Annotated in this window: 51 protein-coding genes and 1 tRNA gene (2 of these 52 running past the window's edge); 34 read left to right on the top strand and 18 right to left on the bottom strand. The window is 57.0% G+C overall.

Annotated elements, in window-relative coordinates:
* The 17 genes from GDA65_05965 to GDA65_05885 all read left to right on the top strand — a co-directional run.
* Positions 1-199, top strand: the 3' portion of a protein-coding gene (locus GDA65_05965; protein ID MBA5862236.1) for a hypothetical protein. It extends 1436 nt beyond the left edge of the window; only the last 199 of its 1635 coding nucleotides appear in the window; the start codon falls outside the window, past its left edge; its stop codon occupies positions 197-199.
* A gap of 309 nt (positions 200-508) precedes the next feature.
* Positions 509-3136, top strand: a complete 2628-nt coding sequence (locus GDA65_05960; protein MBA5862235.1) for a hypothetical protein — start codon at positions 509-511, stop codon at positions 3134-3136.
* A 150-nt stretch (positions 3137-3286) separates the two neighbouring features.
* On the top strand, positions 3287-4513 hold the full coding sequence (locus GDA65_05955) for a hypothetical protein (GenBank protein ID MBA5862234.1): 1227 nt from the start codon (positions 3287-3289) through the stop codon (positions 4511-4513).
* Between the two features lie 110 nt (positions 4514-4623).
* On the top strand, positions 4624-5640 hold the full coding sequence (hpnH, locus tag GDA65_05950) for an adenosyl-hopene transferase HpnH (GenBank protein MBA5862233.1): 1017 nt from the start codon (positions 4624-4626) through the stop codon (positions 5638-5640).
* 96 nt (positions 5641-5736) lie between these two features.
* Positions 5737-6126, top strand: a complete 390-nt coding sequence (locus GDA65_05945; protein MBA5862232.1) for a hypothetical protein — start codon at positions 5737-5739, stop codon at positions 6124-6126.
* 165 nt (positions 6127-6291) lie between these two features.
* Positions 6292-6948: a hypothetical protein gene (locus GDA65_05940; protein MBA5862231.1), complete on the top strand. Its 657-nt coding sequence runs from the start codon at positions 6292-6294 to the stop codon at positions 6946-6948.
* 211 nt (positions 6949-7159) lie between these two features.
* Positions 7160-7663, top strand: a complete 504-nt coding sequence (locus tag GDA65_05935; GenBank protein ID MBA5862230.1) for a c-type cytochrome — start codon at positions 7160-7162, stop codon at positions 7661-7663.
* Between the two features lie 65 nt (positions 7664-7728).
* Positions 7729-9432, top strand: a complete 1704-nt coding sequence (locus GDA65_05930; GenBank protein ID MBA5862229.1) for a hypothetical protein — start codon at positions 7729-7731, stop codon at positions 9430-9432.
* 39 nt (positions 9433-9471) lie between these two features.
* Positions 9472-10275 carry a c-type cytochrome gene (locus GDA65_05925; protein ID MBA5862228.1) on the top strand — a complete coding sequence of 268 codons (804 nt, stop codon included), beginning with the start codon at positions 9472-9474 and terminating at the stop codon, positions 10273-10275.
* A 2-nt stretch (positions 10276-10277) separates the two neighbouring features.
* Complete coding sequence (locus GDA65_05920) at positions 10278-11219, top strand: Rieske 2Fe-2S domain-containing protein (protein MBA5862227.1); 942 nt, start codon at positions 10278-10280, stop codon at positions 11217-11219.
* On the top strand, positions 11220-12335 hold the full coding sequence (locus GDA65_05915; protein MBA5862226.1) for a cytochrome bc complex cytochrome b subunit: 1116 nt from the start codon (positions 11220-11222) through the stop codon (positions 12333-12335).
* A gap of 18 nt (positions 12336-12353) precedes the next feature.
* On the top strand, positions 12354-13373 hold the full coding sequence (locus GDA65_05910; GenBank protein MBA5862225.1) for a hypothetical protein: 1020 nt from the start codon (positions 12354-12356) through the stop codon (positions 13371-13373).
* 4 nt (positions 13374-13377) lie between these two features.
* The gene (locus tag GDA65_05905; GenBank protein MBA5862224.1) at positions 13378-15282 is read left to right on the top strand and encodes a hypothetical protein; all 1905 of its coding nucleotides are present in this window, start codon (positions 13378-13380) and stop codon (positions 15280-15282) included.
* A gap of 66 nt (positions 15283-15348) precedes the next feature.
* Positions 15349-15969 (top strand): c-type cytochrome, encoded by a 621-nt coding sequence (locus tag GDA65_05900; protein MBA5862223.1) that lies wholly within the window; start codon positions 15349-15351, stop codon positions 15967-15969.
* 21 nt (positions 15970-15990) lie between these two features.
* A complete protein-coding gene (locus tag GDA65_05895) occupies positions 15991-16722 on the top strand; it encodes a hypothetical protein (protein ID MBA5862222.1) in 732 nt (243 codons plus the stop codon).
* A gap of 40 nt (positions 16723-16762) precedes the next feature.
* Positions 16763-17590, top strand: coding sequence for a hypothetical protein (locus GDA65_05890; protein ID MBA5862221.1), 828 nt, complete (start codon positions 16763-16765; stop codon positions 17588-17590).
* Positions 17591-17592: 2 nt separating this feature from the next.
* Positions 17593-18609, top strand: a complete 1017-nt coding sequence (locus GDA65_05885) for a c-type cytochrome (GenBank protein ID MBA5862220.1) — start codon at positions 17593-17595, stop codon at positions 18607-18609.
* Position 18610: 1 nt separating this feature from the next.
* Here GDA65_05885 and GDA65_05880 read toward each other — a convergent pair whose 3' ends face one another.
* Positions 18611-19525, bottom strand: coding sequence for a 4-hydroxybenzoate octaprenyltransferase (locus GDA65_05880; protein ID MBA5862219.1), 915 nt, complete (start codon positions 19523-19525; stop codon positions 18611-18613).
* Positions 19526-19675: 150 nt separating this feature from the next.
* Here GDA65_05880 and GDA65_05875 point away from each other — a divergent pair, with 150 nt between their 5' ends.
* Positions 19676-21565 (top strand): hypothetical protein, encoded by a 1890-nt coding sequence (locus GDA65_05875; protein ID MBA5862218.1) that lies wholly within the window; start codon positions 19676-19678, stop codon positions 21563-21565.
* A gap of 140 nt (positions 21566-21705) precedes the next feature.
* Positions 21706-21781: transfer RNA gene (locus GDA65_05870), tRNA-Thr, on the top strand.
* Between the two features lie 12 nt (positions 21782-21793).
* Here GDA65_05870 and GDA65_05865 read toward each other — a convergent pair.
* The 8 genes from GDA65_05865 to GDA65_05830 all read right to left on the bottom strand — a co-directional run bounded on the left by GDA65_05865 (position 21794) and on the right by GDA65_05830 (position 29307).
* Positions 21794-22867, bottom strand: coding sequence for a tyrosine-type recombinase/integrase (locus GDA65_05865; GenBank protein ID MBA5862217.1), 1074 nt, complete (start codon positions 22865-22867; stop codon positions 21794-21796).
* Positions 22854-23162 (bottom strand): helix-turn-helix domain-containing protein, encoded by a 309-nt coding sequence (locus GDA65_05860; protein ID MBA5862216.1) that lies wholly within the window; start codon positions 23160-23162, stop codon positions 22854-22856. The genes GDA65_05865 and GDA65_05860 overlap by 14 nt, the downstream gene beginning before the upstream one ends.
* 42 nt (positions 23163-23204) lie before the next feature.
* Positions 23205-24212, bottom strand: a complete 1008-nt coding sequence (locus tag GDA65_05855) for a hypothetical protein (GenBank protein ID MBA5862215.1) — start codon at positions 24210-24212, stop codon at positions 23205-23207.
* 144 nt (positions 24213-24356) lie between these two features.
* The gene (locus tag GDA65_05850) at positions 24357-24602 is read right to left on the bottom strand and encodes a hypothetical protein (protein MBA5862214.1); all 246 of its coding nucleotides are present in this window, start codon (positions 24600-24602) and stop codon (positions 24357-24359) included.
* A gap of 250 nt (positions 24603-24852) precedes the next feature.
* Positions 24853-25653, bottom strand: coding sequence for a hypothetical protein (locus tag GDA65_05845; GenBank protein ID MBA5862213.1), 801 nt, complete (start codon positions 25651-25653; stop codon positions 24853-24855).
* A 77-nt stretch (positions 25654-25730) separates the two neighbouring features.
* Positions 25731-27254 (bottom strand): hypothetical protein, encoded by a 1524-nt coding sequence (locus GDA65_05840; GenBank protein ID MBA5862212.1) that lies wholly within the window; start codon positions 27252-27254, stop codon positions 25731-25733.
* A gap of 96 nt (positions 27255-27350) precedes the next feature.
* Complete coding sequence (gene grrM / locus GDA65_05835) at positions 27351-28499, bottom strand: GRRM system radical SAM/SPASM domain protein (protein MBA5862211.1); 1149 nt, start codon at positions 28497-28499, stop codon at positions 27351-27353.
* Complete coding sequence (locus GDA65_05830; GenBank protein MBA5862210.1) at positions 28489-29307, bottom strand: hypothetical protein; 819 nt, start codon at positions 29305-29307, stop codon at positions 28489-28491. The genes grrM and GDA65_05830 overlap by 11 nt, the downstream gene beginning before the upstream one ends.
* A gap of 1490 nt (positions 29308-30797) precedes the next feature.
* Between GDA65_05830 and GDA65_05825 the strand changes: the two genes are divergently transcribed.
* The 6 genes from GDA65_05825 (at position 30798) to GDA65_05800 (ending at position 36951) form a co-directional block, all read left to right on the top strand.
* Positions 30798-31106 (top strand): hypothetical protein, encoded by a 309-nt coding sequence (locus tag GDA65_05825; GenBank protein MBA5862209.1) that lies wholly within the window; start codon positions 30798-30800, stop codon positions 31104-31106.
* A gap of 36 nt (positions 31107-31142) precedes the next feature.
* The gene (locus tag GDA65_05820) at positions 31143-31445 is read left to right on the top strand and encodes a hypothetical protein (GenBank protein ID MBA5862208.1); all 303 of its coding nucleotides are present in this window, start codon (positions 31143-31145) and stop codon (positions 31443-31445) included.
* Between the two features lie 57 nt (positions 31446-31502).
* A complete protein-coding gene (locus GDA65_05815; protein ID MBA5862207.1) occupies positions 31503-31805 on the top strand; it encodes a hypothetical protein in 303 nt (100 codons plus the stop codon).
* Positions 31806-32388: 583 nt separating this feature from the next.
* Positions 32389-32610 (top strand): DUF433 domain-containing protein, encoded by a 222-nt coding sequence (locus GDA65_05810; GenBank protein ID MBA5862206.1) that lies wholly within the window; start codon positions 32389-32391, stop codon positions 32608-32610.
* Between the two features lie 755 nt (positions 32611-33365).
* A complete protein-coding gene (locus tag GDA65_05805; GenBank protein ID MBA5862205.1) occupies positions 33366-33698 on the top strand; it encodes a hypothetical protein in 333 nt (110 codons plus the stop codon).
* A 127-nt stretch (positions 33699-33825) separates the two neighbouring features.
* Complete coding sequence (locus GDA65_05800; protein MBA5862204.1) at positions 33826-36951, top strand: CusA/CzcA family heavy metal efflux RND transporter; 3126 nt, start codon at positions 33826-33828, stop codon at positions 36949-36951.
* A gap of 55 nt (positions 36952-37006) precedes the next feature.
* On the opposite strand, the gene GDA65_05795 is transcribed toward GDA65_05800, so the two are convergent.
* The 9 genes from GDA65_05795 to GDA65_05755 all read right to left on the bottom strand — a co-directional run bounded on the left by GDA65_05795 (position 37007) and on the right by GDA65_05755 (position 48519).
* Entirely contained in the window at positions 37007-37609 is a 603-nt protein-coding gene (locus GDA65_05795; protein ID MBA5862203.1) for a class GN sortase, read from the bottom strand.
* Positions 37606-39735 carry a marine proteobacterial sortase target protein gene (locus tag GDA65_05790; protein ID MBA5862202.1) on the bottom strand — a complete coding sequence of 710 codons (2130 nt, stop codon included), beginning with the start codon at positions 39733-39735 and terminating at the stop codon, positions 37606-37608. The genes GDA65_05795 and GDA65_05790 overlap by 4 nt, the downstream gene beginning before the upstream one ends.
* Before the next feature lie 91 nt (positions 39736-39826).
* Positions 39827-40702 (bottom strand): OmpA family protein, encoded by an 876-nt coding sequence (locus GDA65_05785; GenBank protein ID MBA5862201.1) that lies wholly within the window; start codon positions 40700-40702, stop codon positions 39827-39829.
* A gap of 623 nt (positions 40703-41325) precedes the next feature.
* Positions 41326-42447 carry a methyltransferase gene (locus tag GDA65_05780; protein MBA5862200.1) on the bottom strand — a complete coding sequence of 374 codons (1122 nt, stop codon included), beginning with the start codon at positions 42445-42447 and terminating at the stop codon, positions 41326-41328.
* Between the two features lie 102 nt (positions 42448-42549).
* The gene (locus tag GDA65_05775; protein ID MBA5862199.1) at positions 42550-45255 is read right to left on the bottom strand and encodes a CHASE2 domain-containing protein; all 2706 of its coding nucleotides are present in this window, start codon (positions 45253-45255) and stop codon (positions 42550-42552) included.
* Between the two features lie 38 nt (positions 45256-45293).
* The gene (locus tag GDA65_05770) at positions 45294-46625 is read right to left on the bottom strand and encodes a tetratricopeptide repeat protein (GenBank protein MBA5862198.1); all 1332 of its coding nucleotides are present in this window, start codon (positions 46623-46625) and stop codon (positions 45294-45296) included.
* A 162-nt stretch (positions 46626-46787) separates the two neighbouring features.
* Positions 46788-47453 (bottom strand): hypothetical protein, encoded by a 666-nt coding sequence (locus tag GDA65_05765; GenBank protein MBA5862197.1) that lies wholly within the window; start codon positions 47451-47453, stop codon positions 46788-46790.
* A 14-nt stretch (positions 47454-47467) separates the two neighbouring features.
* A complete protein-coding gene (locus GDA65_05760; protein MBA5862196.1) occupies positions 47468-47917 on the bottom strand; it encodes an HIT domain-containing protein in 450 nt (149 codons plus the stop codon).
* Complete coding sequence (locus tag GDA65_05755; GenBank protein MBA5862195.1) at positions 47914-48519, bottom strand: hypothetical protein; 606 nt, start codon at positions 48517-48519, stop codon at positions 47914-47916. The genes GDA65_05760 and GDA65_05755 overlap by 4 nt, the downstream gene beginning before the upstream one ends.
* Before the next feature lie 160 nt (positions 48520-48679).
* Here GDA65_05755 and GDA65_05750 point away from each other — a divergent pair, with 160 nt between their 5' ends.
* From GDA65_05750 to GDA65_05710, 9 genes are all read left to right on the top strand, one after another.
* Entirely contained in the window at positions 48680-49552 is an 873-nt protein-coding gene (locus GDA65_05750; protein ID MBA5862194.1) for a hypothetical protein, read from the top strand.
* Positions 49553-49576: 24 nt separating this feature from the next.
* Entirely contained in the window at positions 49577-49978 is a 402-nt protein-coding gene (locus tag GDA65_05745) for a YjbQ family protein (GenBank protein ID MBA5862193.1), read from the top strand.
* Between the two features lie 42 nt (positions 49979-50020).
* Complete coding sequence (locus tag GDA65_05740) at positions 50021-51106, top strand: trypsin-like serine protease (protein ID MBA5862192.1); 1086 nt, start codon at positions 50021-50023, stop codon at positions 51104-51106.
* Between the two features lie 288 nt (positions 51107-51394).
* Entirely contained in the window at positions 51395-53146 is a 1752-nt protein-coding gene (locus tag GDA65_05735; protein MBA5862191.1) for an AAA family ATPase, read from the top strand.
* A gap of 65 nt (positions 53147-53211) precedes the next feature.
* A complete protein-coding gene (locus GDA65_05730; protein MBA5862190.1) occupies positions 53212-54735 on the top strand; it encodes a peptidase in 1524 nt (507 codons plus the stop codon).
* A complete protein-coding gene (locus GDA65_05725; GenBank protein ID MBA5862189.1) occupies positions 54735-54929 on the top strand; it encodes a ubiquitin-like protein UBact in 195 nt (64 codons plus the stop codon). Before GDA65_05730 ends, GDA65_05725 begins: the two co-directional genes overlap by 1 nt.
* Before the next feature lie 103 nt (positions 54930-55032).
* A complete protein-coding gene (locus GDA65_05720; GenBank protein MBA5862188.1) occupies positions 55033-55806 on the top strand; it encodes a proteasome subunit alpha in 774 nt (257 codons plus the stop codon).
* Positions 55807-55872: 66 nt separating this feature from the next.
* A complete protein-coding gene (locus tag GDA65_05715) occupies positions 55873-56706 on the top strand; it encodes a hypothetical protein (GenBank protein ID MBA5862187.1) in 834 nt (277 codons plus the stop codon).
* A gap of 81 nt (positions 56707-56787) precedes the next feature.
* Positions 56788-57671, top strand: the 5' portion of a protein-coding gene (locus GDA65_05710) for a hypothetical protein (protein MBA5862186.1). Its footprint extends 607 nt past the window's final position; the window shows 884 of its 1491 coding nt (coding positions 1-884); it begins with the start codon at positions 56788-56790; the stop codon falls past the right edge of the window.

Raw genomic sequence — 57671 nt, 5'->3', positions numbered from 1 at the left:
TCATGAAAAGAAGCGGGAAGCTGCCGTCGATCTGACCTGGTGGTATTCCAAAGACGTCCAGGTCATGGGTGGATACACCTTTCAGCGGCTGACGAACCCCGGCCAGGTGTCGGCCATTACGCCCTTTATGGAAACTTTTTCCGCCGGAGTGACGGCGAAGAATCATTTGCTGTGGACGGCCGTGGCCGTTCAGTTTTAGCAGGATGCGGAAAAAGTCCACCAATCAGTGTGTGCGTCACCTGTGAGGCGTACTTCATTCGGGAACGGGAGTTACTGCCCCGGCCGGAGATGCGCAGTGCTTGAGGAGGCGTGCGCGAGGCGAGAGTTTCGGTGCGCCCTACCGCGAGCCCGCCGGCCGAAGGCCAGTCGCAGCAGTGACTCCCTGAGTGTTGCATCAGTGCTCATGAATAAGGTGGGTTAGATCCAGCCTGAGACTCGTTTGACTGAGGCGATGATTTTAGATTAGAACCTACTGTCGTTATCCACAGGCTAAGGCGGTTTCCATCGGATGCACCATTCAACTGACGAGTCACTGCATTGTATTCTTCCGTGCCCTCGGCCAAGCCGTTGGATACGCGTGGTAACCTGGTTGTTAGTGGGTGCTCTGGTTCTTCCTCCTTCTCTCTTGGCGCAGACGCTGACGAATCCTGTGCTGCCACCCTCATCCGCCCCTTCAACAGGCGGACCCTCGCTGGGGAATCAAATGTCACCGTTTCTCCCATTCGGGAACTTTGGGTTGCCGACCTCTCCCGGGCAGGCGATTGTGACGAATCCGACAGCGACTCAACCGATAGTGCCTCAGTATGCCCCTTGCCCGATCCCAACGGCGCCAGATCTCTCGCCGGAGAACACGGTGCCGAATCTCAACGACTATTGGCCCATGGCCGCCAATAGTCTCTTGCCTGCCTCAGTCGAGCAACGCATGCGGCAGGAGGAAGAAGAACGTGATCGGCGGCTCGAACGGGATCAAGCAGAAAAAGAAAAGCGGAGCTTGGAGCATCAAACTCAGGTCGAGCGCGAAAAGAAAGGCGTGTCTCAACTGCAGGGTTTGCAATCAGCCGTGCAGGGGGGCATGGGGATAGGGCCGCAGGCCCAAGCGCTGGCTCAAGCCAACCAGCAACAAAAAACAGAGCTTCAGCAAAAACCGTTTACTGCGGAACTGCTGCGTCATCAGGACTTCTCCGTCGAAGAAGCCTTCGCCCAATTTTCGGTGCTGCAGGGAGTCAAGAGTCGCCTGAAACAATTTGGCTATGACTTTTTCGACGCCCATGCGGGCGGGTTCACCTCGCTACAAGATGTTCCCGTAGGTCCGGATTACGTGATTGGTCCGCAGGATTCTCTCGCTGTGCACATCTGGAATGTGCCGGATCAAAACTTCAATCGCAGTTACATTGCTCCGGTCGAACGAGACGGGATGGTGGTGATTCCCCAAGTCGGAGCCATTCCGGTCGGAGGACAAACCTTTTCACAGGCTGAGCGCACAATCCATGCCCGATTGAGCATGCTTCTGAAACGTTTTGAGTTGCACGTGTCCATGGCCAGAATCCGGACGATGAAGGTCTATGTCGTAGGAGAAGTGGCACGGCCAGGCGCCTATGAGCTGAGTGCCCTGGCTACAGTGTCGAACGCGATTTATGCGGCTTGTGGGCCTGCTCGTTCCGGCTCCCTACGACAGATCAGGATCATGCGAGAAGGAAAGACGGTCGGGCAATTGGATCTCTATGACTTTTTGCTTCAGGGAGATCGGCGGCAGGACAGTCGGCTGCAGGCCGGCGACGTGGTGCTCGTCCCTCCGCTTGGGCCTGTTGTGGCAATCAGCGGGTCGGTTAAACGACCGGCGATTTATGAAATGAAGCCTGGTGCGCGATTGACTGAATTGCTGACCTTGGCGGGGGGGCTGACGCCCTTGTCTGATCGCCAGCGCTGCCATTTGTTTCGACAGGATCCGGCCCTGCAAGAACGGAATATGATCGATGTCGATCTCGTTCGTGCCTTTGCGTCCCAAGGGGCTGAAAAAAGTCGGCTAGGTACCGAGGGCGGGGATCCCATTCTCCTGGATGGCGACTATATCCGTATTCCGACGTTACCCACCCAGGTGGTGAACGTGGTGAGTCTTGTCGGCGCGGTCAAAAGTCCCGGACCGTATGAGTACCGTCCCGGCATGCACGTGAAAGACATCTTATCGCCGGAACAACTCTCCGTTGATGCGTATGCTGATCGGGCTGAGATCGTTCGCACAGATCCCGTGACCTATCTCACCAAAGTGATTCAGTTTAGTCCGAAGGCGCTATTCGAAGGCCAGGAGTCCGACAACCATCCGCTGAGGCGACTGGATCAGGTGGTGATTGCGAGTCAGCTGAGACCTCCGGCTCTTGTGCTGGTGGAAGGCGAGGTGCGACGGGCCGGCTACTTCACCATTGAAATCGGCGAACGACTTAGTTCGGTATTGAAACGGTCCGGCGGATTTAGCCCTAATGCCTTTCCAAGCGGCATCATGTTGGTGCGAGAATCGGTGAAATTGAAACAGCAGGCGGAGCTCGATCGCTTTATTGCGGCCGAGCGACAGCGTCTGACCGCGCAATCTGCCGGCATTGCTGCAGGAACAGCAGGGTTGACCGCCGCGTCGGCTTTTGCGACGAGTGGAACGATTGCGGAGCAACAGGTGCTGTCCCTTCGACTCCAGCAGCTCGAAGCGATCGCATCGCGGATCGAGCTGGGCCGGGTCATTGTCCGGTTGGATTCGATCGAGAGTCTGGAAGGGACTGAAGACGACATTATTCTGGAATCTCGTGACCGGATTACCATTCCAACTCCCCCGCAAACCGTCGGAATTATCGGGTCCGTGAAGAACCCCAGCACCGTGGTGTATCGGCCGGGCTTGGATCTCAACGATTACCTGCGGCAAGCCGGCGGTATCACGGAAGATGCCAACAAGCGTGAGATGTATGTGATGCGGGCGAATGGAACAACCGATTCCTCCTACCTCTCGGCGAAGGAAATGCGTCCTGGAGATACCATCGTCGTGCCGCAGAAAATTGAGGCTCGCCCTCCCCAATTGGCCTTGTGGCAAACCGTGGCGAGCATTATCGGCAGCCTCGCGCTGACGGCGGCTGGCATTGCCGTGGTCGGTCGGTAGGGCGGAGAAACCAAGGTGGTCTGTTAATCCCCATGCGGAGAATCAACGAACTTCCGGCGGCGATTTGATTCTGTAGAGATATCACGCCTGACCGTTGGCGATGCTGGGATCGAACCGTGACAGTCGCCTCACCTGAGACAATCTAGCAAGATGGACTGGCCTTCAGATAGCCCACACGCCCTGCTGGAACCTTCCCGCCACCAGGCAGAGAGGCCTGCGGTTGACCAATCAGCCACTCTGTTCGATTACTGGGATGTGCTTGTCGCGCGGCGGAAGATAGTGCTCGGCTTGTGCGTGGCCGCTCTGGCAATCTCGCTCGGTGTCAGCCTCCTCCTGCCTCATGTGTATGAATCCACCTCTTCTGTTCTGCCTCAGTTGGAGTCCAAGGAAGGTGGGGCATTGGCTGCTTTGCTGGCGTCACCGGCCGCAGGCGGGATGGCGCAAAATCTTGGTCTTGGTTTGCCTGGTCTGCCGACGACACCGACGGACGTCTTTGTCTCCATCCTGAAGTCGCGCCTGATGGCCGATGATGTGATCAAGAAATTCAACTTGATGGATCGATATCGGGAAAAGACGATGGTCGAAACCCGCAAAGAGTTGGAAGATCATCTGCGGATCACGGTGACCAAGGAGAAAGTGATCAAGGTCTCGGTGGAGGATGAGGACCCGCAGGTGGCGTCGGACATGGCGAATTTTTATGTGTCGAATCTCGATCGCTTGAACCGGACGGTGACCGTCAATAAGGCCGGACAGAATCGCGCGTTTTTGGAGCGACGGCTCCATGAGACGATGGAGAGCATGGCCAAGGCCGAGGACGCGTTACGGGACTTTCAGGCCAAAAATAAGACGGTGGCCGTCGAGGCGCAGGCAAAAGTCATGATTGAAGCAGCGGCGATCATCCAAGGGCAGATTACGGCACAGGAGGTTCAACTCCAGGTGATGGGAGGGTATCTGTCGGCGGAGAATCCGGATCTGGCTCGCATCCGCTCGAATGTCGAAGAGCTCAAAAAACAACTGGCTACGATGAGTTCGGGGAAGGATGTCCAGGGGATCCGTTCGGGAGAACGCCTCCATCCGGCAATGGTGGCTGTGCCTGATCTGGCGCTGCAGTTCGGCCGGCTCTTCCGGCAAGTCAAGGTTCAGGAAACGCTCTTCACGCTTTTGACATCCCAGCATGAGCAGGCGAAGATCGCGGAGGCTCGTGACACGCCGACGGTGCAGGTGCTTGACCAGGCTGTGCCGGCCGACAAACGGATTCGTCCGCGCATCGTGCTCAATGTGGCGGTGGCCGGCGTGCTCGCATTGGTGATGGGCATGTTCCTCGCGTTTTTTCTCGACTATCGGGCGCGGGTTCGCCAGGGTTGCTCCCCAACCTGAAAATTGACGATTTTTCGATCGCGATGGTAGAATCCGCGCGAACCCTCTGCTACAAGGCCGGAAGTCTCAGTCGGTACTCACATTCACATTTACCAGAATAGGAGAACGGGATGGCTGTTCCAGTCTCCCAGATGTATACAGTGACCAAGTACGTGTTGACCCAGAAACTCCGGGGGGTCAAGCGGTATCCGCTCGTGTTGATGCTCGAGCCATTATTTCGCTGCAATCTCGCGTGCGCGGGATGCGGCAAGATTCAATATCCGGATCATGTGCTGGATAAGCGGCTGACTCCGGCACAATGTTGGGCGGCAGCGGATGAGTGTGCCGCGCCTATCATCAGTATTCCCGGTGGTGAACCGCTGATTCATCCTGAAATGCCGGAAATCGTGCGCGGTCTCGTCGAGCGGAAGAAATATGTCTATCTCTGCACGAATGCCATTTTGATGGAACGGAAGCTCGATGAGTATCCGGCGTCAAAATTTTTAACGTTCAGCGTCCATATGGATGGTCTGCGGGATGAGCACGATCTGGCGGTCTGTCGCGACGGGGTCTACGACGTGGCCGTGAAGGCCATCAAGGCGGCGCTCAAGCGGGGCCATCGGGTCACGACCAACACGACGCTGTTCGACGATGCCAACCCGGAGCGCGTGCGGAAGTTTTTTGATGAAATGATGGGGCTGGGCGTCGAAGGCATGATGATTTCGCCCGGGTATAGCTATCAAAAAGCCCCAGACCAACAGCATTTTCTGAAGCGGAGCCGGACCACCGAATTGTTTTCGAAGATCCTCAGCAATCGAAAGCGCGGGTGGCAGTTCAACCAGTCCCCCCTGTTTCTGGAGTTCCTCATGGGCAAGCGCGAATACCAGTGTACGCCTTGGGGAAATCCCACGTATAACGTGTTTGGATGGCAGCGCCCCTGTTATTTGCTCCAAGAGGGTTATGCCTCAAGTTTTCAAGAGCTCATGGAGAAGACGGATTGGGATTCCTACGGCACCGGGCGCAATGAAAAATGCGCGGACTGCATGGTGCATTGCGGGTACGAGGCTTCGGCTGTGGAGGATACCTTCGGGTCACTGTCCGGTTTCACGAAGACCGTCAAAATTACCCTCATGCCGAACGCGCAATAGCCCGGTCTCAATCGGTATGATGGTCGCCATGGTGAGGCATTCGGCCGCGGGCCGGCCGAATGCCTCACCGTCACCCTTTCGCAAGACGGGAAGACTATGACTGACGCGAAGTGCCACGCGCCGGAGACCGGCAGCCTTGAAGGCCGGGTTTTTCGACCGGCATCCCCCACTGAACTGAGCGAGGCCATCGAACTCGCCTTTGATTACCGGGGAGATATCACCGTCGAACTGAAGTCCGGCGGCCAAGTCACCGGCTACCTCTTTAATCGAACTGCCACAGGAGATCAGCCCACAATTGAGCTGTTCCCTTCCACCAGCAGCGGAACGATGACCATCCCGTATTCGGAGGTGATGACGCTTGCCTTCACGGGAGAAGATACGGCCACCGGAAAGTCCTGGGAGGCCTGGATCGCCAAGAAGGAGTCGGAACGGCAGAAAGACATCGATCGCGCCGCTGCGGACGCCAAATCGCGCGGGCATCTCTGAGCATTCGCGCCGCTGATCCGCCAGTCATTTGTTCTGGCGTGCCGCGAGCGTTTTCGCTTCCTCACTGGCTGCAATTTCCTCCTCCGCTTCCTCAATCTTCGACACGTATTCCATCGTTGATCCTTCCGTTTGACTCCATCCATTTGTTGACAAAGAGGGGGGGCTATGCTAGAAGGATCGGCCTCAAATTTGGGTCGAGTCCGTGTCGAGGAAGCCTCTCATAATCAGGCTCTGGGCGGGATGTTTGTGAGGCTGAAAATCAGTCCGGCACGGGTCAAACGTATGCGAGGGCGGAGAGGGATCAGTAGAGGTGCCACCCGCCATTTCGTACTTGTTTGGGGCTTGATCGCGACGTTGTTCGTGCCGTCGGTCTCGTTTGCCAGTCATGCCGCCGACCATCGATTTACTGTCGAAGGGTTTGTGTGCGGAAAAGACGGTCGGCCCGCCGTCAATGTAGAGGTGCTGGTCAAGGATACGCGGGTCACCGTCGGTCAGACTGTTACGACAGATGGTGACGGGTACTATAAAGTTACGCTGCATCTTCATAACGATAATGTCGGCGACCCGCTCTTGGTTGAGGCCGGCGGGGAACAGCAGAATTTTAAAATCCAGTTCGATCCGAACGATCTGGAGACCGAACGTAAGCTTCGGGTTGATTTCGGGAGTGGGTGCGAGCGCGATCTTGGTCCTCCGCAGTGGTTATTCTATGGGCTGGGGATTGCGGCTGTTGCTATTGTGGGATGGATTGGGCTAAAAATTTCCCGCAAGCGGATGCGAGAAGAGCAACGGCGAAAGAAGGGGCAGGGCAAGCGGCAGAAATAGGGCACGGTCCGTGGGGCATTGTTCCTCGCCGGATCGAATCGTAAGAAGTAGGCGGGGAATTCCAAACGTGACCTCGTTGTATTGTGAGTCTTGACGCTTTTGCTGTGGGTGCTGGTTGCGCCACAGAGAAGCGTCTTTTTTTTCTGTCGATGATAATGGGCGTCGGGGCTTGAGAAGGCGCCGGCATGAAGAAAGGAGCGGGAACTTTTTTATGAAACACGCAGGCATGAAGAGATTGGCTCTGATGGTCGGCATTCTTGGCTTTGGTTTTGGTGTCGTGGGATGTGGTGGCGGTGAAGGCGGCGGCGAGGGCCCGGTTGTTCCGCCACCCCCTGCTCCTGCGGAATATGCCGATAAGCATATGCCTGCCGGTTGGTGGACGGATCCGAAGATCCTGGAAGAGGGTAAGGAGTTGTATATCGGCGGTAAGAATCCCGACGTCAACTGTGCCAGCTGTCACGGCAAGGATGGTAAGCCGGTGAAGGCCGGTGCGCGCGACTTCCGCAACGGCGATCGTATGAAGATGTATTCGGACTCCGTGTGGTTCTGGCGCATTTCCGAGGGCGTGCCGAACACCAAGATGAAGCCGTGGAAGAGCAAGTTGTCGGAAGAGGATCGCTGGAAGATCTTGGCGTTTGAGCGCTCGTTCGGCTTGTCCGGCAAGGGCTGGGATGCCAATAAGAAGGATTGGGTGCCTGCTGACCAGGTGAAGTAGTTCGTGTCTGGCGTGATTCGAGTCATGGGGCAATCGGTTGGAATGAGGAGGAGCGGCGAGACATCATGAAAATCTGGCAGCGCTGTTTGTTGGTCATGTTTGCGCTAGTGGCGATATTGGGAGGCGTGGCCTATGCGCAAGCTCCCAGTGCGCCCCCCGTGGAGTTCCCCTACACCGGGAATCGCACGGCAGTATGGATCGTCGCTCAGCTCCACATTCTCTTTGCGGGATTCATCCTCGGGGCTCCCATTTTTGTGGTGATCTCCGAATGGCTGGGGTATCGCAAGCAGGATCCTCGTTATGACCGGTTGGCCAAAGAGGTCACGAAGGTCACGGTCATCCTCTACAGCATGACCGCATTGACAGGCGGCCTGTTCATCTTTGTGCTGCTTGCCACCTATCCTCAATTCACGACCTGGCTCATCAATCACTTCTTCCTGATTTTCGCCGTCGTCTATCCGCTCTTGTTCATCGGCGAAACCATTGTTCTCTACATGTATTTTTATACATGGGATGCCTGGAAGGGTGAAAAGAAGGGGCGTCACATTGCGTTGGGCGTGCTGCTGAATCTCATCGGCTCGATTACGCTGTTTGTGATCGACGCGCCGACCTCTTTCATGAATACCCCGGTTCGGGCGGAAGGTATTTCGCCGGCTGAATTCCTGGCGACCGCCACCCTGTGGGACAAAGTCTTCAACTACAGCTGGATGCCGCTCAATTTGCACCGGCTTGTTGGGAATGTGACCTTCGGTGGCTTCGTCGCCGGCCTCATTGCTGCCTATATGTTCATGGGATCGAAGAAGGAAGAAGATCGCGCCTATTACGATTGGATGGGCTTTGTCGGCAATATGATCGGCGTGGGTGCGTTGTTGTTCCTGCCCTTCATGGGATATTTGCTGGCCTACGAGCTCTGCGATTACGACGCCTCCATCTGTCCCTACATGATGGCCGATCAGTTGTCGATGTTCTTCGAAATGCAAGGCGCCATGATCGGCCTCATCTTCCTGGCGAGTAATTACTATATCTGGCTGAGTATGAAGCGTATTGAGGGGGTCGAGCGGGTTCGGATGACGGTGATCGCGCCGATCGTTATGGTTTTGCTGCCGATCGTCATGACCAAGGTCTTGACCGATTATCCCGTACCGGATCCGACTTCGCTGGCCTTCCTCCTCCCGCTTCTGTTGGCGCCGGCCGTCCTGGGACGGTTCATCCCGCTGACGGTTTCGTCCAGTACGGTCATTAAGATCGGCTTTTTGATGGTGGTCGTGGGCAACGCCATCTGGATGACGCCGCACGGATTTGTGCCCACGGGGGCCAAGTTGGTGGCAGAACTCGAATTGCCGTCCGATTGGAATTTCCTCGCGCTGATGCCGGCAAAAAATTCCGCGGCGTTCACCCTGGTCTTCGTCACAGTCGTGAATTACGTCATTTATAACCGTGCCGTTTCGCAGGGAACCATTGTGTGGGGCAAAATCGACTTTGCCTCGCAATTCGTTCTGGTCTTCCTCGCCTTTAGCGCGATTTGGACCATGGGCCTCATGGGGGCGGTTCGGTCCCTGTTGCGGAAGTACTTCCATACGTACAACCTGTTGCCGGATTTCACGGCGGAATCTTTTACGCCAACGCTGTCGTATTCGGCCTGGTGGATCACCGGTATTACCATCGTGTTCTATGCGGTGGTCAGCTTTGCCATTATCGTGACGTTGCGGCCCTCTGATTCGAAAGGGCATGCACACGAGGGAAGCCCTGTTCCTGCAGGAGCGAAGTAGACGGTCACCATACTGGACGGGCGGTAAACGAGGGTATTCATGGGAAACGTGATTAAAAAAATGGTTGTGGGCATTGTGATCGGCGGGATCTTGTTCGGCGCCACCAAGGCGCTGGACTTCCCCTTCGTCTTTCAGGCGCTGTTTTTTGGTTATGCCATCCTAGGCGCCCTTGTCTTCATGATTCTCGATCTTCCGACGTTGAAGCCCTTTGGTGGCGTGAAGGCCGTCGGGGCACTCCTCGTGTTTTATGCCATATTGTCTGTGGTGTTTATCGCTGGCGCTTCCGCGTGGCCGCAGTACGATCCGGAAGATGAGAAGGGGAAGATCGAAAAAATTCTGAAGCCGAAGCGCGAACACTATGAAGCCGGTAAGGTGGATGTGCTCATGCAGCGCGCCAAAGCTTTGGATGAAAAAGCCAAAGAGTTGACTGCTCGATTGCAGGCCTTGGGTGCGGGGCAGGCTCCTGCGGACCAGAAGGCCGGAGGGGAAAGTGCGCCGACCTCGACCGCTGCCTCTTCCGGTGACATCGCCAAATTGGGTGAAGAGCAATGGCAATTGCAGGAATGTTACAACTGCCACAAGCTTAACGGTGAAGGCGGTAAGAAGCGCGGCCCTGAATTGGATAACATTGGGAACCTCTTGCCTGCAGCAGAAATTGCTAGAAAGATCATCGATCCAAAAAGTTACAAGGCGGAAGGATTCGATCAAGAGTACGACAAGGGGAAGATGCCTGATAAATACAAAGACCTCATGGAGCTCAAGGATATCGATGCGTTGGCGGCCTGGCTGGCCGGTTATAAGAATGCTTCGGTGAATACTCCGAAGCCGATCAAGATGAAGTGAGTATGATGCAGCCGAAACTGAAATCCAAAGTTCGATGTACGGACGGTGAAGTCGGGGAACTGCGCCGGGTCATCATGGATCCGCTCTCCCACGAGATTAGTGACATCGTGGTCGGCGATGAGAAAACCGGTTCGGTCGAACGCCAGATACCGATGTCGCAGGTGCAGGGCGTCACGGATGAAGTGGTGACGCTCCGCGCCACCCGTGCCGAGTACGCGACGTTCCCGGCGTTTAAGCGTGATGAGTACGTGACCACGCACGAAGTTGAAATCGCTCATCTCGAAGATCGCATTCACGTGACGCCGGGAGAAGTGCTGGTCCCTCTTCCTGAGCTGGAACGGAGTGTGAAGCGTCGGACGTTTTTCATGAACTTCACCCATGCCATCGGTTTTCTCATCGGTTTCCCTTTGGCGTTTCCCGTGTTGCGATATTTGATGAAGCCGATGTATTCCCCGTTCGATAACGAGTGGATCAAGATCGGCAACTCGGGAAAAATCAAGCAAGATGACGTCGGCGTTCAATACAAATACAAACGCAAGTTTAAAGAAGCCTATATGCCGGAGCAGGAGATCGACAAGAACGTCTGGGTCTTGAAGGCGACGCCCAAGGTGTTGGAGTCTGTCTATCAAGGCAAAGATATGGAGTTCCACGATGCGGCCGGCAAGGTGGTCTGGACCAACAAGAAGGACGTGCCCTATATCGCCTACTCGGGTAAATGCCCACACTTGGGCTGTGGTTTTAAATGGAGGACGCACAAGATCCTGGGGCAGGTCTTTCTCTGCCCCTGTCACTTAAGTATCTATGATGCTGCAGGGAAGGTTTTGGATGGACCGGCCCCTCGGCCGTTGGATCCGCTCCCCATCAAAGTTACCGCAACGGGCGACATCACCATTATCGATATGGAATTCAAAGCGGGCACGAAAGCCCAGGTTCGGATTGTCTAAATGGATACGACTACGCAATCGACAACGACTCAGCCGTCAGCCATTGAAAAAGTCTTCGCCTTTGTCGACGAACGCGTCGGGCTGAAGACGCTACAGGCCAAAATGCTCAATGAGCCCGTCCCTGGCGGGTCTCGGTGGGCGTATGTATTTGGCTCTGTCCTGCTTTTTATTTTCATCATGCAGGCGGTCACTGGCATTCTGCTGATGTTCTATTATGTGCCGACCGCAGACCACGCCTATGCGAGCACCCAGTACATCATCCACACAGTGGATTATGGTTGGTTTTTGCTGAGCTACCATTTTTGGGGCTCCACGGCGATGGTGGTGTGTGTCTTTGCGCACATGTCTCAAGTCTTTCTATGGGGCGCCTACAAAAAACCTCGCGAATTGATCTGGTTGGTTGGCTTGGCGCTCTTCGGGATTGTCATGGGGTTTGGATTCACCGGCTATCTCCTTCCCTGGGACCAGCGCGCCTATTGGGCCACCACGGTCGGGGTCGAGATCATGGACAAGACGCCGTTGCTCGGCGACTTCATGGCGCGATTCCTTAAGGGCGGTGCGACGCCTGGCCAGATGACATTGAGCCGCTTCTTTGTCATCCATGTGATGGTCTTGCCCGCCGCGCTCATGGGCCTGGCTGGCTTGCATTTGTTCTTGTTCAGAAAGGCCGGCCCTGCCGGCCCGTTCCGCGGGAGCGTCGAAGAGATCAAGGCGAAGACCGACTATTTCTTCCCTCGTCAGATCTGGAAAGATATTGTCGGCATGGTGGCCGTGTTTCTCTGCATCTGCAGTCTCGCCTTCTGGGAGCCAATCGTCCTTCTTGAGGAAGCGACCCCGGACCCGGGCGACTATCACCCGGAACCGGAATGGTATTTCCTCTTCCTGTTCCAACTTCTCCGTCTCAAGGTCTTTGCCGGAGAGTTCGGACAGTTTCTCGGGGCAATTGCATTGCCTGGGGCCTTCATGGCCTTGCTCGCTGCGCTGCCTTTCATTGATCGGGATCCGGAACGCAATATCTTTAAGCGGCCGATCGCGCTGATCAGTTGGATCGTGGTAATGGCCAGCATCCTGATTTTCACCGTGGCCGCCATTATCAACCGCGAATTTCTTGACTAGCCGGAGGGGCGTGGGCACATGAGTGGTCGAGAGACAATGTCGTCATTCAAGTTGGGGCTTAGTATTCTCTGGCCGGCCTGCTGGACCGCCTTGCCACTGAAAATGGCCTTCGTCGTGTTGTTCATGGCGATGGGCACCATCCATCTGGAGACCAAGCTCGGCATCACGTTCCTGATGCTGCTGATGACTCCGGTCAGTGTCTTTGCCTTTTTCATCATCTCCTTAACGCTCGGTTTCCATTTCGGTGAGGGTATCGGCCTGCCGTTACTCTTTCTGCTCTGCATCCCGATCGACATTTGGTCGTTAGGGCTGGTTGCGCGAACCGTATTTTTGGAGCGACTCCGGCTTGAACCCCCAGCCTCTTTGGGGCTCGCCCTCTGGGTTCGTTTCGCGGTAGCCGGGGCGCTGTATTTACCCTTTCTCTGGGTGGTGCAAGGCGGTGCAACCGACCTGGCCCGTTCCGTGACCAAGGCCATTTTAGATATGGAGATGCTCAAGCATCTCCCGGTCGCTGAACGCATCGGCCTGGAGTTTACCGCGTGGGGGAGCGCCGCCTTTGTGGTGTTATTAGCCCTGACCTATGTCGGCCTGATGATTCTGGGTAAGTTGGTCGAAGGACGTGTGGCAGCAGCCGGGCCGGCGAACGACACCTATCAGGATCTGATTTCGCGTTGGGACATGATTCGCGTTCCGGCCGATCAAAGTCTCATGTTGACGGCCTTTACCGGCGCCGGGGCTGTGTTGAGTGTGCTCTTTTGGGCGGTCCTTCCCGTGTCGACCCCGCATCCGCATGAATGCTGTAAGCCTGCGGAGGTGGTCGCGGCTCCACACTATGATCCACAAAAGTCGCTGACAAAGGACGAAAAGGCCTTTAAAGACGCAGAGCTCAAGATTGCCGCCATTGAACAAAAGGTGGCGGAGGAAGAGAAAGACAAGCCGAAGGGCGGCAAGGACAAGACCGGTGTCAAGGACGGCGCGGCCAAGAGCGACGGGAAGCCTGCGCCAGCGGCGGCGAAACCTGCGGCTGGCGGTAAGTGACATCATGGCAAATGACGAGGTGAGAATAATGAGGGACCAGGGTCAGACTGTCACGAATCACGGGCGCGACATCGCAGGTCGTGTGGCCCTGTTGGCTGGCTGTGCGGCATTGCTGGGATGGATAGGGCTGCCGGATGTAGCCGTTGCGCAAGAGTCGGCTCCGGCGGCTCCCACCGCCTATCGGGACCTTCCTTATATCGGGAGTCGGAATCTCGTATGGATCATCGCCCAACTTCACCTTTTGCTCGCCGGCTTTGTGCTCGGTGTGCCGATTTTTGCCTGGTTGTGCGAAATCGTTGGTTGGAAATCCGGGGACAAGCGCTATGACAAGCTGGCAAAGGAGTTCACCAAGCTCCTAACTTCCTCTTACGCGACGACGGCGCTCTTCGGTGGCATTCTTCTGTTCCTGCTCATCGGCTTTTATCCGAAGTTGATGGCCTACCTGACGGATATCTTTTTTCCGTCTTTCCTTGTCTACTGTTGCCTCTTCCTCGTCGAAACCGCGACCCTCTATCTCTACTGGTATGGCTGGGACGCGATGGCGGAAGGAAGCGGGAAGAAATTCCATATTTTTCTGGGTTTTCTCCTGAACGTGTTCGCCTTCTTTATTATGATCGTTCCCAACTCGTGGGCGACCTTCCAGTCGAGTCCGGTTGTGCTTGCGGAGGGCAGCGACTTTGCCCGCGCCTGGGCGGCGACCTGGAACCCGACCTGGTGGCCGGTCAACATTCACCGGTTGATCGCGAACGTGGTGCTCGGTGGTTACATTTGCGGCGCCTACGCCGGTATCCGGTATCTTTCGGCCAAGAGCACGGAAGAGCGGTACCACTATGACTGGATGGGCTACGTCGGGAACTTCATCGGCGTGTTCGGCCTCTTGCCGCTCCCCTTCGCTGGCTATTGGCTGATGCGTGAGATCTATCAGTACAACCAACAGATGGGTATCACGCTCATGGGCGGATTCCTGTCCTGGCTGTTCATTTTGCAGGCCATGCTCATCGGCGTGTTGTTCCTGGGTTCCAACTACTACTTCTGGCTCGGTATCACGCACCGTATTCCAGGGTCAGAAACTCAGTACCGCAAGCCCATCATGGCGATGCTGATCATTCTTCTGCTGTGCCTGGGGGTCTGGATGACGCCGCACTCGTTGGTTGCCAGCTTGGAAGAAGCCCAAAAGATGGGCGGAACGCACCATCCTCTGTTGGGCGTTTTCGGGGTCATGTCGGCCAAGATGACGGTGTCCAATCTCATGGTGCTCGTCACATTCATGAGCTTCATTATGTATTGGCGTGCCGGGAAGCAAGACACCGCCGGATGGGCCAAGGCAGCCAAGGCTCTGATGGGCGGTGTGCTCGGGTTGGCGGCTATTGCGGTCATCATACTCGGGGTCTGGGGCTATTTCGTTCCCGCCATTATCCGTATCAACTACTTCTCTACATCCCAGGTGGGTATCGTCATCTTTGTCATGCTGACAATCACGCCGCTCACTGCGCTTCTGCTCAAGAGCGCGAAGACCACCACGGAAATGGTCTGGGGAAGAATGCCTCCCCGCGCCGGGTATGCGCTGGTGTTGAACGCCGTCATGGTCATTCTGCTCATGACCCTGATGGGGTATGCGCGTTCGTCATCGCGCGTTCACTGGCACATCTACGGCGTCATGCGCGATTCATCTCAATATGCCTTCTCACCGGCCCTCGGCTACGCAGCCGCTCTTATGGCGCTGAACACATTCTTGTTCTGTATGTTGGTGGCCTTTATTTTCTGGGTCGCCACGATGGGTGACAAGGCAAAGGCCGCTGCGAGCGCCAAGGGTGCTCCAGAAGCCGGTCATATTCCTGCCATGGCAGGGGGCTCGCAGGCATTGGATGGTCCTGCGGGCGATGTATCCGAGGGAAACCGTCCGGTCTGATCGGGAAGATGATCTTCTTCTGATAACCAGGGGCGGGTCGTGATCATTATCCTTTGTTGAGGCCTTATGAGTGAAGTTGTCAAGCTGCAGCTAATCGGTCTGTGTGTGGTCGGCCTTGGAACAGTGATTCTTCTGTTCATCAAGGGACAATTTATTCGGGTCATCGGCTTTGTAGCGATCGTGCTCGGCCTATTCTCGCTGGTTGCGCTGGCCGTGCCCCAGATGGCTTCGTTGCCGCCGGCCGAAGAAAGCATCAATATCGCCGACATCAAAACGCCGACGGACATGGCGACGATTGGACAAAAAATATTCTTCAGTAAAGGCCAGTGCGCTCTCTGCCATTCCATCGGGCCCAGCGAGTCCGCCCGCTGCCCGGACCTGAAAGGCATCGGCGCCAAATTGTCACGCGAGTTTATCTTTGAAAGTCTAACGGAACCGCAAGCCTATCTCTACCTGGATTACCGGCATGAGGGTATCCCGAAGGAGTATCCGGCGCGCATGCCGTACATCAATAAGAATCCCATCGGGCTGTCGAAGAATGAAATCCTGTCGGTGATTGCGTTCTTACAGCAGATGAGCGGTGAACCGATCAGTGTCAGCCCCGCTGAGTTGGATTTGCCGCGGGCGACCCCGGCTCCGGTCAAGGCCGCCGATGCCGGCGCACTTGCGATGGCGCAGGCTCGATAGTTGCCGGTGAAGTAGAGGAGGATGGTTATGGGAGGCGTACTCATTAGACCGATTATTCTGACGGTCTGCATTTATGTGTTTTTGAAGTTTATCGTCCCGAATCTGCCGCATTCTGCGCCGCTGCCTTCGAGCTTGATCTTTCTATACCTGATGCTGACGACCGCCGGCATTGTCATTTTTGCGACTCTGAGCGGCGCCTCGAAAGACGCATTTTTCGGTCCGATCTTGCGCTTCCTCACTGGAGAAGGCGGAGGCGCTCTGAGCAGTGCGCGGTATCTCGTGCTGGCCTTGTTTCCCTTGTTGGTGGGATGGCAGACCTACGGGAGCACCGCTTCCAGCGATGCGCCACCGGGTGAAAATCGCACGATTCACCCCGCTCCTCCCGGCGAGTATACGGGTCTATCCAATCCCGTTCCGAAGACGCTGGACAATATCAATTATGGCAAGGGACTTTACGCCTCGCGTTGCTCGCCATGCCACGGCAACTTCGATGGAAAGGGTTTCGCTGCGGCGGGATTCACGCCGCCACCGGCGAACTTTAAGGATCCGACGACGATCGCCATGCTGCAGGAAAGCTATCTCTTCTGGCGGATCAAGAAGGGAGGCGTAGGCCTTCCTGTCGAAGGGATGCCATGGAAGACGGCCATGCCGAGATGGGAACTGGAAATGTCCGACGAGGACATCTGGAAAGTTATTATGGGCGAATATGACGGGGCCGGACAGAAACCAAGAACGTGGGATGAGTCCGAGTAATTTCTCCGATCAGGGACGGCTGAGCAATTAAGGGGAGCGTATGGCACGAGTGAGGAGACCAGGAACGAGTTGGTGGGTTGGGGCCGTCGGCCTTGTGGGGCTGTGCATGGCCGCCGAAGTGCAGCCGGCCTATAGCCAGCAGAGCGTGTCGGTGCGCGCCGCGCTCGTGAAAGGATCCCTTCCGGCAGATGATCCGACAGCGGCGGCTTGGGCGACAGCGGCGGTGTCGGAATTCCCAATGTCTCCTCAGGTGCATTGGCCGGTCCGTATTACCGATGTCACGGCCAAGAGTGTCAAGGTTCGCGGACTTCATGACGGAACCACCGTGGCTATCATGCTGGAGTATAACGATCCATCCGAAGATCCTGATGATGCGGCGGCCCTGGAATTCATGGTCGGCGATACCAAGGCCCATTTTGCCCACGGCCAGCCGATGGCACAGGTGGAGGGCGGCCCGGTCAATATCTGGTATTGGAAGAACAAGGACGGCAAGGGCGCAGACTTGGGAGCCAAAGGGTTCGGCACGCTGAAACCGCACGGACACCAGGATGTGAAAGCCAAAGGCGTCTACCAGGGCGGGGTGTGGAAAGTGGTCTTCTCTCGTGCATTAAGCACCGAGCATGTGGCTGAGGATACGCAATTCCAACCCGGGCAGTTCGCCAGCATCGCATTTGCCGTCTGGGATGGTAAGAAGATGGAGACCGGGCAGCCGAAGGAAAAGGGGTCTGAAAAGGCCATTTCATCCTGGTGGTATTTCCGGGCCGATGCGCCGCCGGACTATTCGCCGTACATGTATGCATTACTCGCGGTGGCCTTAGCGTTGGGCTTTGAGTTGGTCCTCGTGAGACGTTTAAAGAAAGGGTCGTGAGCATGAGGGCGTGGCGAAGAATACGCGTATTTGGAGCGATCACAGTGGTCGTCGGACTCTCGGGCCTCATCGGAGCCGGGGGGTGTTCGATGTTTCAGAACGAACAATCCGCGAAGGGCAAGAAGCTCTATGCCCACTATTGCATGCATTGCCACGGTGAAAATGGAAGACAGAATGAGGGGTTCAATTGGTCCTCCATGACCGACCCCAAACCGAAGGATCTCTCCAATAAGTCTGAAATGGGCACCTTCAAGGACGAAGATATTTTCTTAACGATCTCCCGTGACATGAAGGATACCAGCCCGAACGGCGACAAGATCGGTGACGATGAGTTTGCCGTGCCCACCATGCCGACCTTCAAGTACACGCTGTCAGAGGAAGAAATCTGGGGCATCGTCGGATATGTGCGCTCCTTGCATGGGAAGAAATTGGAATTTAACGTCGAGGGTCGTAAGAAAGAGCTCCAAGATTCCCTGCAGTCCGCTGAGCAAAAGTATAAAGAGGCGGAGCGTGCGGAGCAGGAAGCCGAGAAGAAAGCCAGCGACGAGGCAGACAAGAAGGGCGTGGAAGTCGACGACAACGCCTATGCCAAAGAAATGCAGGCGATGGGGCAGGCCAAAAAAGAGCTTGATCAGGCCACAGCCGCCTTGGTGAATTTTACGACCAGACCGGGGAAGGGTGTGAACATCGCACGTCCTGATTTGAACATGAAGCCGGATGCCGCCGCGAAGCTGGTGGAAGTCGGCAAACAGATCTATGTGACCAAGTATGGGTGCAATGGCTGCCACAAGATCGGTGAAGAGGGGGGAAAGGTTGGCCCCGCTCTCGATCGGGCAGGCTATCGATTGAATCCGACCTGGGTCTATCGCTGGCTGCGCAACCCGCAAGCGATGAAGCCGGACACGCGCATGCCCAGTTTGGGGTTGAACGATGCCGACGCAAAGGCCGTGGCCCTCTATTTGAAAACGCTCCGTGCCCCGAAACCCGACAAGCCGCTTGGTAAAGTCGGAGAGGAATAGGCTAGGGTATCTCGTTCGGCGCGCTGATCCACAGCGTGATGAGAATCACGAGTCCGGCAAGAATGTGCTGCTGAAACAGAGTGAACGCTTGTGGCGGCGTTACGGGAACCCGTAGACGCCGCGCTTGCCAGAGAAAGCCCCCCGCAAGCCACGTCAACGCTACATAGTATCCCATCCCGAGACCGGACAACTGCCCCACAATTACCAGGCAGACCAGCATTCCCAGCAGGAACAGCCCGACTGCTGCAGGGACGGCTGTCCCGAATAGGAGTGCGGACGACTTCACGCCGATGCGGCGATCGTCCTCGCGGTCTTGCAGCGCGTAAATCGTATCGTAGGCCACTGCCCAGCAGACCGTGGCGGCAAATAGCCACCAGGCCGGAGAAGCGATCGTCCCGCGCGAGGCCGCCCAGGCCATGATCGCCCCCCATCCGAACGCGATTCCCAACACCGCTTGTGGCATCTGAATCCATCGTTTGCAAAACGGGTAAACGGCGGCCAATGACAACGCGATCGGGCTGAGGAGAATGGTCAACCAGTTGAGCGTGGACACGAGGCCTCCTGCGAGAAGGGCTAAAGTGAGGGCCACGAGGAGCGCCTGCCTGGGGACTAATCGGCCGGAGGCGAGCGGCCGGTTGCTCGTACGAGCGACGTGTTTGTCGAAATTTCGGTCGGCCAGGTCGTTCAACACCACGCCGAGGCTTCGCATCAGAAAAGCGCCCAGGATGAAGATGCCGATCAACCGCATCGGCGGGCGCCCATGATTGGCCAGCACCAAGGACCAGAGGCTTGGCAACAGCAGCAGCCAGGTGCCTGCCTGGTTGTTGAGGCGGATCAGGTCGGCGACCGCCTTCCATGTCCATGGCGGTGAGCGGCGTTCCGTTGAATCGGTGGCAGATATCACGCGCTGGACCATAACGGAGCGCAAAGAGCCTGTCAACGCGACCGTCCGGCGGTTGTCATGTCTTCGCCAGATTGGGTATAACAAATCATTGTGCAGCGATTGATCGGCGGTTGGATCAGGTGTCGCAGTTGGCGGTCTTCCCGGTGTGCTCTTGCGGCGCTCATGGCGGCGGTGCTTGTGTCAGCCGGATGCCAGTACTTCAGCCCACGTCACGTTTCCACGAACTATAATCTTCCATTAACCGTGTTCCTGCGTCTGGACCCGAGCATCGGCGCCGCCGCCCTGGACTATCGCGATGCCTGCGCTCAGTCCGTGGTGATGCCCATTCATGAGGCCTTGGCGGCCGAACTCAAAAAGAGGCTGGAGCAAGTATTCGAGCGGGTTGTGATTCAGGCAGGGCCGTCGAACGAGGCGATCGATGGCGTGGTGGATGTGGGGTTGGGACTTCGGCAGGTAGAATTGTTCGTCGTCCGCAAAGCCAATAAATCGTATCCCGCCACGGTGACGCTAGGACTCGATGTGGTATACACCGATCCGCAAGGGATCGTCCTGCACAGCAAGAAATTACAAAGCGCGACTACGGGAGAGGTGGAAGCGCGGGCGGAAAAGTGTGACATCAGCGGCCTCGATAAGGTGGCCAAGGAAGTCATCGCCACGGTGGTGGAAGGCGTCGCGCTACAGCTTGGCACCGCCACAAAAATCCGTGAGCAAGCCCAGTTCCGCAAGACACAGCGTGGAGCGACGGGTCAGGCAGGGTCATTCACGCAGGTCCCTCCGCCATCCGCGGCCGTGCCGAATACGCCGGGAGCGCCGGCGCCGGCGGGCGCCGCCTCTGAAGGTTCGTCGCCGCCGCTGACTGTGCCCACCGAGACCACGCAACTGTCATTCCGCACCATTCTTCGGGATCAGAAGCAAAACCACGTCCTGGAGCAGAACGAACGCTTCAGCGTGGAGTTTGAAATCAAAAACGAGGGGACGACCAGGGCCGACGCCGTTGCGGTGGGTCTCAGCGGGCATCCTGCGATCGTCGCATCAATGCAGACGCCTGTCCTTGTCGGCCTGCTTCAGCCCGGTGAAATTCGACGTGTGACGGTAGAGGGCACAGTAGGCAAGGTATCGGAGGCCGAACAGGCAGAGTTGATCTGTGCCTTGCAGGCCGCCGCGAACGTCGCGCTTCCATCACCGAAGAAATTTGTGGTCGCCCTCAAGCCGGATGCGACCGATGCCGCCGAAGTCGTGGCGGTGGATGTCGACCAACTTCCAGGCAGAAAGGCGAAACCGGCACAGCCGCATGCGGTGGCCATCGCGATTGGAGTCGGTGCGTTTCGGGACCCGGCCATGCCGACGATGAAACTGGCCGCTCATGATGCCGAAGTCATGAGCGGGTACTTTACGTCCGTGATGGGGATTCCTCCGCAAAAAGTCAAGCTTGTGTTGGATGCCATGGGGCTGAAGGATGATTGGATCGAGGTGTTCGAACAGTGGTTACCCAAGCAGGCGGGAGCCCAAACAACAGCCTACATCTATGTCGGTGGCCGAGCCATGGTGGATCATGAAACGGGCGCCGTCTCTCTGTTGCCCTATGATGCGACGGTCTCCGGATCGACCCGCGCGTATTCCCTGGCCAGGTTGCAGCGAGCGCTGGCGAGCGCGCCGGTCAAACAAGCCGTCGTGATGTTAGACCTATCCCTTGAACCATCGCCAGGTTCGGATCCCGCCCGCGTGGCCGCGCCGCGGTGGATCTCGCAGGATTCCAACGGGGACCAGGAGCGCGTGATGTTGATGGTGGGGAATTCCACCCTGCAGGAGGCGCAGGCCTATCAACCAGGCCAGCACGGCCTCTTCACCTATGCTCTGCTCAAGGGCCTGCGCGGGGCTGCCGATCTCGATAAAAATGGCTCGGTGCTTACCGGCGAACTCTGCGCCTACGTGAAGGGACAGGTGACAGCCATGGGTCGGTCGACGTTGGGGGATACGCAGCAGCCCCTATGCGTCCCGGACGCCGGTGGAGCCTCTCCACTCAGACAGCTTCGTCTCACGACGTCGCCATAACGTCTCGTGACCGATGTCCATGGTGGACCTGAGAATTCAAAACCCATCCTCGATGTTTCCAGACCGCGAACCGCGGCAACGCCCCTCACTCATTGACAGGTGTTTCACCGTCTGAGTAATATTGCGCCTCACCACGCCTGGCCGGCGTAGCTCAGTTGGCAGAGCAGCGGTTTCGTAAACCGCAGGTCGGTGGTTCGATTCCACTCGCCGGCTCCATTTATCAAGCACTTACATTGCCACCGTTGGCGCAAATGGTCCTTGTGCTAAATTTGTGCTAAAGGTCTTTCCCCGGTCCAATATCTCCACCCCATCCCGCAAACTTTCCGGATAGTGATGTGCATACCGTTGGGTCATGCTCGGAGATTTGTGCCCGAGTAGCCGCTGGACCTTGTATAAGTCCACTCCGGCTTGGACCAGCCGTGTAGCAAACGTATGGCGCAGATCGTGGAAATGAAGGTCCTCAATCTGTGCCGCCTTCAGGGCCGCCGTAAAACCTCGTCGAAGGTTGCTGCCGTCCAACTCGGTACCGGCTTCGCTGCAGAACACAACCCGGGTTTCAATTCCCCGTAGCCCACGGCCCTGCTCGTATTTGTGAGAGAGCAGTTCCAGGACGGTTTGGTTGACAGGAATCGTCCGCCGATCCCCGTTCTTGGATTTGAACACCGTCACGGTTCGTCGGGTGAAGTCTACCCCTGCCCATGTGAGGGCAAGAATCTCTCCCCGCCGCATGCCAGTATGAACGGCGAAGGTGACCACTTCTCTGAGCCAGGAAGCCGCAGCCATCAGCAGCCGTGCCTCCTCCTGTTCGGTAAGCCAGCGATCCCGTGAGTTCTGCTCCTTCTCCATCGACACACGACAGACCGGATTGTCCTTTGCCCATTCCCATTCGCGACAGGCCAGGTTGTAGGCCTTTTTCAGCATGGCCAGTTCTCGATTAATGGTGGCCGGCATGACGCCATCCGCATAGCGCTTCGCCTTAAAGGCGACGATGGTCTTCGGCGTAATCTGGGACAGTTTCGGATTCCCGAAGAATGTCTTCACATTCGTCACCATGTTGACATAGCGCCGATAGTGGGCGCGGCGACTCGCATGCTCTTTGAGATACCGGTCCATTAGCTGGGAAAAGGTGTAGGGGTCTTCTTTCGGCTTTTCGAAATATTTCCCCTCGACAATCTGCACTCGGATCTTGCTCAGAATGGCTTCGGCCAACTTTTTATCCGAGGTTTCCGTCGATCGCCGTACTTGCTGCCCTTGAAACGTAAATGACATCCACCAGGTATTGTTCCGTTTAACGAGCCCCATGCTGCTCCTCCTTCGTGCGTGGGCTCGGTGTGATGGTTTCCCCGTGGCGAGTATAGACCTCGGATTTCGCCGCTTCAATGAGCTGGTCAAGGTCACTGGTCTCGTCGAGAGTCGGCAGTGGAAGCGGCTTGCCGGGACTGGTTTCAAAGCTTTTCAGCCACGCCTGGATGGCCTCAGGTTCAAAACGAACGAGGCCGTGGATGCGACGGCATGGGATTTTATTCTTGGAAACCCAAAGATAGAGTGTGGATTCTTTAATGTTGAGCCAAGCTGAGAGTTCTTTGACTGTGAGCATCTGCAGATACACCGGGGGAGTCTGCCGACACCCCCAGTCCCCCTAACATGGGCTGCCCGCGTGACCGCCGGCAGACCGGTGAAACCGATTGGGTGATTCCTTGAGCAAATTGCGGTGTCGGTCTTTCCACCGAGCAATGCCCCTGACAATTTCGTTCAGTAGCCATTCTTCCCCTCCAGGGGTGGCACAAATGACCGCCAACATCGGCGTCAGGGTGTCACTCACCCATCGTTTCACGTTCTGCAGGGTCTGCACCTGCTTCTCCTGGGCTAATCGCCCCTTCTGAAATCCCTCCGTCAGGAGGGCGTACCACTCCAACACGGGAGCCCGGTAGCGTTCTTCATCCTCGGCGTCCTTCGGGATCTGCCGGAAGTCGACATAAGAGCGAAGCAAGCCGATCACCAACTCCTTCCAATCGGCTTCGTCTAACGTTGCCAATGCTCGGGCGCACTGTTCGGCACGATCCTTCTTGAGTTCCAATTCCCAGCGAGTCCCATACTCCCGCCAGTTCTCTTGTCCTTTACTCTGCAGTTCAAGCCGCTTGTCATAAATGCGCAACAAGGTCTGACTCTGAGGACTCCCGAAGTACATGGTCTCACCCGTGGTGGCTCCTGTCCCATGCGTCAGGTTGGAGACGATATGTCGGACCTGAGCCGCCCTTGTGACGCATTGGCCTGCCGAGACGGCTTCTCGGATGGTCGAGACAGACACCGTGCCGGCTCGGTCATCGAGGGCGCAGTCAATTCGCGTGACGTGCCCTTGCTGTGCATGGACCCACTTGAGCAGGGCTCGGATTTGATCCAGTGTCAGGGCGGACGCGAGGCCGCCCGACAGATCCACATGGATTTCATTCCGACGCCGAGGGGCATTCGTACCCAGTTTGCCGACCCCGCGCAGACCGTCGGTTCTCATCCAGGACAAGGGATAGCCTCGGAAGCCGCCCTTGGCCTTGCTCCAATCGCCGCCGAGCACCTTCATGGTCTCTTGTGGATTACTGGCCAGGACCGTAAAGGCGAGCCAATCAATCGTGAGGGTGAAGCTCGAATCCATAGAATCTATCGAACTCCTGTACGGAGCGCTGTAGGTAGCGCCCCCGTGTTACCAAGACGGGGGCCATTCCGGTCCGCCCCGCAGCCTATCGGCATGCGGCGCGGACCGGCTTTACCTGCTGATGGTGGGACAAATAGCACTTTCTCAGCGTCCTTCCTGTGCCGGTCGGGTGAGCTTCTGCCGTACGACCGCAAAGGCTCTCTCGCCAACCTCTTTGGCCACAATCTTGATGGCTTCGGCCTTGCCATCCATCACCATGCTCATAAGCACCGCACCGCGGACGTATTTAGATACGGTCGTGCCTTCTTCTTCCGCAGATTTCTCTATGAGCCTTCTCTCTTGCTCTGTTACCTTAAACTGAAGAGTATGTGCCTTAGCATCTTCCTTCATGCAGTCCTCCTCGCGTGTATTATATTACGAATTATAGTATTAAGCAATTCGCATTCATGTCACTTTTAAGATAGATTGTTTTTTGTGTGATAAGGCTATTTAACCGTAACTTTTCAGACGGTAATGCTCCAGAGAGTAGTTGCCCTACGTCTATTTCTATGAAGGCTGAGTGTATAGAGTTACGGTAGAGAAGGTTGTGTAGAGAAAAACATGTTTGGCTGAGATGATTTCAGGAATGTATTGCGGAACTTTATGATGTTACTTTTAGAGCAATCAACAACGAGATATCTGCGTGCCCTTCGCTATTTGTGGCCCCGTCGTGTATCACATTTTGGGTTTGACACAAATAAGCGTGCCCCGGAGGTAACAAAGCGCGAGTAACTGAATATTCAGGATGATGTGTGAAAAATGCGTCTTTTATTTTATGCGTCGGCCAGAGACCTATATCTTCATCTGAATATACATCTTGCAAGATATTCACGATGCTGGACAGTTGGTGATTGATAAATTGGAAATACCGAATCGCATCTCCAAGATTGATATTAAATAGAATAAACGCCTCACGTCTTTTAGTTAAAGCTAACTTTTCGTGATCATCAATGTGAAGCCCCTTGTAGATGCCCTTCAAGTGATCGAACGCAGTAGAATTGAGCCCTGGACCGGCAAACGCGAGATCTGCACCGAGAAAGTAATATTGAAAAGGTAACCTAAGAGAATTAAGCCACGATACGGCTGATCGCGCAAAACGCTCAGTTGACGCTCTAAGACTGTGTTGATAATTCTTTCTTGCCACGGCCGTGACTATTTCAGACTGAAACTCTTGTACATTCGATTTAGGAAGAGACAGCAAATAGATATCGGAAACATCGCGAGAATCAGATCTTAATATGTCCATCTCAAGAGGGTTAACCATTTGCCAATCATTTTTTGCAACAAAGCAACTCTCTGCCTCGTCGGATGTGATAAGCATGGTTCCACTTGCTACTTCAAAAGCTTCGCGGAGATGATGATTCTTGGAGGAAAAGTGAACTGAGATGCCTTTAGTTAGCATGTAGCCACATAAATTCTGAATTACTTAACTAAACGTCTGGCATTGACTTATTGGCGAGCTTTACGGGGCATAGCTTCTCAAATTCTTACGTGCTGGGCATCGTGTTGTTTACGCCACAATGCCAGCGCCCCCAGCTGGAAGAATACTCGCCGCCGCTGAGGCGAAGCACCTATTTTTCGAAGTAGTTTAACGGGCACAAGGTCGTCGAGATAAGTTAATGATTGATTTATGAAGTCTAGCAATGCAGGGTCCTCGTATAGCTTTTGATCAAAGAAAGGCGGAGCCTTTCCTTTATCCTCCAGATTCAACCAGTATTTGAGCGACGGGTTTGGAAAGGTAGTCATGCCGAGATGGTTGCACTCTTCCGGTAAGGACAGCAATTCAGGCGCCAGTTTTCCGATTGCATATCGATGAAATCTTGATCCCAGCTTCCAATGGTATGGAAGGTTTTTTGCCAAGAGGGTCCAACGAGGGGAGGAAAAAGGCGCAACCCAAGGAACTGAGAGGGACAATGCAGCAACATCCGCACCCGTCTTGTGTCGGCAATATTCATTGACAAAAGCTCTCTCCAAAGCTCGCCCCAGCTGGGGCTCACTTCCCATCAACCTTGCAATCCGAGAGGTATAAGCTCTGGGGGAAAATTCCTCAGCAAGTCTCGGGTCCACTTCACTAATTTCTTCCTGAGTGAATGCCTTATAGAATTTCCTCATCCAGAATTTACTGCCATAACTACCTGTTGAATTGAGGCCGAATCGTAAGAATGAAAGGAGGCCAGAGTCGTCATAGTAACTTCTTGCAGATTCTCCGTTGAACCCAACAAATACCAGTTTGTTGTCTACTCCCTTCGCGAAGAGTACTCCGGGCCAGTGACTAATTGGTAAAAGGCCATTTGTTTGATTCGGGATCGTTAGGCAGGCATCTATAAAATCATCTATGTTTACAACTGTATGAGTTAACTCCAGATCGAAGCGCGTCGAAATCTTTATTGCGACTTGCAAGTCGAATGCGGATTCTTGGCCACATACAAGAAGAGGAGGACGAATATTAGAAGCCATGAGAATTGCCAAAAGAAGTCGAGAGTCTAAGCCCCCGCTGATACTCAAAATGCTCAAAGGTGATTTCCACCAAGTCAACACTTCTTCGGACAGTTCCTCTATAAGGTCATTCGGGCAGGTGGCAGATCTTTTGTCGTATTGATCGTAGGACGTACGTATATACAATTTGCCCCACTCTGCAGATACGACCTCCCCGGGATTCGTTCGCTTGATCAGCGGGTGGAGCGTCGCATCATTCATTGTATGATTCATGCTTAAGTAATCGCCAAGAGCAGTGTAGTTCCATTTCCAGGCGAGGCTGGCTTTTACGCAGACAGCCGAGACTGTATTTCCGTGGAACAACCTCGTGCCATCGAAAAAATAATAATAGGGAAGGACACCATTATGAGATGTCATTATTAAGGTTTGGATTCTGGACTCTGCTACGACGACGAAGGTTCCTCTGGCTTTGGTAATTGTGTCTACTGAGTTGCTTGCTGTATGGCGACGCAATTCGTCATAGGTGAGTTCGCAATATCCATAGACGGTTAATGAAAATTTGTGCAAGAGATTAGGGAACTCTTTAGGGAGAAAATGTGCCTCAGAACTGGTGTGAGGGCAAGGTCAGTCGGGGAAGAATAGCGTCCCGTATAGCAATCATATTTACTTCGGAGCAACCGCTGTTTTTAAAGTCATTTGTTCCATAGCCTCTACTACAACCTGGGTGAGCAGTTTAATTCGGAGTTGGCATTCCGTTGTTTCTGTAGAAGCAAATAGATTATTTTCGAACAATTTATTGATGGGTCGTCCTCCGCCACAAACTGAGTAATACCTACAGGAATTCATGCAATCCTCTACGCCTTTTTCTATTTCACCTTGCATCTTCTCAAGGAGAGAATAGTTGAAAACCAGAGAATCCGCTGCTTCATTAACTCGCGCCATGGCAAAAGTAGGCCATTTAGCATGTTGTAACCCCAAGAATTCAGGCGAGTAGGTAGCTACATCTCCATTGGATGAAAGGGCAAGAATAGAGCCACAAACATTTTGCAAATCTCTTTGAGCGCCATTCTTCGCATAAATTAGGCGTTCAAGGATTTCGAATTCCCGAATCTTCAGGGTGCCCCTTGTTGATTGGTCATATAGTTCATGAGCAAATTGTTTCAACCGTACCAAATCACTTGGACCCCATGAAGCTGCATTTAGTCCCTCGGTTTCCTCGAAGTTTAGACCTAGCTTCGTCGCCAATGTTGACTCTAGGAATGCATAAAATCCACCATGGTCGGAAATGGTGGCCCTAGTTATTACAGATATAATCTCGAATGGAACTTTATGGCGATGCAGCTCATCGATGCCTTTCATGACCGCCTTGAATGAGCCGACTGCCGATCGATAGCGTCGATGACGATCATGAAGCGCTTCAGGTCCGTCGAGACTTACCCCAATACTAATTCCGAGATTAGAAATACGCTCTGCGAGGGAGCGATCGATTAGCGTTGCATTAGTTTGGATGGAGTGCTTAAAAGTTCTTGACCCACCATACAGTTCAGCTATTCGCTGCACGCAATATTCATAAAAATCAAAAGGAACAATTAATGGCTCGCCGGCGTGCCAGCGAATTTCTACTTCCTGTGACAATAGATTAGTCGATTCAAGATAACGAAGTAGGAGATTAATTGTTTCCCAAGTGATGCGCTTGTCCGAAGCCCGGTTTGGTAGGTAACAATATGAGCAGTCAAGGTTGCAAAAGGATGTAGATTGAACAACAATCTGAGTTGCAGGCGAGAGGAAAGAGGATGGGTTCTTAGTTGTCATGGAACTGACATGCAATGAACAGGCACTTATCAATGAGACCTTTTCGGTTTGTCATGCCATCGTGGATAATGCATTGCGTTGGAACGATGTAAGCTTCAAGTGGAGCAATAGCTATACGGTATATAGGGTCACCGCTATAGAATTGGAGAGCTGTACCGAGACCACAAGCGGATTCGTCAATAGTCAAGCGATTCGTATCTTGCCCCGATTGACTCTCGGCTATTTTATTTGGGAGAAGCCTTGAGAAGCAGAAATACCGCTCGCATACGCCTAGGTTTAAACCTATTAAGTAAAAAAGATCCGAGCCTCCTACTGTATAATTTTTAAACTTATCATAGTGAAGTCCCATGAAGGATTGCGCTTGCAAGTTATATGATGAAGATTCCAGGTAAGGCCGATTTAGTGCAAGTCTAACGTGAAGAATTTTTTTGAGACACCTCCCAATTAGGTTTTCAATTGTGCTCACCGTATTCACAGCCGCAATGTCAATAAGTTTTCGTATTGGGTTAGCACAATCTTCTGGGTTGCCGAAACAACTTGTTGTACTCAGTGCCTTATGAACATTGCAGAGATCAGTGGTGGCTATAGCGCCCAGATTAAGAACCGTTACAGAGGTCTTCGAAATCGATGATTTCGGAGCTAGTATTTCTGACAGTTGGCGGTCATTCAGAAATGTCCAGTTATCGCGAGGGGTATACACCAGCCCCAATTTTTCATGCTTTCTTATTAAAACTCCATCGTTTTGTGCCACCTTTCCTTCTAATTGGGTGGACTTCTGTGGGAAATTAGCTAATATTCTGCTGGCCATCGCGAGCTTCTAACAAAATGAAAAAAAAGGATCCCTGCGGATCCTTTTTAAATCCAGTTAGTATCAATCTGTGCAATTCAGTTTCCCCAGCCCCATCCCATATTACAGCTTCCCATTGAGTCTGATTTTTGTTCATGGTTCCCACGAAGGGCTTGAATTCTTTCTTCTATTGTAGAATCGTCCGCAGTTCCAGCAATAAAAATTGGTCCATTCTTAACAACTTCGAGAAGATTTTCTTGATTGGTCTTGGACATGCTAGCCTCCTAGTAAAGGGTGTATGAAACAGACCGTGTACGTACGACTCTTCACTTAGTCAGTACGTACTCCATTTATGCTTAAATTGATGTTAATTTCAAGAGGATTTCTTCATGGAAAGCGAATTCGGAGTTGAGATCATGCTGACCATATACTGACGCTGCAATTAAAATCTGCGAAACATGCGAAGTTCATAACTCATTAAGATTGTAAAATCAGTGAGTTGATCGATTTGGCAATGTAGCACGCATTGACAAAACGCATCTGTTCTTCACGGGTGTCTGGATGTTTCACTAGAGCATACCAGGGCCATTCATCCCTAGGCATCTCTGCGAGTACCATTTTTTAGAGATATATAGGGGCATGCGTGTAGAGTTTTTATGCCTCAAGAGGATGTGAAATCCAGCAGGAGACTGGAGTGACGAAAAGGCATTAATTCGAAATGTCCTAATGCCAACCTGCCTCAGGGAAGGGGTTCACCCCAAATCGCTGTGCTAAATTTGTGCTAAAAATTTTCAAAATCCCCCTATACACCTCGAAGTGATCTACATCAGGCATAGAATTGCGCGACCAGTCTGCACGTAAAGCGTACATACGTTCTTCGTGTCTCCCATCAGCATAAGCGATCGAACGTTATTCTTGTTCGGGCGGTGCAATTTCGCACCGTGCGGAGTGTGCGAAAAAGCTCAGTTGCCCATGTTGGTTGCTTAGTATGTGTATGTACTTTCATGCACCCTTCGAGCGATTATTCTGACATGAAAATAGTTATTCAGAGATGCGTAGATATTCGTGCCTTCAACATGAAAATAGTTGATTCAAATTCAGCGAATTGTGCTACAACGCACTGCCATTGGAACGCACCTTCTACCACAGAGGACACATGAATTCTCCTGCCCGTCTTCGTAGTGCAACGTTTTCAATCTTCGTCTTCATGACTCTCGCGCTCACATTTTTTACCAGACCAGCAGCTGCCCTAATTGTGAACTTCGAGACCGTGCCACAACTTCCTATCGGGCCAAGTACGTCGCCTGGAGCGGACCGACTCAAACTATCAATGACAACGGACAAGTCACCTTTTCGGAGCATCAGCACTGATTTGTTTATTTCCCAATTACGTAGCGCTCGCTTTATCACCGTCGTCGACGATCGGTGCCGCCTGAGGCGCGTGCCTGTTCATTTTGTCGAGCCGACGAACCCAGATCCATATCTAACTGCGTAGTCTTGGAGGACACCACATGCGCACATTGCCCAGGCTAGCGGCCGGTCTTTCCGCACTGCTCCTCACCGGCTGCGTAGACCTCTCCTTTCGCATCACGCCGGAGAATCTCTCGGTGAAACCGATGGCTGAGGGGAAGACCTGCATATACACCCTGTTTAATTTTGGCTACGGCACCAATACCGCTGAGCAGGCCATGGCCAACGCCACCCCGCCGATTCAGAACATTCGCAGCATCAGTCTAACGGTCTTTCATTTCCTAGTCTTCGAATCACACTGCCTGAAGGTCGTCGGTGAGAGCGCTCCAGCCGGCGTGGGAGCACGCTAGTTAGAACATGATATGTTCGCAAGAGGAGGACCCCGCATGCGCACGTTCTGTACGCTGACCGTCTGTCTCGCCGTGCTTCTGCTCGTTGGCTGCGTCAGCATCACCAATCGCATCACCCCCGAGGATCTCTCGGTGAAACCGATCGCGGAGGGCAAGACCTGCATGTACACCCTGTTTGAGTTGGGCTACGGCAACAATACCGTCGAGCAGGCCATGGCCAACGCCACCCCGCCGATTCAAAGAATCCGAAGCGTGAGCCACAGCCTCTTCTTCTTGCTGTTTGTGAATAGGAGCTGCCTCATCGTGGTTGGCGAGGGCGCACCAGCCGCCGCGCCATAGCGGCGACGCCAACGGAGACGGTCTGTCGACGATTACCGCGTACTGGAGGACTATACGATGCATCGACTGATCTGCTGCACCTGCTGGCTGACGGCCCTACTCCTCTCCGGCTGCATAAATGCCTCATTTCGCCTGACCCCAGAGGATCTCTCGGTGAAACCAATGGCGGAGGGCAAGGACTGCGCGTACGCCGCGTTTGGGTTTGGTTACGGCTCCACGACCGTTGAGCAGGCCATGGCCAACGCCACTCCGCCGATTCAGAACATCCGAAGCGTGGGGATAAACGAATTCTACTTGCTAGGTGTATACAGGGGGTGCCTGATCGTGGTCGGCGAAGGTGCCTCGAGCACCACCAAATAAACTATGCTGGCGGTTCACCTGCCGTAAAGGCAGCCAGGTAGATCCACAGGTGAGTGACGTGGGAAGACTGTCATAACTGAGGGTACATCCCATGTGCTGTGCTAAATTTGTGCTAAAAAGTTTCAAAACCCACCTATACACCTCGAATCCATCGAATCAATAGAATGCACGCAAGTACATGTTTTTGCAGTTAAAACGGGGGAACCATTTGATACACCGAGCATTTTAGAAATTGTCCTGGCCTGATTCGTAAACCGCAGGTCGGTGGTTCGATTCCACTCGCCGGCTCCAGAAATATCCCCGACGAATCAACCTGTTGGCGGTTTACGACCGCGCTGCTCTCACCCCTCAATTCTGTCAGTGTAAGCGTCTGGTGCTCCAAATTGTGCAGGGTGTTGGAGGCACTCCAGGTGGTTTGATTTGATAGGAGTTGTCGACTGGCACGAGATCGTACAGTGAGGCTGACGTGCATCAGTATTATGTGCCTGATGGTGTTCTCGTCGGCTAAGCGGCTTATCTTGCAGGACATGTGGAGCCTCCTCGCCTTGGGCTGACTAATCAGTTAGTCAGTGAGGAATTCATCATGGATGATCGTATCGTTGTCTATCCAAACATGTGCAGCGGGAAGCCGACAATTCGAGGCACCCGCATTATGGTGAAGAACATCCTCGGCATGGTGGCCGGTGGCTACACCGTGGCCCGGATCATTGACTCGTACCCCGAACTGACCGCCAACGAGGTCACTGCCGCGCTTGAGTATGCCAGCCAGGTGATTGACGAAGAGAAAGTCATCCCGCGTGCCTGACCGCCTGACCATCCTTCTCGACCAAAATGTTCCCCAAGCCGTCGTTTCATGGCTGAAGCCGTTGAAGCCGACGTGGGCCGTCTTCCACACCGGCGATGTCGGATTGTCTGGGAAGCCTGATGAAGAGGTCTTTGCCTGGGCGCAGCAACAGAGCGCTGTTGTTGTGACCTTTGATGAAGACTTCGCCGATGGCCGTTCCTTTCCAACACAGCGACACCATGGCATTGTGCGCCTTCGGGTGAGGCCGACAGCGATCGAAGAAACCGAACAGGTTTTGGGTCGATTGCTCAGTAAGGTCACCGAAGCTGAACTCACCACGTCTCTCATCATCGTAGACCGCTCTCGAATCCGCGTGCGGACCCGACCTGAATACGTTGCACGTCCCGCAAATCACGGAGCGTGCAGCGTACCCCAAAGTGTAACCGTCGAGACTGCGTTCGGCGGCGGTAGACACGACACCACAGGATGAAGCCCCGCCCATCTCATGCCATGGTGGATCAAACGCTCCTCTGTCTGTTGATGTCGTGATGTGAGGGGGGGAAAAGACTTCGGAGTTGCTTCACAATCGCGGTAGAATCCCCGGTCATTATCCCGCCGCTCAACGGTTGTCAGCGACGGGTTGATGCCGTGCCTGTCCGGAGAATAGCCGGTCCGCGAACATATCTCCCGTTGCTTGTTGGCGCGCGTAGGCTATGGTACTCTCCAGTTATGGTCGGTCCCAACGTGGCTATGCAGTGGCCACCTGATGAATGCGTATGATCTCGTTGCGTTCTCCATCTTCTCGTCTGATCCCCAAGGTGTTTGTCCTCCTGCTGACCTGGATTGTGGTAGCCAGTCTTTCGTGGGCAGACTTGATAGGTGCTCAGGCCGAACCGACCGGCGCATTAGTCGACGCGCAGGTGGCGACCGAGCTGGATCTGGACGAACTGCGGGATGACGCCACAACGCTCTCGCTTATCGAAGAAGAACTCCCCGCGCGCCTTTCGGCGCAAACCCTTCCATTGTTTTCTGCAGGCCGTTCCATCCCTGATGAGAATCCGCAACCGACACGCTTGGTACTCTCCAAATTGTCCGTCTACCGCTTGTAACTCGCTCTTTGCCGCGTCCATGTACTATCCAGCAACTCGATCCTCGGGTGAGGTCGGGGCGCTGGTTGCGTGATGCTGGTGTGGGGTGTTCCGCAGACACCGGAGCGAGCAGAGAGGAAAGAGACGTATGATCGAGCGACTTGTCGGAGCGGCGCTGGCGCAGAGACTGATGGTGTGTTTCGCTGGACTCGCGCTGTTGTTTGGCGGCCTCTACGCGTTTCATATTCTGGACGTTGTGGCCTACCCCGATCCGTCGCCGCCGATGATCGAGGTCATCACGCAGTATCCGGGCTGGTCCGGCGAGCAGATGGAGCGCGCGATCACGTTGCCTATCGAGATTGCGCTCCAGGGGATGCCGGGTCTGTCGGAAATCCGGTCGCTGTCGATTTTTGGATTGAGCGACGTCAAAGTCTATTTCGACTTCGGAACCGACTATTTTCGAGATCGCCAGGAAATTCTCAATCGCCTGCAACTCACCGTCCTGCCACAAAACGTGCAACCCACCATTTCTCCCTGGTCGGCGATCGCCGAAATCTTTCGCTACGAACTGACCGGCGACCATGTGTCCCTCACCGATCTGAAGACCACGCAAGATTGGCAGATTCGCCGCGAGTTTAAGCGGGTGCCCGGTGTGATCGATGTGAGCACCTATGGTGGAACGACCAAGGAGTATCACGTCGAGTTAGACCCCGGACAACTCATGAGTTACAACGTGACGCTCGATCAGGTCATGGACGGCCTCGCCAAGAGCAATACCGATGTGGGCGGAAACTATCTCTCGATGGGGGAGCAAAGCTTCAATATTCGCGGCATGGGCTTGATCAAAAAGCTCGACGATATTTCCAACACCGTCGTGACGCAGAAAGAGGGCACGCCGGTGTTTGTCAGAAATCTCGGCAAGACCAGTATCGGCTCGCGCGTGCGTCTGGGCAAGGTCGGCATCGACGACCGGGACGATGTCGTGGAAGGCGTCGTGTTGCTCCAGCGAGGCGCCAAGGCGTTGCCGGTGCTGGACAAGGTTCATGAGAAAGTGCAGGAGCTCAATGCCCGCAAGTTGCCGCAGGGTGTGGCGATCAAGACCTTTTACGACCGCACGGTGCTCATCCATACCACCATCGAAACCGTGATTGATATTTTGATCGCGGGTGTTCTGCTGGTCTCGATCATTCTGTATGTGTTCCTGGGACACTTCAGGACCGCGATGATCGTCGCGCTGACCGTCCCCGTGGCCCTGCTGTTCACGTTCGGGATGATGGTCCTCAGCGGCCAGTCGGCCAATTTGATTTCATTGGGGGCGGTCGACTTCGGCATCATCGTCGATTCCACGCTGATCATGGTCGAAAGCATTTTCTATCATCTCGCGCACAAATCCTCGGCCGGCGTAACAGTCCCGATGCATGTCATGCGTGCGGCGCGCGAAGTCGGGCGTCCGATTTTTTTCGCCACGACGATCATCGTCATCGCCTTTTTGCCTCTGTTCACCATGACAGGGGTGCCGGGAAAAGTATTTGCTCCAATGTCTCTGACCTACGGCTTTGCGCTGAGCGGCGCGCTGCTGATGGCCTTTACCCTGGCGCCGGCGCTGTGCTCACTTCTGCTGAACGGGCCGATCAAGGAGCATGACACGGCGGTGGTGGAATTCTTGAGCCGGCGCTATATGGCCTTGTTGAATTGGGGGCTTCAGCGCGAATGGTTGGTGATCGGCATCGCGATTGTGACGTTGGTCCTGGCCATGGGGGCCGTGCCGTTTATCGGCGGCGAGTTTATGCCGGCGCTGGAAGAAGGCAATATCTGGATGCGCACGACCTTTCCAGTGGATATTTCGTTCGAACAGGCCGCCCGTCTCGTGACTGATATTCGCGCCATCTTCAGGCAATTCCCGGAGGTCATCAGTGCGGCCTCGCAATTGGGGCGCCCGGACGACGGCACCGATCCCACCAGTTTCTTTAATGCCGAATTTCTGGTGACCTTGAAGCCCTTCAAGGAGTGGCGCGCGGAGGTGCCGACCAAAAAAGCGCTGGTCGATCAAATCGAGCACCGCTTGGCGGCGATTCCCGGCGTGACCTTCAATTTTTCCCAGGCCATTCAAGACAATGTGCAGGAGGCGATGTCCGGGGTGAAGGGCGAGAACGCCGTCAAGCTGTACGGCAGCGATCTCCAGACCCTAGAGCAGTTGGCCGCACAGATCGAGGTGCAGATGAAAGAGGTGCGGGGCGTGAAAGACCTGGGCGTGCTCCACCTGTTGGGGCAACCCAACCTGGTCATCGAGGTTAATCGCGAGGAGTGCGCGCGGTATGGCCTCAAGGTGGGCGACGTCAATGATGTGGTGCAGGCGGCTATCGGCGGCCAGGCCGTCACCCAAATCTATGAGGGCGAACGGTGGTTCGACCTGGTCGTGCGGTTTCTCCCAGAGTTCCGGCGCGATATCGAATCGATCGGCAATATCGTCGTCAGCACCCCCGATGGTGCGCGGATTCCGCTCAAGCAATTGGCCTCTATCACGGAACAGACGGGCGCGTTCATCGTGTATCGGGAGAATAACGAACGGTATATTCCCATCAAGTTCAGCGTGCGGGGCCGGGACCTGGAGGGCACGGTTCGGGAGGCGCAAGAACGGATTGCACAACAGGTTCCGCTTCCCGCTGGCTACCGGATTGAATGGCATGGAGAGTTCGATCAGCTGCAGGAAGAAAAAGCGCGCCTCGCCAAGATTGTGCCGATCACACTGCTGCTCATTCTGTTCCTCGTGTACCTCGTACTGAACAATCTGCGCGATGCCTTCCTCGTACTCGCGGCGGTGCCCTTCTCACTGGTCGGCGGCGTGCTGGCTTTGCTGGTCACCGGTACGCACTTCAGTATTTCGGCGGCGGTCGGATTCATTTCGCTGTTCGGTGTCGCCGTGCAGGGCGCCTTGATTCTCATTAGCCGGATGCAGGAGCTCTTGCGGGAAGGATATGAGATTCGTGACGCTATTATGAAAAGCGCGGAGGTTCGGATGCGCCCGGTGCTGATGACCTCGCTGGCTGCCGCCATCGGACTGCTGCCTGCGGCGATTGCCACCGGGATCGGGGCGCAGTCGCAGCAACCTCTGGCGAGGGTTGTGGTGGGAGGAATGCTGACCTCCGCCGCGTTGATTCTCCTGGTGCTCCCGGTGTTGTATCAATTGCTGCACCGCTACCGAAGGCCATCACCTTCGACTGCAGCGACGGGAGCCGGGGCCGAATCGATCGGCAACGATGACCGGAAGGAATGAGCCTAGCGCATATGGACTGAAACCGATCGTTGCGTTCAGTGAATGCTGAAGCGCCTCATGAATGTTCGGCCTGATGCACCGCCTCGGCCCGCACCACGTAGCGCAACGGCCCGCCGTTCGTGATCGCATCAAAGGGGAAGCACGTAACCAGGATCAATTCCTCCTGATCATCTCTCGTCGGAATACGGTCCCGCCGCGAATCCAAGACGCCCTGCTCTGCAACCCGATAGTGCTGAATGGTTCCATCTGTTCCTGTGACCTCGAGTCGATCGTTCGGTTGCATGTGCTGCAAAAAATGGAAATGTGTGTCTCGATGTCCGGCGATCATCACGGTGCCTGGTTGTCCTGGCAGGGCACTTGAACCGACGTGACCCGGCCCGAATGCCAACGTGCGTCCATGGGCGCCGGCTAACACGATCATATCGACCGATAGGCGTGGCATCTGCAGGCGCGCGACCGGCCAGGTGTCGGCCCAGGGCCAGGGTTTCGGCATGGCCTCTCCCGCAAGGGAGCGAGTCCAGGCCCGCTGCAGCAGAAGCTGCGCGAGCCCGGCCTTGGCATACATCCACGATCCTTCCCAGACCTGCCACAATCCGATGGTGAGGAGGCTCGCCATCAGCCAGAGCAGGAGCGAGGACTGCTGCCTGGTTCGACTCATGCGACCCCGATCCGCAGTGCTCTCAGCCATGCTGCCAGTACCACCGCGGAGAATCCTAGCAAGAGGTGCAGTTGCCAGCCGGTGGCCGTCTTCGGCAAGGCTCCGAGGTCCTGCGCACTGGCCAGGTTCGTTGCGTGACCCTGCTCTTCGCCAGGAGCATCGGTCGGTCGAACCGGTGTGATATCGACGGCCACCAGACTCGTGTATTGGCTGACAAGGTGGTGGGCCAATGCCACTTCGAGGACGGAGGTTTTCGTTGCCTCGTCACTGCCCCCCTTGTAGGCTTCATCCATCAGCGACGAGATTTTTTGCCGCGCCCAATAAACGGAGAGCCCGCCATACGCGGAGGTCTGGTTCAATGGGACCGGGAGCGACCAGGGATGGCCCCCCGCCTGCCCACGCAACATCGCGTGTGACGGGAGTGCATCAGCCTTGAGTGCCAGCACAATCGGCTCACCTTCATAGAGATCGGTAATCTTGGCCGGATAGTGTTCCAGCCCGGACCATCCGGCCGGATCGAGGGCGATGTCCCCCAGCACCGGGCGTTCCAGTTTTTTGAACAGGCGCTCCAGCTTCTGTTCCACTTCATCGACCTTGCCGATATAGGTGAACGTGCCGCGCCCGAATTCGGCGGCTTTTCGCATCAGGTGGCTATTGGGCGTCGAGCCGATGCCGACCGTGAACAAACGCCTGGTGCCCACACGTTGGTGCAGCAACTCAAACAATTCTTCCTCATTCCCGACCTGGCCATCGGTCAGGAGGATGATCTGCTGCAGTCTTGAGCTGTCTTGCGGGCTCTTGAGGGCTTGTCGCAAGGCGGGGAGCACTTCGGTGCCTCCGTCGGCGGAGAGTTGTTCGGTATACCGGACCGCCTGTTTGATGGTCGTGGTCGTGACCGGTTGAGGAACGGAAAAGAGCGAGCGGACGATAGTGTTGAATTGAATAACGTTGAAACGATCCTGCGTGGTCAGTCGCGTGAGTGCCCCGGCCAATGCGCGTTTCGCCTGATCGATTGATGCGCCGGCCATGGACCCTGACGTGTCGATGATGAAGGTGAGGTCGCGTGGAATGCGTTGCGCCTTCTCGTCCTGCTGTGTCGGCGGGACCAGCATCAGCATGGCATAGGTCTCTCCGTTCTTCTGCTCCGTGAAGACGGTTGCGATGGGCCCGCTGCGTGGGGCGGGATGCCAGATCAGTTGAAAATCACGATCGCCCGGTACTGCGTCGGCCCGGAGACTGATGTGAAAACCGCCCTCCGCGTCCGGAATGGTGATGATGGGATGAAACGGTGACTCGACCTTGTCGATCGGAAAGCCGGGATGAAGCGTCAATGAGAGGCTGACGGGGTTCATTGATCCATGGGCGGGTGATTGCACCGGCGGCGTCATCCGCGAGGCATCAGGAACGCGGTCTGTGTCCAACATGGTGCCGGACCCTTTGGGGGCTTGCCCTTCGATGATAACCGGCGTGCCGGGGATGTAGCGCTGTCCCACCGCCATGGGAAAGCGAAGTTGGAACCGGTCGGCGTCATATCGGACAGTCTCCTGATACTCGATTTCGATGGTGATATGCTCGCCGGGTCCGATATTGGCCACGGAGGCCGTGAACATATTCGGCCGTTCTTGATCCAAGAGGCTCGTTCGCTTTCCCTGCTGTTTGGCCTGGTCATAGACCTTCCTGGCTTCGGCCCGTTCCTTGATCTGCCCTTCAATGGTCCGCTCGCCGACTTTCATGCGCAGGTGATCGACGGCCGCTGTTTCCGGCAACGGAAAGACGTAGATGCCCTCAAGCCAGTCACCTTTTCTGGTGCTGGGGTTCGTAAATTCCTGACGAACCGTGGCGCGGGCAATGGTGCCGGTGACGGCGATCTGGACATCGGTCTTCAGAATAGGGGCCGGGGAAAATCGCCCTGCCTGATTGGTGCGGAACAGCAGGGTGCCTTCCGTGACCTCGTTGATGCCCATGGTGGGAACGACCCCTGTGCGTAACGTGGCTGCCGATTCGGCTGAGCGGGCTTCCGGGGGATGAGTTCCAAAAGCAAGGGCGGAGAGCACCACGCAAAAGAGGAAGCCGGAAGTCATTCTGTGAAGCCAGGAGCGGGAGGCAGAGAGATATTCAGTCATCATGTGATCCTCACGTTGTCAGATGAGTTGATGCGTGGTTGAGGGTCCCCTGGGAAAGACGAAGGGTCTTTCCCAGGGTGACCTCGGCGTCACGTTAGTTGCCGGTTGCCGATTCAGCCGGTGTGTCCGTTCTGTCGGAGGAAGAATCAGAAGAAGGATCAGAAGAGGAAAGGGTTTCGCTGATTGACTCGATCGGAGCTGATTCAACCGGAAGGTCGGAGGTCTCGGAGAACGCATCGGCGACAGGTCCGGTGGTGACGGCAGGAACGAACATGTGTTCCCGGCCGATCTTGCGCATCTCCACATGCACCCGCCGATTCATCTGCCGGCAGACATCGCTGTTATCGATGCACAGGGCGCCTTCCTCACCTAGACTCACGGTTTGGATGGCCGATTCCGGCACGCCCAGGGAGATGAGTTGCTGCTTGACCGTCTCGGCCCGTTTCATCCCGAGGATTCTGTTAAAGCTCATCGAGCCCTGTTGATCCGTGTAGCCTTGAAGAAGCACGCCCCAATCCGGTTCGTTCTTCAGGAACTCCGCATGGCGTTGAAGGGCGGCCTTGCCATCGTCGCTCAATCCCTTGCGTCCGATTTCAAACAGGATATCGTCGTGGAGGATGTCCGTGCTTCTACTCGCCAATGCGGCTGTCTCCACATGAATGATCGGCATGGCGGCTGAGGCCGTCACCTTGTCGGTGGAGTCTTTGAGAACCTGGGATACCTGGCTGCTATCGAGAGCCTGTGATGATTGGTTGCTGTGGGCCGCTTCATCCGCCTGGGAGTAGTACCAGAAGGCGGCGACGACGAGGGCGAGGAACCCGATGAGACCGCTCAGGATATAGACATCCTTCATGTCACGGTCCGGGCCGACGATGGTGGGGGCGACTGGTCCTGCGCTGAGGGTGGCTGTGGGGGCTTTTTGCATGGCTGCTTGCTCCTTGTGTTGTGGCGCCGGATCGCTCCAGCTCATTGATGATTGATGATGATTCGACTGACCATGTGCTCGCGGGGTCGGCCTGCTGATGGTCACCTCCTTCCTGCCGAACGCCCGCTGTCGGGCGGTTCGTAGAGCAAGGCAAGGGCCAGGGGAGGCCGCGCGGATCTTGGCGAGAAAAATGAGGTAGAACAACGCGTTAGCGAAAATTGACTGATGCGTGGACACAGCGGCTCATGTGAGGATCAGCGGGGATGCGGGGCTAGCCCCGCATGCTGGACCATTGTGAGGCAGGACTCGCAGCTCTCCCGACGTCCCACTTGCCGATGGCGCGTACTTGCCAAAACGGGCTGAGCCGGGTTGTGTCTTGGTCGCAGTATGGAGCAGGTCTTGTATTGTCCGGCTGCCGGCGAGGCGCGACCGATGTCGATCGCCGGGAGAGGGCGGGAAGCGGAGATCTGGGTGACCGGTTTATCTTGAGTGTTTGCGCGTCAAGCGGAGAGACCACGCGGAAAATATCCCGGTTGAAGGAATTGGGAGCCGAACGCTGGTTCTCCGGCCTGCCTTGCGCATCTCGCCATTGTCAGATGGTAAGGCCGCTTCCCGCTCATGTCATGCCCTGAGTCCATCAATGCGGCGCTCACGATACCCCTCGCCGGTCATCGGCTTTTCAATCGCCACAGCGATGTGATCTCCGCCGCGCGGGCGGCGCGGAGGGGATCGGCCTGTTCGGATGCGCGTGGATGCTGCGGTCGGATGTCGGTCCTGCCGGCAACGACGAGCCCTGCCTGCTCGAATGCGGCGAGGAGTTCGTCCCTGGATCTGAGTGCCAGATGTTCGGCGAGATCCGAGAGCAGCAGCCAGCCTTCTCCGCCAGGCTCCAGATGCGCGGCCAGTCCATTGAGAAATCCATGCAGCATGCGGCTCTCAGGGTCGTAAATTGCCTGTTCAAGCGGCGAGGTGGGCCGCGCCGGCACCCATGGCGGATTACAGACCACGAGTTGGGCCTTGTCTGCTGGAAACAGATTCGCGTGCACAACGTCCACCTGATTACTCAGGTCAAGCCGTTGGAGATTTTCGCGAGCACAGGCTAAGGCGCGAGGATCCTGATCGGTCGCAATGATACGCGGGACACCGCGGCGAGCTAACACTGCCGCCAGCACGCCGGTCCCGGTCCCGATATCGAAGGCCAGCGTACAGGCGGGAAGCGGGGCATCGGCCACCAGCGCGACGTACTCGCTGCGAATCGGTGAAAACACTCCATAGTGCGGATGGATGCGGTCGCCCAGGGCAGGAACGTGTATCCCCTTCTTGCGCCATTCATGCGCGCCAATGACGCCGAGCAACTCCCGCAGCGAGACCAGGGCGCGACCCGTAGCGGGCCCGAAGGCTTCCGCGCACGCTTGCCGGAGGTCGGGGGCGCGGCGCAGACGAATGTCGTAATTGTCCTCCAGGGCGACCAACAGCATACCGAGGATGCGGGCCCGGCGGGATTGCGTCTGCCGGTGAAAGTGAAAGGACTCTGTCGGAGACGTGCCCGGCTTGGGGGGATGGCGGTCTGCTCGTCTGGCCATGGCATTCAGCAGTTGTCGCGCGTTGTGGAAGTCCCCCTGCCAGAGTAGCGCGGTCCCCTCACAGGCCAGCCGGTGGGCAGCATCGGCGGTCAGGCTGTCGTCGGCGATCACGACGCGGGTGGGGGGAGGCGCGCCCCATTCCGAACGCCAATGCGCGGAGCAAGGTTGTCCGTTCTCCGTCCAATTCACTTGCGCAGGCTCAGTCATGACCACCCCTGCACCCGGTCTGCTGTCACTGTGTGTCCTCGGTACATTGCGCCTGAGCCGATGAGACGTTCGGCATCCTTCATGAAGAACGAGATGTGCGGATCATGCTGGAGAAAAATGCCGCCTCACCAGGGATTCGACGGGTTTGAAGTGGCGCTCGGGCAGATTTTTGAAACGCCGCTTGCAGTCGAGCAGGGCGTCGTCCGCATTGGTGAATGGAGTGATGGTCTCCATGAGGTGTCCATGGTAGTCCATTAATTTCAGCTCGACTGTGCGCAGGAGGGACGGGTCTCCCGCCAACGCAGCGGCGGCTTTGGCCTGGTCCCCGTCCGAATCGACGAGCGCTTGAAAGCAGAGTCCTTTCAGTCGTTGCGTGACGGTGCTGCGATCCCATCCCAGGGCTCTGGCCGTGGCTTGCATGTCGAAACGCTGTTGACGCAATTGGTGTAAGACGGCGAGGTCGCCCGCAGGATCGGGCATGAGCGGCACGGCGCCGGATGCCCCGATTCTTCGTGGCGGTTGGGCGGACAGGCGAAGATCCGCCGCAGAGAGGACCGGGCCGTCCGACAGCGCCATGGCTTGCTCGAGGCACTGCCGCAATTCCCGCACGTTGCCTGGCCAGGATTGTTGCGTGAGCGCTGAGACCGCCTCTTCCGATAGACGCAGGGATGCCTGATGGTTGTGTTTCGCCGAGTCGCGCAGGCAGGCTTCTGCGATGAGCGGAATATCGTCTCGACGCTCCCGCAACGGCGGCAGGTGCAGCACGAGGCCCTTGAGCCGGAAATACAGGTCTTCACGAAACCAGCCTTCCGACACGCCTCGCTGCAAATCCTTGTTGGTCGCAGCCACGATACGGACATCCACCGTGGTGGGAGTCGCGGCGCCGACGCGGTAGAAGGATCGATCCTGCAACACGCGCAAGAGTTTGCTTTGATGGTCGAGCCGCAGGTCGCCGATTTCATCGAGGAAAATCGTGCCGGAGTGCGCCAGTTCGAAATACCCTTTGCGGTCCGCAAGCGCGCCGGTGAAGCTGCCGCGGACATGGCCGAAGAGTTCGCTTTCAAAGAGTTCCGGCGAGATGGCCGCCATGTTCACGGCAATGAATGGCTTTGCCGCTCGTGGACTCAAACGATGCACGGCGCGGGCGCAGAGCTCTTTGCCGGTTCCCGCCTCGCCTGTGATCAGGACGGTGACCATCGCGCGCGCGCCCTTTTTGAGGTCGCGAAACATCGTGAGGATCGCCGGGTGTGTGGTGATCATCCCTGCCTGCTCGCATTCCCGGCGCAGCGTCTCCTGTTCCACGTTGCCCAGGGGCTCCGCGCTGATCGTTGCCGCCCGCATGCGCTGGAGCTGCTGTTCGAGTTCTTCCATCCGTTGCCGGGTTGCAGCTTCCTGCTCCTGGGCCTCTGTGATCCTGAGTTGCAGATCGGCGGCGAGCCTGCTCGATTCGGCTTCTTTAGAGGCCGAATGAGACATGCTGGCTCGAGCGGACTCCAAATCTTCCTCCAGGCTTTCCACGGCCGTTTCCCGATAGATCAAGGCTTCGCGAACTGCTACCAGATTTTGTTGCACCTGCAGCATGTCCTGCTCCAACAGCACCACGCGTCTGGTTGTCACCAACTGCCCCAGGAGGCTGCCGGTGACGAGGATCATGAGGGTGGCGGTGACGGGAATGATGAACGGAAGGACCCACTGGGCGGTGGCCAGCACTGTCCAACTGACGCAGAGATAGAGTAACAGAATCCCCGTGCCCAGGGCCGGGCCTTTCCAATCCGCCCACAGGAGGACCATCCAGGCCGCGGAGAGGCAGAGGGCAAACGTCACGACGGCCCGTTGGAGCGGGGAAAGGTCCCGGATCCAGTCTTGCGTCAGCAGCGTGTGCAGCAGATGTGTCTGCAGCAGCATGTCGGACGCTTCCTCGCCGGTCGGCGTCGTTCGTTCCGGTTGAGGGATCGGTTGCGTGAGGAGCAATACCGCTTTGCCGTTGATCAGGGCGCTCAGTCCTTCATGGTCGTTCCGGTCGATCATGCGAGTGAGATCCAGCACGGAGGCGGCAGAAAATTTAAGCGGATGCGCGGCAAAGTTGATGAGCAGCCGGCCGTGACGGTCCAGGGGGATGGTGATGTCGCGGGTCGATCCGCCCGGTACTCGCGCGTTGCGCAGTCGTATGAATCCGGATCGTCCTTCGACTTGATCCGGTGGGATCTGCCAGAAGGTGGCGGCTACTGCGAACCCCAGGGCCGGAAGCTGACCCGGTCCGGCGCCATGATAGAGCGGCACACGACGGACGACGCGATCGGGATCGAGCGTCGGGTGCAGTGCGCTTCTCCCCGGGGTGGTATGGGGTGACGGCGTCGAAGATCCCGTCGTCTCCTGATCCGACATGGGAGTCATGACCGTTGGATACGAGACGGTTCCGGCTGACTTCACCGCTTCGATCAGCAGCGCGTCACTGACGGCGCCGCCCAGATTGGGAGGGCTGGGAAGATCGAGCGGAATATCCAGGCCAATCGAGGCGGCTCCGGCGTCATTCAGCGCGGTGATGAGTTTTGCCGGGAGGGCGTGATCCCAAGGCCCGGCGCCGAATTGTTGTTCGCTGGCCTGGTCTCTCACGATGAGGAGGAGGTTCGGGTCTGGAGCCGGTTGGGCGCGGAGGCGCATCCAGGTATCGTACGGCGCCCATTCCAGCGCCTGGTGCGTGGCCGGCGCCGGTGTCCAGATGATTGCGGCGAGGGCGATCGCAATCAGGGCCATCGCCACGGCTTGCAGCCAGATATTCCTGACGAACAGGCGGGTGGCGATTCGCATGGGTGGTCGTTGACGAACCGGAAGTTGCAGCCGTTCGTTTATGACGGATTGGGAGGCTCAGCCGCGAGTTCGTCCAGGATACGTTTGACGTCGTCCTTCGGCAAACCCTTCAGGTAGCTTTTGGCCTTGGCCTGATCAGGGGCCAGGCCGAGACCTTTGCCATAAATACGGGCCAGGGCCATGCGGGAAGGAACGGCTCCATCGGCGGCGGTGGATTCCAGATAACTCAGGATCCATTGGCCATGCGGCGGGAGTTGCCCGTCGAGTCCCTGTTCATACAGTTGCACCAGCGTGGCATGGGAAATTTCGTTGAGGGCATAGGCTTCACGCAGGAGCACCGGGAGAGCCTCCGCAGTGCGCCCCTGTTTGAGCAACGTGGTGCCGACGGTCTCCGCTGGCTGATCCCGGTCGAGGTCGGGAAAATCCAACCAGATTTGATCGCAGTAGTTCTTGAAGGCCTCAGCGGCCGCCTTGGTTTGTTTGGTTTGCAGATTGCCTTTGACGGCTGCGAGTCGTCTGAGTTGCGTCAGCGCTTGGGCTGCTTCCGGTAAACCCTGTTCGAAGGCTTGCGCCCACCAGGTGATCGCCATGATTTGGCTTTTCTCGACTCCCTGTCCGGAGCGATAGGCGTTGCCGAGGAAATATTGGGCTTTGGCAAGGCCGGCTACGGCGGCCGACTCGAGTTCCTGAGCCGATTCTTTATCCCGACCCGCCATCTTGAGTACGAGCCCCAGGCGGTAATGGGCCTCGGCAAAATCCGGTTTCAACTGCAGAGCTTCCTGGTAGGCCTTGATGGCTGATTTGATGTTGCCGCGTGTGTATTGGATCGTGCCGATGCTGTAGTGCGCCTGCACGAGCATCGGGTCGAGGCGGACAGCCTCTTGCAGTTCCGTCATGGCGCTGCGCCAGTCCTGCTTGGCCATCAGAGCGGTGCCGAGATCGAGATGCGCCTGGGCGACAGTGGGATGGAAGCGCAGGGCGGTCCGGTATTCGTCGATGGCGCCATCTGTATCACCCAGCTGAAACAGTATTCTGCCGAGGGTGAGCCGGGGTTCCTGGGCATCCGGTTCGACATGCAACGCTTGCCGGGCCTTTGCCAGAATCTCGAGTGGTGTGAGGGGGGCCTGGGCCGGTGGTGGCGGTGGTGCGGGCGGTTCGCTGGGAAGCGGTTCTACCCGGACGGCTTCTTGAGCGGCCTGGTCAGTCGGTGGAACTGCCGGGGTCTTGATGACGGGTGCTTCTGGTTGGACCGTTTCTGTCGTCGCACCGGGGGAGGGCTCTTCTTGCGCGCCGGCCAGGAGGACCGTGAGAGGCATTGTCACAATGACGATGAAAATCCACCGTCCGGCGGCGAGGCGTTGCAAGAACATAAGCGCTGGCAGGGCTCCACGTAAAAGGTCTCTTACTATATACACATAGATGGCGAGAAATTTCCATGGGTTCTGACGGGGAACCTGTGTCCGTGACCGATGCTGTCCTGGTCGAGGACGAACTCAGCAGGGGACAAACAGTGGAGTACTCCGCGCCATGGATCAGGTTGTCAGGAAGGCAAGCGTCAGCGCAATGGCGGTAAGGAGCATCAACAGACCCAACAGGAGGTAGCGCCACCAGCACAATTGATCCACGACCGGCATGAATCCCAGGCTCACGCCTTCGGCGAGGAGCCAGTTTCTAAACTCCTGGGGAGCGACGAGGTGGACCCCGCGTGCCGTACAGGAGGCCAAAAAGCGATCCACCACCAGGCCTCGCAATGCCGTGCGAGTCAATCGTTCAAGCCACCCCGGAAACCGGAGGCGGAGCCTCGCTTGGGCCACATAGTGGTCGACAAGGGTTTCGTATTCCTGTCGAATGGTGGACAGGTTCTGGCCTGTGGTGTCGGCGGTCTGGTTCAGAGCGGGCAACGTGTGAAGCCAGTCACGGAGGGATTGTTCCAGCCGCTCCACCATCCGCCGGGCTGCGTCCAATACGCCGGCCACAGTCCCGCCGATGAGCCCGACGATGACATACACCGCGGTCAGCGACCAGCTTCCCAGCGTCGCCCAGGCTCCACGGTTCGAGATGGAGGCGCTGTAAAAGAACGCCGCCCCTCCCACGATGGTGGTGACGATCAGCACGTGGAGTGGCAGGGTACGGAGCAGCGTCTGAAGGAAGGTGCGGGAACTGTTCCCGCTCGGCCCTGCTGGAGGAGTCAACATCATGGCCAACGGACGGGTTATGGCTTGAATGGCGGCTGCTGTTGGTGCGTCGGCCAGATTGCCCTGAGGCGGTCCACCATGGAAACCAGGGCATCCGGTTGGAGCCGGACCGGTTCATGCGGGATGCGCCACACCGGTTCGAGTGGAGCCGGGTCTTGGGAAAGGCGCGGAATCAGGTGCCAATGGATATGTGGAAGCTGGTTGCCGAGCAATTCGTAGTTGATCTTCACCGCCCGCCATTCCTCGGCGAGGAGGGCGGACACCTGGGCGACTTCTTCTATGAGGCTGCTACGCTCCTCACGGGAGAGATGGAACAGTTCCGTCGCGTGGCGCTTCAGCACGAGTACCGTCCATCCTGGGAAAAACTGGTCGTCGTGCAGGTAGGCCTTGGTGAGTCCGCAATCGGCGAGGAAATGGTCCCGGCGGGGCCAGGTCCCGACGCAGGCCTTGCAGGGATGGTCGCTCATGGTTGGAGGAGGGTCCGCGCCTCTTCGGCTGTAATCAAGCCCTTCTTGAGCAGCAGCTGGATGAGTTTGTCGGTGGTCGCTTTGTGCGGCGCGGCGGCTGCCTGGGCTTTCTGTTTCGGTGGCTCACGCCGTTGCCCCATGACCCGGAATGAAGGGGTGAAGACGGCCACGTAGTCCCGGTTCCGGATGCGGACGGATACGGGGAGACTCTCGCTGTTCGGGGTGAGGTCGGGTCCCGATCCTTGCGGAATGCGGAAAAAGGGTTTGCCGTCCTCCGTGGCGCCGTCCTGGCCGATGATTTCCATCCTGGTCAAGAGTGATTCGCCCGTCAGGTTCTCACGATCCTGCCCGGCGGTATTGGTGATGTGATCCAACACCAGGATGAGACTGTCGGCCACAAACAGATCGGGCGAACTGTTGCGGACCGTGACGTCGTAGCGATATTCACTCGAAAAATTGTCCCGGCTGCGCAGAGTGACGAAGGGGGTGACCTTGCTGGTCACATCCACCAGTTGGTCGAACGCAAACAGGGGGGCGGCTGCTTCCGCCAGCAGGAGACACGCAACGCCTGCCAGGATCTGCATGGACCGGGTCATGTTCATGGTTTCCTCCCGTGGTCGATCGACTTCCGATTCAGGATAACAAAGCTCTGCGGCCAGTGCGAGGAAATCCGCTCCCCGCGCGCTGCTCTGCTTGACACGTTCTTTTCGTGGACGATATTCTGCCGGCGGTCAACCGTCGCCTCCGTCGCATCACCCCTTCATGGCACGTACACGCACTACCTCCCTTCCCTTGCTGGTGCCCCGGGCATTCGCATCCACCTTGCTACGGTTCTACGATTATCCCGATCCGCGTCGTCCGGGGCGAATGATCAAAGGGTATGACTGCCCCCATGCCATGCGGACGGCCCGGATGTGCGCGGCTGTGGCCCAGCGGTTAGGCCACGATCCTGCGCGGGTGAAACAATATCAGATCGCCTGTCTCCTCCATGATTTGGGGCGGGCCGGACTCGATCGACCACTCTTCGGCCGCATCTGGTCCTGGGCTCGCGCCCACGGCATTCCCACCAGACCTCGCGAATGGAGGGCCGCCCATCCGGAAACCCGCTATGGCCGGGAGACCGAAGCCTTTGTGGCCCGTTATCGCGCGGCGATGGAGACTGCCGGCATCACTCTGGATCCATGGGCTTGCGAGCAAGTGGAGATGCGTCTGGGGTATGCCCGTCGACTGGCCGCCCGATTACGCATCGTGAAACCGGGTTTGCGCAAGCTGGGAGTTGTCTGGGCGCCCTGGATGGGGCGGATCATGCTCTATTACTATTATCCTGAGAAACTGGCCGGCGCGCAGCCCTGGGTCCGGCAGTTGGCGGAAATTCTTGTTGCCTGCGAACAGTTCGAGGCGTTCAGCAACCAGCGCCGGGGGCGTGACTACTACGTGCGGCGCCGTGAAGATCTGGCGGAAGCGTTTGCCTATCTCAATGGGCTGCAGGCAGAAGGGATCATTACTCGTCCGGTGGTGCAAGCCTTGCGCAGACTCTCGGCAGAAGGCGCGTTTGACGCGGTGCTTGAGCAGGCGAGAGGGCATGCCTTATCAAGGCGGGAACGGGCATTTTTACGTCAGGCGAGTGAGGAGTAACAGATGGCCGTCAAGACGGTGTCGATTCATGTGCCGATGCGAGGCGACAGCCGGATGGAGAACATCACTGGGCAGGTGCAGGCCGCTCTTCAACAGACGCAGCTGCGGGCGGGCATCGTGACGGTGTTCATCAAGCATACGACCGCGTCCGTGTTGATTGTCGAGGACGAGCCCGGCATTCGCGCCGATACGAAAGTCCTGTGGGAGCGGCTCATTCCCGCCGATCCACACTGGCAGCACAATGAGCGCAATGCGGGCGAAGATAACGGTCACAGCCATTTGCGCGGACAGCTTCAGGGACAGTCGCTCACGATTCCTTTTCAGGAGGGGGGCATGACATTGGGAACCTGGCAACAGATTGCCGTGTTGGATTTTGACACCCGCGCAAGAACCAGAGAGCTGGTGTTGCAGGTCATCGGTGAATAGATGCGATCGGTGAGTGTGAGCCCACAGACCGCTGTCGTACGGATCCTGGGTGTCGGGTTGTTGTCGAGCCTGCTGTCGGGACTGTCACAGCCGGCCGGTGGTATCGCTGCCGAGGGCGCTTCCCCTCTTCGAGCGGCGCAAGTTGCGGCTCCGACCGAACTCAGCCAGGAAGAACAGGCGACGATTGCGGTCTTCGACCGGGCTACCCGATCGGTGGTATTCATTGCCAACACGGCCATGCAGCGTGATCCCTGGTCGTTCAACGTGTTCGAAGTGTCGCAGGGCTCCGGGACCGGATTTGTCTGGAGCCGGCACGGCCACATTGTCACCAACTATCACGTGATTTACGGAGCGGATTCGATCACGGTGACGCTGGCTGACCGTACCGAATATAAGGCGAAGGTCATCGGAGCCGATCCCGATCATGATATCGCGGTGCTTCAGATTCAGGCCTCCGAAGCGACACTCCAACCGGTTACTATCGGCAACTCTCAGTCCCTGCGAGTAGGGCAAAAGGTGCTGGCGATCGGGAATCCCTTCGGCCTCGATCACACCCTGACGACCGGCGTGGTGAGCGCGTTGGGCCGGACCATCAAATCGATGAGCAATCGGACCATCGAAGGCGTGATTCAGACCGACGCCGCGATCAATCCGGGCAACTCGGGTGGGCCGTTGCTGGACAGCGGCGGGCGCTTGATCGGGGTGAACACGCAGATCGTCAGCCCCAGCGGCGCGTTTGCCGGGATCGGGTTCGCGGTGCCGGTCGATACGGTCAACCGCATTGTGCCGGAGTTGATCAAGCATGGAAAGCTGATCAGGCCGGGATTGGGCATTTCGCTGGTTCCCGATGCCATGGCGCGGCGGTGGGGTGTGAAAGGCGTCATTATCGGAAAGGTCGGGCGCGGCAGTGCGGCGGAACGGATTGGCCTCCACGGGGCGCGCGAGACCGTCGGCGGTCGCATTGAACTGGGCGATATTATTGTTGCCGTGGATGGCAAGCCGGTTGAGACCATCGACGACCTGATGGATTTCATGGAAGAACATCAGGTCGGTGATCAAGTCACGATCGGATTTGCGCGAGGCCATCGCCGATTGCAGGCGACGGCGACCCTCCAGGCCGTCAACTGAGCGGTAGGAGACTGGGACCAGTCCGCCGGCTACCGGCTCGTATCGTGAGGAACGTCAATGTATGCCAGAGGGCATTCTACGGCTCGTCACTCGCTGCGGCCTGCTGCACGGTTCGTTTGAGGTTTCTGCGGGAGCACCCTTCCAGGATGAAGCGCATGAATTCCTGGACGCGCGCGCGTTCGATCAGCACGCGTCGCCCGGTGCGAGATGAGCGGTGAATCCGAAGGCGACAGCGGCGTGGTTCCCTGTGTTAGGATGACCGGAGTGGCATCAGCCGGAGGAATGACTATGAGTGACCATCGGAATACGGATCAGCCTGGCCATGAGGCGCGCCAATCGCCCTCGCGCGACACTTCGACACCGGCAGATCCGATCGAACTGATAGATGAATGTCTGGCCGCGTTCCCCGACGGCGACCCCCGTCAGAAGCTTCTGTATAAGTTACGCCATGTCGTGACGGCGCAGTCGGTCGCCCAGGACCGCCGCGACACGGAACTGAAAAAGCTCAATGAGGTCGTCGCGAAGCTCACGGCGCCGGCCAACCGTGTGGGCCTGCTCGTGGAGGTTCCGGCGGAGGGCGTGGCGCGCATCGTGGTGGGCGGGGCGGAATATTACGCCAACATCGACCCACGGCTCCCGGCCGGGGACCTCAAGATCGGGACGCAGATCCTGGTCAACGAAGCCTATACCGTGATCAAGGCCCTGGGTTACGACCGCAATGGGCCCGTGCTGAAGGTTGCGGAGATTTTGCCGGACGGGCGTATCCGGTTTGAACAGGATATGGGCCGGCAGGCGTTGATTCTGCAGCGGTCCAGCGATTTGCTGGGCGTGGACCTCAAGGCCGGTGATGAAGTCCGCATTGAACCTACCCACCGGATTGCGATTGAAAAGTTTGAAAACCGTCAGGCGCGGACACACCTGCTGGATGAAGTGCCGAGTGTCACCTGGGAGCAGATCGGGGGGCAGCAACAGGCGATCGAGGCCATCCGCAAGGCGATCGAATATCCCTTGCTCCATGCCGACACCTTCGCAAAATATCAATTTACGCAGCCGAAAGGGTTCCTGCTGTATGGCCCGCCGGGCTGCGGCAAGACCTTGATCGGGCAGGCGGCGGCGGCCAGTTTGTCGCAGCTGGTGCGGGAGTCGCAGGGGCAGGCTGCGTCAGACGGCCACACGAAAAATCCGCCGGTGACGAGCGGCGCGTTCCTCCATATCAAGGGACCGGAAATTCTCAACATGTGGTTGGGCGAGTCCGAACGCATCGTTCGGGACCTCTTCGCCAAGGCCCGGGCCAGACGCAAAGAAGGGGCGCTGCCGTTTATTTTTATCGACGAAGCGGAGTCGGTGTTGGGCACCAGACGGTCGATGCGGTCATTCAACATCAATAATACGCTGGTGCCGATGTTCTGCGCGGAGATGGATGGGATCGAGTCGTTGCAGGATGTGGTGATCATTCTGGCCTCCAACCGGCCGGATTTGATCGATCCCGCGGTGCTGCGGCCGGGCCGGATCGATCGCAAGATCAAAGTGGCGCGTCCGACTCGAGAGGCTGCTGTGGAGATTCTGTCCGTGTATCTCACCCCCGCGCTTCCGCTCGAGCCCGCATTGCTGGAGCAACACGATCACTCTCACGACACGGCGCGCCGCGCGGTGATCGAGCAGGTGGTCGAGAGTCTTTTCTCGCGAACCGACCAGAACCGTGTCCTGTCCATACGTCTGCGCAACGGGCAGAACAAGGTGCTGTATCGCGGGGATCTTGTCAGCGGGGCCATTCTGTCTGCGATCGTCCAGCGGGCGAAGGAAAAGGCGATTGAGCGGGCGGTGGCGCAGACCGGCGCGGCAGCGGGCGACGGCATTCGGGCACAGGATCTCCTTGATGCCGTGCAGGAGGAATATCGAGAAGGGGAAATGCTGCCCCCCGACGATGCGGCGGAGGAATGGTTGAAGCTGCTGGATCATCATCCTGAGCAGGTGGTCGGTGTCTCGTCGTTCCGCCGCGGAAGACCGACGGAAGAACGATTGGTCAACCAGATTATTTGATCGCATAGAATGTGAGGGCGAATGGCAAAAGGCGGGCATGTGTTCCGCCTGACGCCTGACGGATTATGCATCTCTTCGGCATTGAAACGGAGTATGGCATCACCAGGGAGGATCTTGATGCGGTCGATCCGGTTGAGGAATCGATGGAGTTGGTGCGCGCCCATCTGACCGGCGAGTTCGAACGGCGATGGGATTATCGGGGCGAAGATCCCCATGAAGATGCCCGCGGCTTCCGTGTATCCGGTCTGCAACAGGATAAGGAAGAAGACGACTTTGCCACGGTCGATGCCCATCGTCCGTATTCCTTCCATGAGATGAAAAGCGATCTGGTTCTGCCGAACGGCGCACGGTTTTACAATGACCATACGCATCCCGAATATTCGACCCCGGAATGTCGGACGCTCAAAGATCTCTTGGCGCATGACCGCGCGGGGGAGCGCGTCGCGCAACGCGCGGCGGATCGCCGGAATCAGCGGCTGGGCGGCGCGTATGTGCAACTGTATAAGAATAATACCGACTTTCACGGTCACAGCTATGGCTGTCACGACAACTATCTCGTCGCGCGCGCGATACCCTTTCCACAGTTGACACGGGGCCTCTTGCCGTTCCTGGTGACCCGTCAGGTGTTTGCCGGAGCCGGGAAGGTGGGCATGGAAGCGCAGGAGTCCGGCTTTGTTCCCGGTCCCTTCCAACTCTCGCAGCGGGCAGATTTTATGGAGGCGGAGCTGGGCGTGGACACGATGCACAACCGGCCCATTCTCAATACGCGCGATGAGCCTCATGCCGACCGGAAGAAGTATCGGCGGCTGCATTTGATTGTGGGCGATGCCAATTTCTGCGAGTACGCCACGGCGCTCAAAGTCGGGACCACCAGATTGGTGTTGGATGTGCTTCAGCACGGTGCCGCTCCGCAGATGGAGCTGGAGCAGCCGGTGGCCGCGATCAAGCAGCTATCGCGCGACCCCGATCTGAACACGACGGTGCGGTTGAAAGATGGACGGACGATGTCCGGCCTGGCTATTCAGCAAGAGTACTGGAACGCAGCGAGCCGGGTTTGCGGGGGGAGCGATCCCGATGCCGATTGGGTTCTCCGTGAATGGCACGACACCCTGCAGTGCCTCGGCGGAGATCGCACACCACTTGTCGGCAAGCTGGATTGGGTAACGAAACAGTGGTTGCTGGAAACCTTCATGCGCGAGGAGCAGCTCGCGTGGGAGGATCCCTGGCTCGCCAGCCTGGATTTGGAATACCATAACCTCAATCCTGACCGTGGATTGTTTCTCGGGCTCGAAGCCGAAGGGAAGACGTGGCGCATGACGGCCGAGCACGACATCGCGCAGGCGCTCTCAGCCGGTCCGTCTGACACTCGCGGAGGATTGCGCGGGTTGTGTGTCAGGCGGTTTTCCGAACAGATCACGGGAATGCAGTGGGAGCGAGTCCAGTTCTCCAGCGGGTTGCGCGGCCGTACCTTGGAGATGGGCGATCTCTTCGAGCCGGAGGCCGTGCAGGCTTGTGCCGCGTTGCTCGAAAGCGCCGCGTCGCCGGCTGATGCCTTGGCTGCGTGGGCACAACGAAAGGATGCACAATGATGCGATATACAGTGATGCCGGAACGTCGTGAAGGCCCGGGCGATCCGATGCCGAAACCGACAGGTCCCTCGGAAGAAGGCGGCGGCCCACGGCGGCCGGACACGGGTTCGCCGGACAAGGACAATCTGATGAAGCGGATGCGAAAGGTCGATCCCAAGCAGGCAGAGCGGTATCGGCAGCGCACGGGACAATAAACGTGAACGGGACATAGTGACACGCAAACGGTTGCGAGTGTGAAGATTGAAGACATTGTCCGTCGACCGTGACGGTATACGTGTCATGCCTAATGAGGTGGCAATGGGGATGCAAGGAGATTTCTTTCAGCTGTTGAAAGAGCAGGGGTACCAGTTCGGCAATCCTGCGGCGGCTGGGGCGGGGATGGATATTCCGAACGCTACCACCATTCTCGCGCTGAAGTATCGTGACGGGGTGTTGGTCGCGGGTGATCGCCGGGCGACCGCCGGGAATATGGTGATGTACGACCGCACTGACAAGGTGTTGGAGATCGATCGTCATAGTGTGATGGCCATTGCCGGTGTGCCGGCTACCGCGTATGAGATGGTACGGGTGCTGGCGCATTCGTTCAAATACTACCGACGCACGCAGCTGCAGGAGCTGAGTTTTGAAGGGAAGCTTCGCGCGGTGTCGAAGTTGCTCAAAGAAAACGTGCCGGCGGCGTTGGCCGGAACGGGAGCCGTCGTGCCGGTCTTTGCCGGGTATGACCATGAGCAGGAAGCGGCGAAGATCTATTTCTACGACATTCTCGGGGCCGAGTTCGAAGCGGTGGAGTATGCCGTGTCCGGTTCCGGCTCGCCGACGATCCGGGGCATCCTCCATTATGTGAATACCTGGGGGCCTCAACCGCTCGCGGCGTTACCTGAAGAGCAGGCCACCGTGCAAGCCCTGCGATTGCTCTCCAGTGCGGCTGAATTCGATTCCGCGACCGGTGGCGTGAATCGTGAGCTGAATCTCTATCCTGTCGTGAAGCTCATTACCGCAGCCGGCGTGCAGACCATTGCGGATGGCCATTTGAAACAATTATACGAGCGCGAGGTCGTTCGGGGGCTCTAGGCTAGAATGATGCGCTGCCGGCCGACGAGCGTGCGGGCCCTATGATTAGGATGAAGGTGACGCGTTATGTATGAAGAACCCTATCGATGGATCGAGGCGGTCGGCAATCGGCGTCAGTATCTTGATGAACAGTTTACGATGGGCGCGCCGGTCGTGGCGTTGGCCTATGCCGACGGCATCGTGATGCTCACTGTGAGCCGCGGCACGCCCAAGCTCTATGAAATCTATGATCGCATTGCGCTCGGTGGAATGGGACATCCGGCCGATCTGGAGAAATTGCGGTTCTCACTGTTGGAAATGGCCCATGTCGAAGGGTTCAACCGATCGCCGTCGGATGTCACGGGCGCAAGGCTGATGAAGTACGGGTTGGCGCCGACCATCAAGCAGGCCTTTGAAGAGATTTATAAAGCGCCCTTCATCGCCAAAATTCTGCTGGCCGAATTGGGGATGAAGCCGGAGCGAGATCTCTTCCTCACCATCAACTACGATGGAAATTTTGAAGAGAGGCGGGGGTGGGCCACGCTTGGCGCGACGTCCGCCGTTCAACGTCAGATGGGACGGTATATCGACTCGCAGCCTGGATATGCCCAGGCCTCATTGGCGCAGGCCATTGAAATTGCCCTCTGCGCTTGGGTAGTGGGAGGTCTGGCGCAAACCTCGTCCGGAGGATCCGAGAGCGAGTCCTCCTCTGCCGCTGAGCCGGGAGAAACACCGGAGGCAGAAGCCTTGCCGGACAAAGCGACCCTGCTGGCTCATGTGCGAAAGACCGTCGCCGAAAAATCTCTCGAATGCGTTCTGCTGGAGCGAAATGGCCCCGGGTCGTCAAAATACCGGGCCCTTCGCGCAGACGAATTAGGCGGGATGCTGCCGCCGGCCGTTCAGGCGGCACCTTCTCACTGACATGGTGTCGTCACACTGCCGAACGGCAATGGGCGCCGCCGTGAGTACCACGTCCGAGACCGTTCTCGACAGCCGGGTGACATGCTGAATCGTATCTTCGGGCTCGAAACGGAATACGGCCTCCTGGTCAACCAGGACCGGCCTGACCATTCGCCTTCCTGGGTCGCCCAGCGTATCCGGGATCACATTTTTCATGTCGCTCGGCGAGGGGTCCTCGACCTTCACCATCGTGGACACGATGAGCCACCTGGCAACGGGGGGTTTTTGACAAATGCCGGGCGCATCTACATCGACATGGGCCATCTGGAGTACGCGTCGCCGGAATGCACCACACTGGCCGATCTCGTCGCCTCGGACCGCGCCGGGGACCGGCTTATTCAACAGACCGTGACAGCGCTGGGACTGGAGGACACGGTCTCGCTCATTAAGAACAATATCGATCACGAAACCGACGCGACGTTCGGTTCGCATGAAAATTATCTCGTCACACGCCAGTTCCCATTTTCCAGGCGCGGTCTTGGCCCGCTGGTGACCTTCCTGGTCACCCGGCAGGTGTTTACCGGCGCGGGGCGGATCGGGTGTGCCGGTGATCCCAATGAATGGGTGCAGATCGGCGGGCTCATCTTGCATCGGCCCGGGCTACGGGATGCGCTGGATCGGTCCATCGTTCCATTTCAGATCTCGCAGCGGGCCGATTACATCGTGAATGACTTCTTCGAGTGGGTGCAGCACAACCGGGCGATCGTCAATACGCGCGATGAGCCGTTGGCCGACCCCAATCAATACCGCCGCATCCATCTCCTGTGCGGGGATTCGAACATGGCCGAATATGCCACCGCACTGAAGATGGGAACGACAGGGTTGGTCCTGCAACTGATCGAGGCAGGCCAGGCTCCTCGTGGATTGAGTATCAGCGAGCCGGTTGAGGCGTTGCAGGACATTTCACGGGACCCGGATCGCCAGTG

The sequence above is a fragment of the Nitrospira sp. CR1.1 genome (assembly GCA_014055465.1).
Lineage (GTDB): Bacteria > Nitrospirota > Nitrospiria > Nitrospirales > Nitrospiraceae > Nitrospira_A.
The sequence above is the reverse complement of the archived record's forward strand: the minus strand, read 5'-3'. Positions and strand labels throughout refer to the sequence as shown.

Excerpts from the sequence above, each read along its gene's own strand:
- GDA65_05925 (MBA5862228.1), top strand. The coding sequence starts at position 9,472 with ATGGGAAACGTGATTAAAAAAATGGTTGTGGGCATTGTGATCGGCGGG.
- GDA65_05810 (MBA5862206.1), top strand. The coding sequence starts at position 32,389 with ATGGATGATCGTATCGTTGTCTATCCAAACATGTGCAGCGGGAAGCCG.
- GDA65_05915 (MBA5862226.1), top strand. The coding sequence starts at position 11,220 with ATGGATACGACTACGCAATCGACAACGACTCAGCCGTCAGCCATTGAA.
- GDA65_05945 (MBA5862232.1), top strand. The coding sequence starts at position 5,737 with ATGACTGACGCGAAGTGCCACGCGCCGGAGACCGGCAGCCTTGAAGGC.
- GDA65_05755 (MBA5862195.1), bottom strand. The coding sequence starts at position 48,519 with ATGAACATGACCCGGTCCATGCAGATCCTGGCAGGCGTTGCGTGTCTC.
- GDA65_05820 (MBA5862208.1), top strand. The coding sequence starts at position 31,143 with ATGCGCACGTTCTGTACGCTGACCGTCTGTCTCGCCGTGCTTCTGCTC.
- GDA65_05805 (MBA5862205.1), top strand. The coding sequence starts at position 33,366 with ATGATCTCGTTGCGTTCTCCATCTTCTCGTCTGATCCCCAAGGTGTTT.
- GDA65_05860 (MBA5862216.1), bottom strand. The coding sequence starts at position 23,162 with ATGCTCACAGTCAAAGAACTCTCAGCTTGGCTCAACATTAAAGAATCC.
- GDA65_05785 (MBA5862201.1), bottom strand. The coding sequence starts at position 40,702 with ATGAGCTGGAGCGATCCGGCGCCACAACACAAGGAGCAAGCAGCCATG.
- GDA65_05865 (MBA5862217.1), bottom strand. The coding sequence starts at position 22,867 with ATGGGGCTCGTTAAACGGAACAATACCTGGTGGATGTCATTTACGTTT.
- GDA65_05960 (MBA5862235.1), top strand. The coding sequence starts at position 509 with ATGCACCATTCAACTGACGAGTCACTGCATTGTATTCTTCCGTGCCCT.
- GDA65_05940 (MBA5862231.1), top strand. The coding sequence starts at position 6,292 with ATGCTAGAAGGATCGGCCTCAAATTTGGGTCGAGTCCGTGTCGAGGAA.
- GDA65_05775 (MBA5862199.1), bottom strand. The coding sequence starts at position 45,255 with ATGCGAATCGCCACCCGCCTGTTCGTCAGGAATATCTGGCTGCAAGCC.
- GDA65_05955 (MBA5862234.1), top strand. The coding sequence starts at position 3,287 with ATGGACTGGCCTTCAGATAGCCCACACGCCCTGCTGGAACCTTCCCGC.
- GDA65_05760 (MBA5862196.1), bottom strand. The coding sequence starts at position 47,917 with ATGAGCGACCATCCCTGCAAGGCCTGCGTCGGGACCTGGCCCCGCCGG.
- GDA65_05900 (MBA5862223.1), top strand. The coding sequence starts at position 15,349 with ATGAGTGAAGTTGTCAAGCTGCAGCTAATCGGTCTGTGTGTGGTCGGC.
- GDA65_05855 (MBA5862215.1), bottom strand. The coding sequence starts at position 24,212 with ATGGATTCGAGCTTCACCCTCACGATTGATTGGCTCGCCTTTACGGTC.
- hpnH (MBA5862233.1), top strand. The coding sequence starts at position 4,624 with ATGGCTGTTCCAGTCTCCCAGATGTATACAGTGACCAAGTACGTGTTG.
- GDA65_05750 (MBA5862194.1), top strand. The coding sequence starts at position 48,680 with ATGGCACGTACACGCACTACCTCCCTTCCCTTGCTGGTGCCCCGGGCA.
- GDA65_05770 (MBA5862198.1), bottom strand. The coding sequence starts at position 46,625 with ATGTTCTTGCAACGCCTCGCCGCCGGACGGTGGATTTTCATCGTCATT.
- GDA65_05880 (MBA5862219.1), bottom strand. The coding sequence starts at position 19,525 with ATGGTCCAGCGCGTGATATCTGCCACCGATTCAACGGAACGCCGCTCA.
- GDA65_05890 (MBA5862221.1), top strand. The coding sequence starts at position 16,763 with ATGGCACGAGTGAGGAGACCAGGAACGAGTTGGTGGGTTGGGGCCGTC.
- GDA65_05800 (MBA5862204.1), top strand. The coding sequence starts at position 33,826 with ATGATCGAGCGACTTGTCGGAGCGGCGCTGGCGCAGAGACTGATGGTG.
- GDA65_05720 (MBA5862188.1), top strand. The coding sequence starts at position 55,033 with ATGGGGATGCAAGGAGATTTCTTTCAGCTGTTGAAAGAGCAGGGGTAC.
- GDA65_05910 (MBA5862225.1), top strand. The coding sequence starts at position 12,354 with ATGAGTGGTCGAGAGACAATGTCGTCATTCAAGTTGGGGCTTAGTATT.
- GDA65_05920 (MBA5862227.1), top strand. The coding sequence starts at position 10,278 with ATGATGCAGCCGAAACTGAAATCCAAAGTTCGATGTACGGACGGTGAA.
- GDA65_05830 (MBA5862210.1), bottom strand. The coding sequence starts at position 29,307 with ATGGCCAGCAGAATATTAGCTAATTTCCCACAGAAGTCCACCCAATTA.
- GDA65_05780 (MBA5862200.1), bottom strand. The coding sequence starts at position 42,447 with ATGACTGAGCCTGCGCAAGTGAATTGGACGGAGAACGGACAACCTTGC.
- GDA65_05730 (MBA5862190.1), top strand. The coding sequence starts at position 53,212 with ATGCATCTCTTCGGCATTGAAACGGAGTATGGCATCACCAGGGAGGAT.
- GDA65_05845 (MBA5862213.1), bottom strand. The coding sequence starts at position 25,653 with ATGCTAACTAAAGGCATCTCAGTTCACTTTTCCTCCAAGAATCATCAT.
- GDA65_05905 (MBA5862224.1), top strand. The coding sequence starts at position 13,378 with ATGGCAAATGACGAGGTGAGAATAATGAGGGACCAGGGTCAGACTGTC.
- GDA65_05815 (MBA5862207.1), top strand. The coding sequence starts at position 31,503 with ATGCATCGACTGATCTGCTGCACCTGCTGGCTGACGGCCCTACTCCTC.
- GDA65_05765 (MBA5862197.1), bottom strand. The coding sequence starts at position 47,453 with ATGATGTTGACTCCTCCAGCAGGGCCGAGCGGGAACAGTTCCCGCACC.
- grrM (MBA5862211.1), bottom strand. The coding sequence starts at position 28,499 with ATGACAACTAAGAACCCATCCTCTTTCCTCTCGCCTGCAACTCAGATT.
- GDA65_05930 (MBA5862229.1), top strand. The coding sequence starts at position 7,729 with ATGAAAATCTGGCAGCGCTGTTTGTTGGTCATGTTTGCGCTAGTGGCG.
- GDA65_05935 (MBA5862230.1), top strand. The coding sequence starts at position 7,160 with ATGAAACACGCAGGCATGAAGAGATTGGCTCTGATGGTCGGCATTCTT.
- GDA65_05795 (MBA5862203.1), bottom strand. The coding sequence starts at position 37,609 with ATGAGTCGAACCAGGCAGCAGTCCTCGCTCCTGCTCTGGCTGATGGCG.
- GDA65_05725 (MBA5862189.1), top strand. The coding sequence starts at position 54,735 with ATGCGATATACAGTGATGCCGGAACGTCGTGAAGGCCCGGGCGATCCG.
- GDA65_05790 (MBA5862202.1), bottom strand. The coding sequence starts at position 39,735 with ATGATGACTGAATATCTCTCTGCCTCCCGCTCCTGGCTTCACAGAATG.
- GDA65_05735 (MBA5862191.1), top strand. The coding sequence starts at position 51,395 with ATGAGTGACCATCGGAATACGGATCAGCCTGGCCATGAGGCGCGCCAA.
- GDA65_05875 (MBA5862218.1), top strand. The coding sequence starts at position 19,676 with ATGGCGGCGGTGCTTGTGTCAGCCGGATGCCAGTACTTCAGCCCACGT.
- GDA65_05885 (MBA5862220.1), top strand. The coding sequence starts at position 17,593 with ATGAGGGCGTGGCGAAGAATACGCGTATTTGGAGCGATCACAGTGGTC.
- GDA65_05850 (MBA5862214.1), bottom strand. The coding sequence starts at position 24,602 with ATGAAGGAAGATGCTAAGGCACATACTCTTCAGTTTAAGGTAACAGAG.
- GDA65_05895 (MBA5862222.1), top strand. The coding sequence starts at position 15,991 with ATGGTTATGGGAGGCGTACTCATTAGACCGATTATTCTGACGGTCTGC.
- GDA65_05825 (MBA5862209.1), top strand. The coding sequence starts at position 30,798 with ATGCGCACATTGCCCAGGCTAGCGGCCGGTCTTTCCGCACTGCTCCTC.
- GDA65_05715 (MBA5862187.1), top strand. The coding sequence starts at position 55,873 with ATGTATGAAGAACCCTATCGATGGATCGAGGCGGTCGGCAATCGGCGT.